We start from the raw sequence: 53,824 nt of genomic DNA, 5'->3' as shown, positions 1-53,824 counted from the left end.
GGGGATCGCGGGGGGCGGTGCCGGGTCGGTGACGTGCGTGGGGCTGATCTCGGTCGTCCGCGCCCGCTCTTTCGGTGGTGCGAGCGTTGGCTGCTCGCACCACCGATCGCGGTCACTTGCGCGGCGTTGCCTCCGCTCCGGGTGACGGCTGCACGCTGAAGCGCTGGCGCACGCGCATGTCGCTGCTGGAGGCGCCGACCTGCAGTTCGTAGTCGCCCGGGTCCACCACATAGGCCTTGCGCGCTTCGTCGTAGATGCGCAGGTCGGTCTGCGGTGAGATGGCGAAACTTACTTCGCGGGTTTCGCCTGGCTGCAGCGCGATACGCTGGAAGCCGCGCAGTTCCTTGGTCGCGCGGTCGCGCTTCGGCGACAGCGGGTGCAGGTACAGCTGCACCACTTCGTCGCCGGCGCGCTGGCCGGTGTTCTTCACCTTGAGCGTGGCGTGCAGGCTGCCGTCGGCCGCGAGCTTGCTGCGGTCCAGGCGCAGGTCGGAATAGGCGAACTGCGTGTACGACAGGCCGTGCCCGAACGGGTACAGCGCGGTGCCGGCGAAGTAGCGGTAGGTGCGGCCGCGCATGGCGTAGTCGTCGAACGCGGGCAGCTTCTCGCTTTCCTTGTAGAACGTCACCGGCAAGCGGCCGCCGGGGTTGGCGTCGCCGAACAGCACGTCGGCCACGGCGCTGCCGCCGCGCTGGCCGGGGTACCAGGCCAGCAGGATCGCCGGCACGTGCTGCTGCGCCCAGTCGATGGCCAGCGCCGAGCCGGTGGTCAGCACCGCCACCACCGGTTTGCCGGTGCCCTGCAGCGCTTCGAGCAGGTCGCGCTGCGGCTTGGGCAGGCGCAGGTCGGTGCGGTCGCCGCCGGCGAAGCCGGGATAGTTGACCTTCATCTCCTCGCCTTCCACGTCGCCGGTCAGGCCGCCGACAAATACCACCACGTCGGCGCGGCGTGCCGCGTCCAGCGCTTCGTCCAGCGGCGGCTTGGCGCCGGGCTGGCGCCAGGCCAGGCGGATGCCGGCATCGCGCTCGCCTTCGTAGTACTCCAGGCGCAGGTCGTAGCTGCGGCCGGCTTCCAGGCGCACGTCGACGCCGTCGGCGTGCAGGCGGTCGCTGGCGCTCCAGCGGTCGATCAGGCGCTTGCCGTCCAGGTACAGGCGCACGCCGTCGTCGGCCGCGGTTTCCAGGTGATAGGTGCCGGTGGCTGGCGGCACCAGCTTTCCGCTCCAGCGGATGCTGAAGTTGTCGGCCGGGATGGCCTGGTCCGGGCCGGCTTCGCCGCGCGCGAGCAGGTTGTCGGTGGGCGAGCCGCGGTCCCACTTGAAGCCGATCTGCGCATCGGTGCGCACCAGCGCCGGGGCACCGGATAGGTCGCGGTTGCGGAAGTATTCGCCGCGCAATCCGCGCTCGGGCGAATCGGCCGCTGGGCGCAGGTATTGCGGTTCGATCAGGGGCGTGGCGGCGGGATCGTCGCGGCCTTCGACCAGGTCGGCGCCGCGCGCGTAGAGCACTTCGGCATCAGGCGCTGCCTCGCGGATACCTTGCAGCACGGTGACCGGCGCGGCCGGCGTGCCGTAGTAGTTGCCGAGCAGCGCCATGGTGTCGTCGGCGGTGGGGCCGATCACGGCGATGCGCTTGATCTTCGCGCGCGACAACGGCAGCACGCCGTCGTTCTTCAGCAGCACCAGCGATTCGCGCGCCGTACGCCGCGCCAACGCGTCGTGTTCGGGCGACTGGTTGGCCGAGATGGGAATCTGCGCCCAGCGCAGTTTGTCCGGCGGGTCGAACATGCCCAGGCGCATGCGCGAATACATCAGCTTCTGCAGTGCCTTGTCGACCTCGGCTTCGCTGATCAGCCCCTTGCGCACGGCGGCCGGCAGCGTCGAGTACTCCTCGCCGCATTCCAACTCGGTGCCATTCTTCACCGCCAGCGCGGCGGCTTCCTCGCGGGTGGCGACGATCTTGTGGTTCTTCCAGATGTCCACGATCGCCCAGCAGTCGGACACCACGTAGCCGTCGAAGCCCCAGGTGTCGCGCAGCACGTCGCGCAGCAGGAACTTGCTGGCGCTGGCCGATTCGCCGAACACGCGGTTGTAGGCGCCCATCACCGCATCCACCTTCCCTTCCTTGACCAGCGCTTCGAACGCCGGCAGGTAGGTCTCGTAGAGATCGCGCTGCGACGGGTGCGCGTCGAAGTGGTGACGGTCGGCCTCCGGGCCGCTGTGCACGGCGAAGTGCTTGGCGGTGGCGTCGAGCTTGCGATAGGCCTCGCCCTGCGCGTTCTTCGGCACATCCGCGCCCTCGCCCTGCAAACCCTGCACGAAGGTCACGCCCATGCGCGCGGTGAGGAACGGATCCTCGCCGTAGGTCTCCTGGCCGCGGCCCCAGCGCGGGTCGCGGAAGATGTTGATGTTCGGCGACCAGAACGTGAGCCCCTGGTAGCGCGCGTGCTGATCGTGGCGCAGGGCCTCGTGGTGCTTGGCGCGCGCCTCGTCGCTGATCGCGGTGGAGACGTCGTGCATCAGCGGCACATCGAACGTGGCCGCCATGCCGATCGCCTGCGGGAACACCGTGGCGCCGCCGGCGCGGGCCACGCCGTGCAGCGCCTCGTTCCACCAGTCGTAGGCCGGCACGCCCAGGCGCGGGATCGCCGGCGCGGCGTTCTGCATCTGCGCGGCCTTTTCCTCCAGCGTCATCCGCGACACCAGGTCGGCGGCGCGCTGCTCGAAGCTGCGCTGGGTGTCCAGGTACGGCGGCGGCGCTTCGGCCGCGGATGCCGCGCACGGCGCGATGGCCAACAGCAACGCCAGCGTCGCGACGCGGCGGCCACGTCCTTGGTACGGCGCAGTCTCGGTATGCATTGCCTACTCCTTGCTGGATCGATCCGGTTCGCGGCGGGCGTACGGCCCGAGGGTGGTGCCGGTGAAACCGCCGGCCACGGCCGTGCTGAGCATCGCCGCATCGTCGTCGCGGCGCAGCCACTGCCAGTCCTGGCCATCGGCGGCGAAGGCGAAGGCATAGCGGCCGCCGTCGCCGGCGATCTTCAGGCGCAGCGCGCCCTTGGCATCGACCGTCCTGCGCGCGACGGTGGTGGTGCGCTTGCCGTCGCGCTTGTCGAGGAACACTTCGGCGCGCCCGCCACGGTGGCGCACGCCGAGCACGTACCAGGCATCGGCATTCTGGAACGCGGCCAGGCCGGCGACCAGGCCCGGCTGCGCCGGCACCTGCACGGCGGTGCTGGCGTCGAAGCGCGTGTGCTGCTGCCGGTAACCCAGGAACGCGGGATTGCCGCTGCCGTCCAGGCCTTGCGTATCGGGTTGCAGCGTCAGCCAGCCCGGGCGCGCGCGCAGGTCGAGCCATTCGCGCTTGGGCGTGCGCAACAGCAGCCAGCGGCGATCGCGCTGCGGTGCATCGAAGCCATCGCGCCAGGTGAAGTTGCCGGTCAGCGGTGCAGCGTCGGCATCGGCGCGCAGTCCGGCCGGGCCTGGCGCGACGTAGGGAATCGGCTGCCCGGCGGGCAGGATCGACGGCCAGCCGTCGTGCCAGGTCACCGGCAGCAGGAAGGTCTCGCGGCCGGTGTTGTAGCGCTCGCCCGCGTACGGGCGGCTGGCCAGGAACAGCGCCCACCACTTCCCGTCGGGGCCTTCGACCAGGTCGGCATGGCCGGCATTGGTGATCGGGTCGGCGCGTTCGGCGGGCAGGTCGCGCTGGGTCAGGATCGGATTGTGCGGCGCCGGCACGTACGGTCCCCATGGCGTGCGGCTGCGCAGCGCCACTTGCGAATGCTGCGGGCCGGTGCCGCCTTCGGCACAGGACAGCACGTACCAGCCGTCGCGCTTGTACAGGTGCGGGCCCTCGATCCAGATCGGCTTGCTGGCCAGGTCGGTGCCGCCGTTGACCAGCACCTTGCGCGGGCCGACCGGCTGCATCCGCGCCAGGTCGAAGCGCTGCATCCAGATCGCGCGGTGGCCTTCGTACAGCGGCGCGCCGTCGGGCGGGCCGTTGTTGAGCAGGTAGGCGGTGCCGTCGTCGTCGAAGAACAGCGACGGGTCGATGCCGTCGATGTCCGGCAGCCAGTGCAGCGGCGACCACGGCCCGGCCGGGTCGTCCGCCGTGGCGATGAAGTTGCCGCCGCTGTCCACCGCGGTGCCGACCACGTAGAAGCGGCCGTCATGGTGCGCGATGCTGGCGGCGAACATACCGCGCGACACGCGCAGCCCGTCGTAGTCCAGTTGCCCGGCGCGCTCGACCACGTTGCCGACCTGCCGCCAGTGCACCAGGTCGCGGCTCTCGAACACCGGGAGCGCCGGGAAATAGGCGAAGGTGGAATTGACCAGGTAGTAGCGGTCGCTGGCACGGACGACGCTGGGATCGGGATAGAAGCCGGCCAGCACCGGATTGCGGTAGTGGCCGGGCGGCAACGGCGTGGCGAACACCGCGTCGTCGCCGCGGTACTCGAACCAGTCGAATTCGGCGATGTCGGCGGCCCGCCCGCGCTGCGCCGATGCCGTCTGCATCGCCACGACACACAGCAGCGCCCCAACCAGTGCGCGTCCCCAGCGCATGCGCCTCACCAGTCCCACATCGCGCCGTCTTCCAGCCGCGCCACCGGCAGCTGCTTGGGCGCGTACGGATAACGTGCAGCCAGGGTTTCGTCGATGTCCACGCCATGCCCGGGCGTTTCGCCGCAATGCAGGCGGCCGGCGTGGAAGCTGTAGTCGTGCGGGAACACCGCGTTGGCCTCGTCGGAGTGGAACATGTATTCCTGGATGCCGAAGTTCGGCACCCAGGTGTCGAAGTGCAGCGCCGCGCCCATGCACACCGGCGACAGGTCGGTGGCGCCGTGGAAGCCGGTGCGCACCTGGTGCAGCGCGGCGAAGTCGGCCAGCCGGCGCACGTGGGTGATGCCGCCGGCGTGCACGATGGTGGTGCGGATGTAGTCGATCAGCTGCCGCTCGATCAGGTGCTTGCAGTCCCAGATCGAATTGAACACCTCGCCCACCGCCAGCGGCGTCACCGAATGCTGGCGGATGGTCTCGAACGCGCGCTGGTTTTCCGCGGGCGTAGCGTCTTCCAGCCAGAACAATCGGTACGGCTCCAGGTCGCGCGCCAGCCGCGCCGCCTCGATCGGGGTCAGGCGGTGGTGCGCGTCGTGCAGCAGTTCGATCTCGTCGCCATGGTCGGCGCGCAGCTGTTCGAACAGCTTCGGCACCACGCTGAGATAGCGCGGCGTGGACCACACGGTCTCGGTCGGCAGTTCGCTCTCGGCCGGTTCGTAGGGCTTGCCGCCGCTGGAGATGCCGTAGGTCTTCTTGATCCCGGGCACGCCGCATTGCGCGCGGATGGCGATGAAGCCGAGTTCGCGGAAACGGGCGACCTCCTCGCTGGTCTCGACGATGTCGCGGCCGTTGGCGTGGCCGTAGACCAGCGCACCTTCGCGCGAGCGCCCGCCCAGCAGCTGGTACAGCGGCATGCCGGCCATCTTGCCGAGGATGTCCCACAACGCCACGTCCACCGCGGCGATCGCGGTCATCGTCACCGGCCCGCGCCGCCAGTACGCGCCGCGGTAGAAGAACTGCCAGATGTCCTCGATGCGGCCGGCGTCGCGGCCGATCAGGTTCGGCACCACGTGATCCTGCAGGTAGGACGCCACCGCCAGTTCGCGGCCGTTGAGGGTGGCGTCGCCCAGGCCGTACACGCCGGAACGGGTGACGATCTTGAGGGTGACGAAATTGCGCCCCGGGCAGGTGACGATGACCCGCGCCTCGACGATCTCGCGATCGCGGGCCGAGCCTTGGGCGGAAGAAGCGCTATCGGAAGTCTGGGTCATCGCGGATCGCTCACGGGGAAGAAGCCGCGGCCGCATGGGCCGCGGACGGGAGGGAAAGCTCGAACGGACCGGCCGGCAGCCCGGCGCGATCGAACAGGGTGCACACCGGGCTGTCGGCCCAGCAGTAGCGCACGCGGGTAGCCGCGGTGCCGGCGGGCACAAGCAGGCGCACGCTGCGGCCGTGCAGTTCGGCCTGCGCATAGCGGCAGCTGCCGGATGCCGCGCCGCACAGTTCGAACCCGATCGGTGCGTCCGCGCTATAGGTCTGCAACGCGCCATCGACGTCATCGAAATCGACCACCAACGCCGCGCCATCGCGACGCAGCGCATGCGGCACCGGCCCGGACGGCGCCAACGCCTCGCCATAGACCACGTGCCGCGCCGCGCGCGCCAGGCGCCGGCCGAGCTCCTGTTTGTTGGCCGGATGGATGTCGTAGCGGTCGCCGATGTCGATCGCCACCGCCAGGCCGGCATGCGGATCGGCGGCGACGAAGCGCCGTTGCGCCTCACGCAGCTGCGCCCAGCCGCTGTCGCCCGGCTGGGTGGGCGGCGCGCCGTAATTGGCCAGCTGCACCACCAGCAGCGGCAATTGCGCGCCGAAGCGCTGCCGCCAATCGCGCTGCCAGGCGTCGAGCAATGCCGGATAGCCGGCCGCATCGCCGGTGTTGGATTCGCCCTGGTACCACAGCACGCCGCGCAGGCCGACCCGGCCCAGCGGCGCGATCATGCCGTTGTACAGCGTGGTCAGGCCCGCGGCCGAGGACCACGGCGCGCGCGGCGGCGTGCCCAGCTGCGGCGGCACGATGCGGTACTGCCATCCGGCCAGCGCCACCCGGCTGCCGTCGCCCAATTGCAGCTGCTGCGCCTGCGCGTCGCCGAGCAGGCCGCCGCGGCGGTAGCTGTTGTACACGTTGACCACCACGGTGTTCTTGCCCGCATGCAGCACACCGCGCGGCAAGCGGTAGCTGCGCGGCTGGTCGGCGCCGTAGCTGCTGCCCACCGCCTGGCCGTTGACCCAGGTCTGGTCGAGTTCGTCCACCGGCCCCAACGCCAGCGTCGCCTGCTGTTTCGCCTGCTCGGCGCTCAGCGTGACCGTGCTGCGGTACCAGACCATGCCGTTGAAATTGACCAGCTGCGGCACGCCCCAGTCGTCCCAGGCGCCCAGCGCCGCAGGCGCGTCGCGCCAGTCGCCGCCTGCATCGTCCGGCTGCCACGGCGCGCCGCTGCCGTGCGCGCGCCACCACGTTTCCCACAACGTGCCCCAGCGCGGCGCCGCCTGCTGCGGATCGATGGCGTAGCGCGCCAGCACATCCAGCGCCGGCGCGTTGCCGTCCACCTTGCGCAGGGCCGCATCCCCGATCCATGCCTGCATCTGCGAACCGCCCCAGGAGGCGTTGATCAGCCCCATCGGCACGTCCACGGTCTTGCGCAGTTCGCGGGCGAAGTAATAGCAGGCCGCGGAGAACGCGCCCACCGTCTCCGGCGTGGTCGGCTGCCACGCGGCCGCGCCGCCGAACTGCGCCTGCGGGGTCGGGCTGGACTGCGCCGGCACCTTGAACATGCGGATCGCCGGCTGCTGCGCATCGGCGATCTCGCTGCGCGTATCCAGCGTGCGCTGCACCGGCAGCTCCATGTTCGACTGGCCCGAGCACAGCCACACGTCGCCGAGGAGCACGTCGTCGGCGCGCTGCACGCGGCCGCGCGCGGTGCTGGCCTGCAAGACGTACGGCCCGCCGGCCGGCAACGGCGCCAGCTGCGCCTGCCAGCGGCCCTGGCGGTCGGCGCGCGCCTGCACGCGCTGCTGCGCCAGCTGCACGGTCACCGTCTCGCCGGCCGCGGCCTGCCCCCAGACGCGGATCGGCGCATCGCGCTGCAGCACCGCGTGGTCCTGGAACAGGGCATTCAACAGCGGCGCGTCGTCGGCATGCGCGAACGCGGGTACGCACAGCGCCGCCAGCAGCAGGCGGCGGGCGATGTGGACAGCGGAGCGGTGCGGCGTCATTTCGGATTTCCCGGTGCGTACGGAAACGACAGCGATTGGTAATACGCCAGCGGATGCGGCGGCGGCGCGATGCCTGGCGGCAACGCACGGCCCGACACCTGTTGCCAGTAGGCGATGCTGGCGTCGCGCCACCACTGCGCCTCGCGCTGCTGGATCGCCAGGAAATCGGCGACCTGGCGATAACGTTGCGCATCCACGTACGGCGCCAGCCCGGCCCAGGTCGCGCGCATCCGTGCCACCTCGGCCACGCCGTGGTCGTAGCGGCCGAGCAGCGCGTTCCACAGCGGCTGGCCCGAGGCCATGCGGTGGTCCCACGACACGTGGTGGAACCACAGCAGGTAGTCCTCCGGCACCGTGCGCACGTCGCCGAAGCGGCGTGCCAGCCGCGGCGCGTACTGCGCCACCGCGTTGCTGCCGGTCGCGCTGCGGTCGAAGCCGATGCCGTTGCGGTCGGCGCGGTGGTAGTACACCGGGTCCCAGTCCGGCCGCGCGCTGCCCGCGTCCCACGGCGCCGGGCCGTAGTGGTGGCCGCGGCCCATCAGGTGATGCAGGCCGAGCGGGGTCATGTAGTCGACCGCCGCCTGGTGCGAGGCCATCATCATGCCGACCACCGGCGCGACCAGCGCCGGATCGTTGCCGAAGGTCATCCGCACCCAGTCCTCGGCGATGGCCTGCGCATCGCCCTGCGGATCCCAGGCCAGCCGCCCGAACGCGTACCAGTTGGCCTGGTCGAAGATCGAGCCGCACCAGTTGCGGTCCGCGCCGATGTTGGCGACCCCGGCGATGCCGCTGAGCGCGTGCCCATCCACGACGCCCTCCACCACCCGCGCCACCGTCGCGCGCTTGCCGCGCCGCGTGTCGGACTGCAGGGTTTCCTGGTACAGCGTGCCCAGGTAGACCAGGTGCGTGGCGAAACCCAGGTACTCCTTGGTGATCTGGAACTCCAGCATCAGCGGCGTCTTCGGCATCGCCCCGAACAGCGGATGGAACGGCTCGCGCGGCTGGAAGTCGATGGCGCCGTTCTTGACCTGCACCACCACGTTGTCGCGGAATTTCCCGTCCAGCGGCACGAACTCGCTGTAGGCCTGTTTGGCGCGGTCGTCCGGCTGCTCGTGCGAATAGACGAATGCCCGCCACATCACCACCCCGCCGTGCGGCGCCAGCGCGTCGGCGAGCATGTTGGCGCCGTCGGCATGGCTGCGCCCGTAGTCCTGCGGTCCGGGCTGGCCTTCGGAATTGGCCTTGACCAGGAAGCCGCCGAAATCGGGAATGCGCGCGTAGATCTCGTCCGCCTTGGCCCGCCACCAGCGCTGCACCGCCGGATCCAGCGGATCGGCAGTGCGCAGTCCGCCGATCTCGATCGGCGCGCTGAAGCGCGCGCTCAGGTACACGCGGATGCCGTACGGGCGCAGCGCCGCGGCCAGCGCCGCGGTCTTGTCCAGGTACGCCGGGGTCAGGCTCACCGCCTTGGCATTGACGTTGTTCAGCACCGCGCCGTTGATGCCGATCGAGGCGTTGGCGCGCGCGTAGTCGGTGTAGCGCGGGTCCACGTAGCCGGGCAGTTTCTGCCAGTCCCAGAGCGAGGCGCCGGCGTAGCCGCGTTCGACCACCCCGTCCAGGTTGTCCCAGTGATCGAGCACGCGCAGCTTCACCCGTGGCGCATCGCGCAGCGCCAGCGGCGCCGGCGCCTGGCCGGTCTGCAGCAGGCGCAGGAAGCGGAACGCCGCATACAGCGCGCCGCGCTCGCCACCGCCGACGATCGCGGTGACCGGGCGCCCCTCGACCACCACGCTGCGGATCAGATAGCCCTCCTCGCCTAGGCCGCGCGTGTCCAGCCGCAGCCGCGCGACCGCCGGCGTGGCCGGGGTGCCGAGCACGATCGCGCCGGCGCGGTCCGCGCTGGCCGCCAGCTGCGGCTCGGCGCCGAGCAGGCCGCCCAGGCCGCGGCGCAGCTCGTCGCGCGCGGCCCGCTGCATCGGCGTGTCGGCATCCGCCACCAGCTGCGTGGCGGCCGCGCGCCACGGCGCGGCCTGCGCCTCGGCCAGCGGCTGGTAGCGCAACCATAGATCGTAGCCGTCCTCGGCCTGCGCCACAGCGATCGGCAATAAAAACGCCAGCCACAGGCAGGCACTGCGCAGCCAGCCGCCGCGCAACGGACGCCGACGCGGCAGCGCGCGCAGCCGCGCGTGGCCGCTCATGCGCGCCCCCGCCGGCACGGCGCCGGCGCACGCCTGCGGTCGCCGCCCACCCGGCTTCCCGGTACCATGCAGGCGTCACTCGTGTCGGGATCCACACCGTGTCGCGGCGCCGCCGCACACGCGGCTTGCGCAGCATGTCCCCGGTCGCGAGCCACGCCCGCAAGCCAACGAAGAGGCGCATCTTGGAGAAGGTCAGGAAATCGGTTCGCCGCAAGAGCCTCGCCGTGACCATCGACGAGGTGGCCGCACTGGCCAAGGTCTCGCCGATGACCGTGTCGCGGGTGATCAACGGCCAGGGCAACGTGCGCGACAGCACCCGCGAGCAGGTGATGCGCGCGGTCGACACGCTCGGCTACACGCCGAACCTGGCGGCCAGCGCGCTGGCCGCCGCGCAGAGCACGCGGGTCGCGCTGATCTACAGCAATCCCAGCGGCGCCTACCTCGGCGAGCTGCTGGTCGGGGTGCTGCGCGCGGCCTCGCGCACCTCGATCCAGGTGGTGATGGACTACTGGGACGACCTCGGCCCGGAAGCCGAACGCAAGGCTGCGCGCAAGCTGGCCAAGAGCGGTGTCGCCGGGGTGATCCTGCCGCCGCCGCTGTGCGAATCGGATGCGGCGATCCGCGAGCTGGTGCGCGCCAAGGTGCCGGTGGTGGCGATCGCCTCCGACCGCTTCAGCGACCAGGTCGCCTGCGTGCGCATCGACGAATTCAACGCCAGCAAGGACATCACCGCCTACCTGATCGCGCAGGGCCACACCCGCATCGGCTACATCGCCGGCCGCTCCAACCTGTCGGCCAGCGCGCGCCGCTTCGAAGGGTTCCAGGCGGCGCTGGCCGAAGCCGGGCTGCGCCTGGACCGGCACCTGCTGCAGCCGGGCGACTACACCTACCGCTCCGGCCTGGACGCCGCCGAGAAACTGCTGTCGCGCCGCCATCGGCCCAGCGCCATCATCGCCAGCAACGACGACATGGCCGCCGCGGCGATCTCGGTCGCGCACCGGCGCGGCCTGGACGTGCCGCGCGACCTGTCGGTGGTCGGCTTCGACGACACCTCCGCCGCGACCACCGTGTGGCCGGAACTGACCACCATCCGCCAGCCGATCGCGGCGATGGCCGATGCGGCGATCGACATCCTGTTGCGCAGCATCCGCAGCAAGGAACGCACGGCCCGGACGAAGATCGATCATGTGCTCGCTCATCAGCTGGTCAAGCGCGATTCGGTGGCCGCACCGGCCGCCGCGCGCACCGAACGGCGCTGACGCGGCGGCGGGCGGCAGGGTCCGCATCAGCGGATCAGGTACTGGTTGATCAGGTTCTCGTAGGCTTCCTGGCGGCCGCTGACCTGCTTGGGCGCGCCGGCCTTGGCCGCGTGCGCCGCCAGGTCCGCCAGCGTGCTGCTGCCGGCCGCGAACGCCGCGCCAGCGCCGCTGTCGAAGCTGCTGTAGCGCTCGGCGCGCCACTGCTCCAGCGGCGAGGCCGTCAGCAGCGCATGGGCCACTTCCAGCCCGCGCGCGAACGCGTCCATGCCGCCGATGTGCGCCAGGAACAGATCCTGCGGATCGGACGACTCGCGCCGCACCTTGGCGTCGAAGTTCAGCCCGCCCGGCGCCAGCCCGCCCTGCCGCAGCACCACCAGCATCGCGCCGACCGTGTCGTACAGGTCGGTCGGGAACTGGTCGGTGTCCCAGCCGTTCTGCGGGTCGCCGCGGTTGGCGTCGATGCTGCCCAGCAACCCGGCATCGCTGGCCACCTGCAGGTCGTGCTCGAAGCTGTGGCCCGACAGCGTGGCGTGGTTGGCCTCGATGTTGAGCTTGAAATCCTGGTCCAGGCCGTGCTGGCGCAGGAAGCCGATCACCGTGGCGCTGTCGAAGTCGTACTGGTGCTTCATCGGCTCCATCGGCTTGGGCTCGATCAGGAAATTGCCGGTGAAGCCGATGCTGCGGCCGTAGTCGCGGGCGATGGTCAGAAAGCGCGCCATGTTGTCCTGCTCGCGCTTCATCTGCGTGTTGTGCAGGCTGGCATAGCCTTCGCGGCCGCCCCAGAACACGTAGTTCTCCCCGCCCAGCTCGACCGTGGCCTCCAGCGCCGCCTTGACCTGCACCGCCGCGCGCGCGACCACGTCGAAGTCCGGGTTGGTCGAGGCGCCGTTCATGTAGCGCGGATGCGAGAACAGGTTGGCGGTGCCCCACAGCAGCTTGATGCCGGTGTCGGCCTGGCGCTGCTTGGCGATGCCGACCATGTGCTTGAGGTTCTTCTCGTACTGGCCGACCTCGTCCGCGTCCGGCGCCAGGTCGATATCGTGGAAGCAGTAGTACGGCACGCCGAGCTTGGTGAAGAACTCGAACGCCGCATCGGCCTTGGCCTCGGCGCGGCCCAGCGCGTCGCTGCCGGCGTCCCACGGATAGGCGCGCGTGCCCGGGCCGAACGGATCGGCGCCGTTGCCGCAGAAGCTGTGCCAGTACGCCACCGCGAAGCGCAGGTGCTCGGCCATGGTCTTGTCGCCGATGCGCTTGTTCGCGTCGTAGACCTTGAAGGCGAGCGGGTTGTCCGAGGCCTTGCCTTCGAACGGAATGCGGCCGATGCCCGGGAAGTATTCCTTGGCGCCGATGTAGACGGAGTTGCTCATGGGAAGTGGAATCCTGTCGAGTGGGAGGAACAAGCAGACGTGGGTTCGGCCGCGACGGCGGCGGCGGGCAACGGGATGGACCCGGGCGCGCATGGATGGAGCAGCGCCGGCCCGGACGTGCGCACGGCGCGATCGCCGTGGCCGGCCCATGCACCTGTCGCGCGGATGCTGCAGGCGCAGTCCCGGGCGGCATGCAGGCGCCGCATCCGGTTGCCTGCGCGCCTGGCGCGCCGCGCCATACGCGAGGTTATGGTAGCGCTACCAGAAACCGCGCTAAAAAAAGCTTCGCTGCGGAGGGAAGCCGACGGGGCCATCAGATGCGGTTCGCAAGCCGGGGGACAGGCGGACTTTACCCAGCCCATCGGCGAAACGCTTGCTGCGCTGCGCCATCCGCGCGCGCGGCGTGTGCGCCAGCACAGTGCGACACGCCGGCAGCAGTGTGCGCCGCGTCGCGATCGCGCGCGGGGAGCGCATCCGTCGCGCGCAACGCGCTTTCGGTCGCGCCGACTACAATGCGCGCCGATGACCCCTACGCCGCTGCCGCTGCCGCATCACCTCGCCGATCCCGCCCCGCGCGACCGGCGCACGCCCTCGGCGCTGGGCAAGCGCCTGTGCCGGCAGGTGGGCCAGGCGATCGCCGATTTCGGCATGATCGAAGCCGGCGACAAGGTGATGGTGTGCCTGTCCGGCGGCAAGGACAGCTACACCTTGCTGGACATCCTGCTGCAGTTGCAGCGCAAGGCGCCGGTGCCGTTCGAGCTGGTCGCGGTGAACCTGGACCAGAAGCAGCCCGGCTTCCCCGCCGAGGTGTTGCCCGACTACCTGCGTACGCTCGGCGTGGCCTGGCACGTGATCGAGCAGGACACCTACTCGGTGGTCAGCCGCGTGGTGCCCGAGGGCAAGACCCTGTGTTCGCTGTGCTCGCGGCTGCGCCGCGGCGCGCTGTACCGGTATGCCGCCGAAAACGGGATCAGCAAGATCGCGCTGGGCCACCACCGCGACGACCTCGTCGCCACCTTCTTCATGAACCTGTTCTTCCACGCCAGGCTCGCGGCGATGGCGCCGAAGCTGCGCAGCGACGACGGCCGCCACGTGGTGATCCGGCCGCTGGCCTATGTGCGCGAGGCCGACATCGCCGAGTACGCACAGGCGCGCGGCTTCCCGCTGATCCCATGCACGCTGTGCGGCAGCCAGGAGACCCTGCAGCGGCGCCAGGTCGGGCTGATGCTGCAGCAGTGGGACCGCGAGCATCCCGGCCGCGTCGAGCAGATCGCGCGCGCCATGGGCAACGTGCAGCCGTCGCAGCTGGCCGACCCGGCGCTGTTCGATTTCCGCACGCTCGGCGCTGCCGATGCCCCGCCAGCCATGGGCTGGCCGCTCGACGACGACGACGCATGAGCCCGCCGCCGGCGGTGCGCGCGCGCCGCTGAACCGCGCGTTGCGGTATCCGGGCGGGAGCGATGCGACAATGCCCGCCGCCCACCCTGCGCACGGCGCCGGGCCGTTCCGTTTCCTTCTGCTGGATGCTCGATGTTCTTTCGCAACCTGACCCTGTTCCGCTTCCCCACCACCCTCGACTTCTCCGAGATCGACAAGCTCCTGCCGGAGGTGCAGCTCAAGCCGGTCGGCCCGCTGGAAATGAGCTCGCGCGGCTTCATCTCCCCGTTCGGCCGCGACGAGCACGAAGTGCTGTCGCACCGCATCGCCGAGTTCCTGTGGCTGACCGTCGGCGGCGAGGACAAGATCCTGCCCGGCTCGGTGGTCAACGACCTGCTCGAGCGCAAGGTCGCCGAGATCGAGGAGAAGGAAGGCCGTCGGCCCGGCGGCAAGGCGCGCAAGCGGCTCAAGGACGACCTGATCCACGAACTGCTGCCGCGCGCCTTCGTCAAGTCCTCGCGCACCGACGCGATGCTCGACCTGCAGCACGGCTATGTCGCGGTGGACACCTCCAGCCGCAAGACCGGCGAGAACGTGATGTCCGAGATCCGCGGCGCGCTGGGCAGCTTCCCGGCGCTGCCGCTGAACGCGGAAGTGGCGCCGCGCTCGATCCTGACCGGCTGGATCGCCGGCGAGCCCCTGCCCGAAGGCCTGAGCCTGGGCGAGGAGTGCGAGATGAAGGATCCGATCGAAGGCGGCGCGGTGGTCAAGTGCCAGCACCAGGAACTGCGCTGCGACGAGATCGACAAGCACCTGGAAGCCGGCAAGCAGGTCACCAAGCTGGCGCTGATCCTGGACGACCACGTTTCCTTCGTGCTCGGCGACGACCTGGTGATCCGCAAACTGAAGTTCCTCGACGGCGCCCTCGACCAGCTGGAGAACGCCGACCAGGACGGCGTGCGCGCCGAACTGGACGCCCGCTTCGCGCTGATGAGCGCCGAGGTGCGGCGCCTGTTCCTGCTGCTGGAAGAGGCGCTGAAGCTGAGCAAGGCGGAGACCTGAGGCGAGGCCGGCAGCGCGCCGCTCGGCTTGCCGGTTCCGCTCGTCGCGACGGAAGTCGCTCCCACAAGGGTGGATCGCCAAGCCGGCCATCTGCACTGCAGGATGCGCTTCAGCCCCGACGGCCTAGGAAGTCGGCCGACTCCGCCACTCCGCTCGTCGCGGCTGAAGCCGCTCCTACACAAGCCGCGCGTCTGCCGGCTGGGTGCCCTGTAGGAGGGGCTTCAGCCCCGATCGGCAGCTCCCGAAGCCGGACAACTTCCCGGCGCCGCTCGTCGCGACTGAAGTCGCTCTCACAAGGGAGTCCCAGCATGCTGGCGGGGTGCACTGTGGAAGGGACTTCAGTCCCGACTGCAGCCGAAGCCGGACAACTTGCCGGCTTCGTTCGTCGCGGCTGAAACCGCTCCTACAGGGGCCGCGGCGTGCGCTGCTCGGCTCCACTGCCGAACGCTCCGGCGGCGACGGTGACGGAAATTCAGCTGAAGCATGCAGCGCGATCGGTGCACGCTGTCACCGTGCGCGCGCGCATGAGCGGTATGCTGTGCGCATGCCCGATTTCCTCCGTCGCCTGATCGCGCCGCCCGCAACGGCCGTCGAACGCGACCTCGTCCGCCTGCGGTTGGACGAGCGCGAGATCGAGGTGCTGCGCGTGCGCGACCCGCGTGCGCGGCGGATCAAGCTCAGCGTCGACGAACGCGGCGCGCGCCTGACCCTGCCGCTGCGCGCCAGCCTGGTGTCCGGCGAGCGCTTCCTGCTCGAACACCGGCACTGGCTCGGCGAGCAGCTGGCGCGCTATCAGGAAGACGACAACGAACCCGGCCTGCAGCGCGGCGTGCCCGGCTGGTTGCCGCTGCGCGGCGAACGCCTGCCGCTGCGCTGGAGCGAGGGCCGCTACGCGCGGCTGCAGGTCGATGCCGAGGGCGCACAGCTGCAGTTGCCGGCGCGCGCCGGCGATGCGGCGATCGCGCGCGCGCTGCGCGAGTTCTACGAAGCGCAGGCGCGCGCCGATGTCGGCCGCTGGTTGCCCAAGTACCTGCCCTCGCTGCCGCGCGCGCCGGCGCGGGTGCGGCTGAAGGTGATGTCCTCGCAATGGGGCTCGCTGGCGCCGGACGGCTCGATGGCGCTGGATCTGGCGCTGGTGCTGGGACAGCCCTCGGCGTTCGAGTACGTGCTGGTCCACGAGCTGTGCCACCTGATCCAGGCCAACCACTCGCCCGCGTTCTGGCGCGAAGTGGAAGCCCGGTTCCCGGCCTGGCGTGCCGAGCGCGATTATTTCCACGCGCATGGGCGGCGCCTGAAGGCGCAGTTGCGGCGGCTGTTGAGCTAGGGCGTCTCGCGCGCCGTCGTTGCGCGCGCACGAGGCAAGGAAACGCAGAAAAGCATGAGGCTGTTTCAGCCCGGACGCTGACCCAGCGCCTGGCAAGAGGACAGCCGCTCGCAGAAACGGTCTTACAGGTCGCGATGCACAACGAAATCGTCGCCGGACACCAGCGACTGCACCGGCACAGGGATCGCCCTCGCGTCGCCGACCACGCGGTTGGCCGCGGCGCAGTGAACCGGTGCGGCGCAGCACCGCCCTGCCGGCACAATGCGCCACGGCGGCGAGGCAGGCAGTCGCGACAGGCCGGGTGAATCCGGCGGCGTTCGGGAACGGATCGCTCGCCTCGAGGCGCGCAGCGCCGTGGCGATGGACAGATTCGGAGAAAACGGAAGGACGGCGGGTTTCGCCTCAGCGCTGCGGAAGAAGAACTCCATGCGCAGCGCCCGGCAGGCCCCCTCTCCCCGCCTACCTCACACCTGGCGCGACCTCCGGCACCAGCGAACGATACGGTCCGAGCGGCACTACGCCGGCATGTCAGGACGCCGGGATCGGGCCGCGTACACAAGACGTATCGCGTCTATGCCTGTTTTGTCGGCAGGCGTGGCGGGAACTTAAGCGAAATTTTTTCTACACACAAGCTTCACGAACACCGTGTAGGCGACGCATTCAGCCGCCAGCGGCCATCCCCGCGCGCTGGCCGTCCTGGGCGCTCCGGCAGCGCCGCGCGGGCGGAAAGCCCCCGCGCACGACGCCACCGCGCGACCACGCGGTGCCCGGCTAGGCGCCGACGGCCAGGTCGAGCTCGGCCGGTGCCGGAGCGGCCATGGCGGGCCGCTGTTGCGGCGCCTCGGCGCGCGCCTGCAGCCGGAACACCGCCACCGCCGCGGCCAGCGTGCCGGCCTGCTGTTCCAGCGCATGCGAGGCCGCGGTGGCCTGTTCCACCAGCGCCAGGTTCTGCTGCGTGGTGCTGTCCATCTGCGCCATCGCCTGGCCGACCTGTTCGATGCCCGCCGACTGCGCCTGCGAGGCCACCGCGATCCCGGCCACGACGTCGTTGACCTCGCCCACCGAGGCCAGCACCCGGCCCATGGTCTGGCCCGCGCCGTGGACCTGCGCCGACGCCACCGCGACCTGGGACAGGGAGGCCTCGATCAGCGTCTTGATCTCCTTCGCCGCGCCGGCCGAACGCTGCGCCAGCGCGCGCACCTCGCTGGCGACGACGGCGAAGCCGCGGCCCTGCTCGCCGGCGCGCGCCGCCTCCACCGCCGCGTTCAAGGCCAGGATGTTGGTCTGGAACGCGATGCTGTCGATCACCGCGATGATCTCGCCGATCTTGCGCGACGAGCCCTGCACGCCCTGCATCGCCGCCACCGCTTCGTCGATCGCCGCGCCGCCCTGGCGCGCGACCGACGCCGCGGCGGTCGCCAGCTGGTTGGCCTGGTCGGCGTGCGCGGCGTTCTGTTTGACCGTCTCGGTCAGTTGCGCCGCCGATGCCGCGGTGCGCTCCAACGCGCCGGCCTGCTCGGCGCTGCGGCGCGACAGGTCCTGGTGTCCGCCGGCGATGGCGCCGGCCTCGCTGTCGATCGCCGCCGCCGCCTGCTGGATGCCGGCCACGATTCCCGCCAGCTGGTCGGCGGTGGCGTTGGCGTCGTCGCGCATGCGCGCGAACACGCCATGGAATTCGCCGTGCATGCGCACGCCCAGGTCGCCGCAGGCGATGGCGCGCAGCAGCGTCGACAGCGCGTCGAGGTTGCCGTCCACGGTGGCCATCAACTGGTTCAGGCTTTCCAGCATGGTGCGGAAATCGTGCTGGTGGCGGCCGACGTCGCCGCGCGCGCTGAAATCGCCGGCCGCCGCGGCCGCCGCCAGGTGCCAGATGTCGCGGTTGAGCGCGCCGAGGTTGGCCTTGATCGCGTCCATGGTGTCGGAGATCGCCGCCTGCTCGCCGGGCAGGCGCGGCATGTCCTCGCTGAGGTCGCCGATGGCGTAGCGCTGCATCAACGCAACGGTGGACTGCACCGTGCCCACGTGCAGATCGACCAGCGCATTGGCGTCGTGCAGCAGTTGCCCGTATTCGCCGGGGAACCCCGCCGCGTCGCTGCGGTGCGCGACCGCGCCGGCGGCGTGGCGCTGCGCCATCTGCCGTTGCTCGGCGAGCACCGCGCGCAGCTGCGCCTGCATGGTCTGCATGCTGCGCAGCAGCTCGGCGGCCTCGTCGTTGCCGTGCACCGGCAGCGGTGCGTCGAGACGGCCGGCGGCGATCGCCGCGGCGATCCGCGTCCCTTCGCGCAGCGGCCGTACCAGGCTCTGGGTGATGCACCAGCCCAGCCAGGTGGCCACCGCCAGCAGCAGGCCGCCGCCGATCAGCAGCATCCAGCGCGCGCGGGCCATCGTCGCCACCGCATCGACATAGGCCTGGTCGCTGAGCGTGCGCAGGTGCGCGGCATTGCGCTGGATCGCCTGCTGCCAGTTCGCCAGCAGCGGCTGCAGCGTGTACAGGTTCAGGGTCTGCGCGTCCAGGTTCTGGTTGTCGGCGGCCAGCGCCAGCACCTGGGTCTGGAACGGCTGCACCTGGACATAGGCCTGGTCGATCGCGGCGCGGCGCTGCGCGCCGGTACGGTCGGCCGGATCCAGGCGCATCGCGAACAGCTTGCGGCGCACCTGCGCGTAATCGCGCGCGGCCTGGCCGATCGCGCGCACGATCTCCCGCTTCTCGTCGGGGTTGGTCAGGATCACATCGTTGAGCAGGCCGATTTCCAGCCGCGCCTGGGCGGTGACCATCGCATCGGACAGGCGGATCTTCTCCATCTTGTCCAGGCTGATGTCGTCGAGTTGGTGGCGCGCCATGGCCATCGAGGCCAGGCTGGCGACGATCAGCGCGCCGCAGAGCAGCAGCAAGGCCGCGAAGGCGAAGGTCAGTCGGGGACCGACTGGATAACGACGGAGGAGACGGATCATCGGGGCGGGGAGAGGTTCGGGCGCAATTGCCCACGCGTACCCTGGCCACCAAGCTTTACCGAAACGCGACCGGCCTACGACAACATGGCGAACTGTGACGCCGGGTGGATCGCAACCGCGGCGTGCCGCGCGTCCCAGCGTCTATCGGCGGCAATGCCGGAAACTTGAGCAGGCGCACGCGACCTCCGCGCACGCGTCGGCGTCCACAGGCGTGTGCTGGACATGCGACGGCATCGGTTCGGGCCAGCGGCGCAGCGTCCCGCTGCGGCTGTCGCACGATGCGGTGGTGGCAGGGCGGCGTAACGGCGCCGGCCAGCGGTTCAGAAGAAGTCGCGCAACAGCGCCGCCACCGCGGCCGGCTGCTCCATGTGCAGATGGTGGGTGCCCGGCAGCAGGTGCACGCGGCCATGGCGAAGCAGCGCCGCGCGCTCGCTGCGCAGCGGCTCGGGGAAATACGGCTGCGCCGGGTCGGCGTAGATCACCCGTGCCGGGCAGTCGATGCCGGCCAGCAGCGCCTGCACCTGCGCCTCGCTCAGCCGCACCGCGGTGGGCAGGGTCAGGCGCCGGTCGCTGCGCCACACGTAGCCGCCCTCCACCGCCTCGACCCCGCGCTCGACCAGCAGCCGCGCCGCCGGCTCGCTGAGCTGGTTGGCCTGCATCCGCGCGCGTACCGGTGCGGCCAGGTCGGGGAACACGCGCAGCGGCGCGCTGTTGGCGCGGCGGGTCGCGGCGACGCTGTCGCGCAGCCGCTCCAGCGTGCCCTCCACGGTCTCGGCCAGGCCGCCGAGCATCTCGATCGCGACCAATTTCTCGACCCGCTGCGGCGCTGCCGCGGCCAGGGTGCTGGCGATCGCCGCGCCCATCGAATGCCCGATCACCGCGAAGCGCTCCCAGCCCAGCGCGTCGGCCGCGTCCAGCAGTGGATGCAGCGCGCTGGTCAGCAGGTAGTCGGCGCCGGCCGGCAGGGCGTCGCTGTGGCCGTGGCCGGGCAGGTCCAGCATCACCAGGTCCAGCTGCGGCAGCTGCGCGCTCAGCGGCACGAAGCTGGCGGCGTTGTCCAGCCAGCCGTGCAGCGCCAGCACCTTGGGTCCGTGCGGATCGCCGCTGCGCAGCCCGGCCAGCGTGCCCACCCGCGACGGGCAGGCGAACGTGCGCAGCGTCATGCGGCGCGGGCAGCCAGCTGCGCCAGCGCGCGCGCGTGCGCCGGGGCGTCGTTGAGGCAGGGGATGTAGCGCACCTGCATGCCGCGCGCGGCGCAGGTCTCGACAAAGCCCATCGCCACTTCCTCCAGCGTTTCCAGGCAGTCGGTGGCGAAGCCCGGGCAGATCACGTCGACCCGCTTGGTCCCCTGCTCGGCCAGCTGCCACAGGCTCGGCTCCGCATACGGCTGCAGCCAGCGCTCGGCGCCGAAGCGCGACTGGTAGCCGAGCTGCCACTCGCCGGCGCCCAGGCCCAGCGCCGCGGCGATCGCCTGCGCGCTGGCCTCGCAACGCTGCGGATACGGGTCGCCGTTGTTGGCCACGCGCTGCGGCAGGCCATGGAAGGAGAAGAACAGTGTCTCGCCGCGGCCGTGCTGCGCCCAGTGCGCGCGCACGCTGTCGGCCACCGCCTCGACCCAGGCCGGGTCGGTCGGATAGTCCTCGATCAGGGTCACCGGCAGCTGCGGATTGCGCGCCTGCCAGGCCTGCACCACGTCCTCGATCGAGGCGGTGGTGGTGGTCGAATACTGCGGATACAACGGCAGCACCACGATCCGGCGCACGCCGCCGTCGCGCAGCGCGTCCAGTGCCGGCGCCAGCGCCGGGGTGCCGTAGCGCATCGCCCAGGCCACGCGGTGCCCGGGCAGTTCGCGCTGCATGCCCTCGGTCAGGCGCCGGGTGTACACCGCCAGCGGCGAGCCTTCCGGCAGCCACACCAGCGCGTATTTCTCCGCCGAACGCGGCGAGCGCCGCGGCAGGATCACCCAGTTCAGCAGCGGCCACCAGAACAGCCTGGGGATGGCCACAACGCGTTTGTCGCCGAGGAACTCGGCCAGGTAACGGGCGACCGCAGGCGCGGTCGGCGCCTCGGGCGTGCCTAGATTCACCACCAGCACGGCGGTCTCGGGTGCGTCGCTCATGCATACATTGTGGCAGAGCCGCCTGCCGTGCGTGTCGCGATCGTGTCTATCGCAACGATCGACACGCCCGCGTATTGCGGTGGCACTCATTGCCGATTCATTGCGCTGTGACTAAGTTCAAGGACTTGCAGTATCTTGCTGCGGACCTATTTCGGAAGCCCGCCATGCCCCGCCTGCCGCGCCTCGCCCTGTTGTTGAGTACCACGCTGTTCGTCGGCCACGCCGTGGCCGGCCCGGAAGAAGACGAGCGCGCCCGCAACGCGCTGCGCGTGCTGACCGACATCCAGGAGATCCCGGAGCAATCCATCCCCGACAAGCTGCTCGACGAGGGCCGCGCGATCGTGGTGATCCCGGACACGCTCAAGGCCGGCCTGGTCATCGGCGGCCGCCGCGGCCACGGCCTGATGTCGGTCAAGCGTCCCGACGGCACCTGGTCCAACCCGGTGTTCGTCAAGCTCACCGGCGGCAGCATCGGCTTCCAGGTCGGCGTGCAGTCCTCCGACGTGGTGCTGGTGTTCCGCAACGACCGCAGCCTGGACAACATCGTCAACGGCAAGTTCACCCTCGGCGCCGATGCCGGCGTCGCCGCCGGCCCGGTCGGGCGCAACGCCTCCGCCGCCACCGACGGCCAGCTCAAGGCCGAGATCTGGTCGTGGTCGCGCGCGCGCGGCCTGTTCGCCGGCGTGGCGCTGGACGGCGCGGCGCTGCAGATCGACGATGCCGCCGACCTCAACGTGTACGGCAGCAACACCACCCCGCGCATGATCTTCGAAGGCCGCACCACCGGCCTGCCGTCCAACGACGTGGTCGCCTTCCGCGACAAGCTCGAGGAAGCCACCTACGCCGCGCGGCAGAACCGCGGCACCGACAGCGCCGGGCGCGCCGCCATGGGCCCGCCGCCGCCGCGGCCGCAGCCTTCGGCACAGGCCGCACCGCCGCCGGTGGCCGAACCCGCCGCCGCCGACGGCGCCAGCACCGCGCCGCTGCAGGCGCCACCGCAGACGCCGCCGCAGCAGGGCTTCCAGCCGGTGTCCGAAGGCGAGATCCGCACCGAGTCGCTGGACGGCAACCGCTAGAATCCGCGGCACGGCGTGCCGCACTGAACGCACCGCGGCGCGGTGCGTTATCCTCCTTATTCCTTACGACTTCTCTGCGAGCGGATCATGGGCGGTTTTAGCATCTGGCACTGGCTTGTCGTGCTGGTGATCGTGCTGCTGGTGTTCGGCACCAAGCGGCTGACCAGCGGCGCCAAGGATCTGGGCAGTGCGGTCAAGGAATTCAAGAAAGGCATGCGCGACGAGGACAAGCCCGCCGGCCAGCTCGGCGACGAGTCGCGCAGCAGCGAGCAGTCCCGCGAGACCCAGGCCGAGCGCGACCGCGACGCGCGCTGAATAGGACGCTGTCGGCGTGTTCGATATCGGATTCAGCGAACTGCTGCTGATCGCAGTGGTGGCGCTGGTGGTGCTCGGCCCGGAACGCCTGCCCAAGGCAGCGCGCTTCGCCGGCCTGTGGGTGCGCCGCGCGCGCGCGCAGTGGGACTCGGTGAAGCAGGAACTGGAGCGCGAACTGGAAGCCGAGGAACTCAAGCGCAGCCTGCAGGACGTGCAGGCCTCGCTGCGCCAGGCCGAATCGCAGTTGCGCGACAGCGGCCAGCAGCTGCAGCGCGAGACCGACGCGCTGCGTCGCGAGATCGACCCGACCGGGCCGGAACCGCTGGCCGAGGGCGCGCCTGCGGCCATCGCACCGCAGCAGCCGACGCCAGCGCCGGAACCACTGCCGCCGTCCGGCGCTCCCGCCGCCGACCACGCGGTGCCGGCCACCACGCCAGCCGCGCCGACCGCGCATGCGCACGCACCAGGCGACGCGCCGGCGCCCGCCGCGCACGACCCTGCCCCCACACCGCCGGCGCCTGGCGCCGCACCGCCCAACGGCGACCCTGAGGCGCCGCGATGAATCCGGAAGCCGAAAGCAGCCTGATCGAGCATCTGGTCGAATTGCGCGCGCGCCTGGTGCGCGCGCTGATCGGCCTGGGCGTGGTGGTGCTGGCGCTGCTGCCCTTCTCCAAGCCGATCTACACCTGGCTGGCCGCGCCGATGCTGGCGCAGCTGCCGATCGGGCAGAGCGTGATCGCCACCCACCCGGCCGGCGCGGTGTTCGCCCCGCTCAAGCTGACCTTCTTCGTGGGCGTGTTCATCGCCGTGCCGTGGCTGCTGTACCAGGCCTGGGCGTTCGTCGCCCCGGGCCTGTACCAGCGCGAGAAGCGCCTGGCATTGCCGCTGCTGGCCTCGGCCGTGCTGCTGTTCTACGTGGGCTGCGCCTTCGCCTATTTCCTGGTGCTGCCGGCGGTGTTCCACTTCCTGACCACGTTCAAGCCGGACATCATCCAGCTCACCCCGGACGCCGGCGCCTACCTGGATTTCGTGCTGGCGATCTTCTTCGCCTTCGGCGCCAGCTTCGAGCTGCCGGTGGCGCTGGTGATCCTGGCCCTGCTCGGCTGGGTCACCCCGCAGCAGCTGCGCGAAGGCCGCGGCTACGCGGTGGTCGGCATCTTCGTGCTGGCCGCGGTGCTGACCCCGCCGGACGTGGTCTCGCAGCTGATGCTGGCGATCCCGATGTGCCTGCTGTACGAGATCGGCATCATTGCGGCTAGTGCGGTGACCAAGAAGCCGGGATTGGAGATTCGGGATTAGGGATTCGCAAAGGCTGGCGCGGCGGCGCTGTGCGGGAACGATTCTGGCCTTGGCGCCGCCAAAGCGTTGGGGCTGAAGCCCCTCCTACAGATGCGACGACCTGGCAAGGCTAGAGCTCTGCAAAAGCGACGACCGGGAAACCGTCAGCTCCCGCTTTTACGAATCCCCAATCCCGAATCCCAAATCCCGGCCCTTAAGCCGCAAACACATTCGAAGGCGGCGGCGGCACCGCCGGCGCGGCGTCGCCGCTGTGCACGAACATCTGCTTCCAGGCCGCGTAGACCGCGCCGGCCAGCGCCGGCATCGCCAGCGCCATCAGCAGCAACTGCGCGACCAGGGCGGCGATGGTCGGCCCGGCCAGCGCCTGCACCAGCAGGATCACCAGCACCAGGGCGAAATACAGCGCGAACATCGCGATGAAGGCGAGGACGAAGAACACCAGCATCGCCGGCAGGTTGTGCAGGCAGGCGCGCAGGCTGTTGCGCATCGCCGCCAGGCCGCCGCGGCCGTCGAACATCACCTGCGGGGCGAGCACGAACAGGGTCAGCGTCACCGCCACGAAGCCGACGAACACCATCAGCAGCCACAGCAGGATGCGCATCGCCGGCAGCGTGGCCACCAGTTGCTCGACCTGCGCCGGATCCGGCTGGGCGCTGGACTGGCCGAGTTCGTTGAGCTGGTTCATCACCGTGCCCAGCTGCTCCCAGCCGCTCTGGCCGACCACCACCAGGGCCAGCGCACCCAGCGCCAGGCCGACCAGCACCTGCGGCAGCAGCGCCACCAGCAGGCGCGGCGCACGGCCGTCGTGCAGGCCCTGCAGCAGATGCGCCGGCTGCGCGACACGGCCCTGGTCCACTTCGCGCACCGCCCACACCAGCCCGCCGAACAGCAGCGGTCCGGCCAGGCCCAGCAGCAGTTGCGCCAGCATGCCCAGGGTCGGATTCAGCGCGCCCATCAGCAGCGCCAACAGCGCCGCCAGGCCCCAGATCACGCCCAGCAGCCCCAGCGCCAGCGGCGCCCGGCGCAGCAGCGCAATTCCGCTCAACAGCCATTCCGCGCCGGCCGAGGCCGGCAGCTTGCGAATCTCGATCATTGCCAATCCGAAGTGGGGGACGCCGTACAGCGCGGCGCCTGTACAGATTATCGCGGTTTTGCCTGGCCGCCGGCGGTTTGCTGGCCGCGCGCGTGCTGAACGAAGCGCCGCAGCAGCTTGCGCGCCAGCGGCGCGGCGCTGACCTCGCGGGCGATGGTACGGGCGCAGCGGCCGGCGCTGCGTAGACACTCGGCGCGGGCGTGCACGTAGCCGCGCATGTGGTGGGTGGCGAATTCCGGGTGGAACTGCACGCCCCAGGCCGCCTCGCCCCAGCGGAAGGCATGGCACTGGTCCTGCGCCGAGCGCGCCAGCACGGTGGCGCCGGCCGGCGCGCGCAGCACCGTCTGCAGGTGCGTGGCGTGCGCCGGGAAGCGTTCGGGCAGGCCGGCGAACAGCGGATCGTCGAACGCCGGCGGATGCAGGTCGATGTGCACGGTGCCCGATTCGCGCCCGGCCGGGTTGTAGGCCACCTCCCCACCCAGCGCGTGCGCCAGCAGCTGGTGGCCGTAGCAGATGCCCAGCAGCGGCGTGCCGGCGTGGGCGGCCTCGCGCAGCCAGTCGGCCGAGCGCTCGCTCCAGTCGGCGCGGTCGGTGACGAAGGCGGCCGAGCCGGTGACGATGATGCCGGCGAAGCCCGTGCGCGCGGGCAATGCGGCGCCGCCGGCGACATTGGCGACCACCGTGTCGCGCTCGGCCAACCCGGCGGCGACGCGGATCCAGTGCGGGAAGCGCCCATAGCGCCGCATCGTCGCCACCGGCTCGCCGGTTTCGAGGATCAGGAAGGGCGCTGCAGGCATTCGGGCGAGTCCAACGGCATCGCCTGATTCTAGACGCCAGCGCAGCGCTTTTTCCAAGTGACGTCGTTGCCGGCGGCATAGCGAGATAACCAGGGCTCATGAGGCCAGCACGCTCGGCGGCGGCCGCATGCAGAGGCTCGGCTTCGACAGCGCCTTGGCCGCGAGCCGATCAGAGCACCGATAGCGGGTGCGCCACCGACAGGCGCAGGTCGATGTCCAGCAGGCGGCCGTCCGCGGCATACAGCAGCAGGTGTTCGGCTTGCTCGCGCGCGCCCAGCGGCAGACCCGCCGGCGTCTCCAATGTGGCGATGCAAGCGGCATCGGAGAAACGGATGACGAAGTAGCGGCTGCACGCGTGCAGATGCACGCCGACCAGCATGCCCTGCTCGAGCGCGACGAAGTGCTCGCCCTGGAGCGCCTCGGCCTGCACCTGCGGCAGCACGCAGGCACGCTGCCGCGCGCCGTCGCGGTAGACGAAGGCGACCTCGCCGTCCTCGCGCACCTCCAGCTGCGGCTGCTGCATCGCGCCGCAGCGATGCGGCAGCACCGGCAAGCCGTCCAGCAGCGCGATTTCGTCGCGGCCGCGCAAACGCCTGTGCGGCAAGGAATACGTCCAGTCCTGCAACGTGTTGCCGGTGCGCACCAGGAACACTTCGCAGTCGGCGAAGAAACCGGCGGCGGCGACCGGACCGGGCAGGTCGCCCACGTGCCACAGAACCTCGCCCAGGCCCTTGCCGACGTCGATCACCAGGATGCGGTCGTTCACCACCACGGTCCAACCGGTCCCGTTGAGCGTGGGGGCGGAGAACTGCAAGGCCATCGCGCCGAGTTCGACGCTGCTGCGGGTCGCCAGGTCCAGGCGCGCGATTCGCGCCACATGCTCGCGCGGCGCCACCGCCAGGGCCACCTGCCCGCTCGCCGCGAGCACCAAGCGGTATGCCGGCGCCGCGTAGCGCTGGGTCACCCGGCCACGCGCATCGAGCACGGCGGCACCGGCCTCGCCCAGGGCCACCAGGTAGTGACGGTCGGGCAGCACCGCCGCGTCGTGGATCCGGTGCGCGCCGGCGGCGGGTAACGGCAAGTCCAGGGCCTCGTCCAGCAGCCAGAACGGCGACGGTCTGCCGGCCTGTGCAACGCGCCACGGCGGCATGTCGCTCTTGAGGCAGGCGTCGGCGGCGAGCTGCATCAGCCGATCCAGGTCGCTGCGCCCCATGCCGTTGCGGCCTGCGCTGCAATCGGCGGCGACGGCCGGCAGCACGCAGGCGGCGAGGCGGCGCAGCGCGATCCCGTTGCCCTTGATCGCCAGCAAGGCCTCCGCCAATGCGGCCCGCGGGTAAGGGTCGGTGCCTGGATCGGCCAGCGCCTCGATCCTGGCCGCGTACTGCTGCAGCGAGTCCGGCAGCAGGCTGGCGCGCTGCACCAGCGCGCGCACCGACAGGGCAGCGCCCGCCTGTTCGGCCGCCAGCAGCCATTGCAGCGCAACCTCGCGCGCCTCGCGCAGCGGCCAGACCACCTCGACCGCTTGCAGCCAGTGGCCGCCTTCGACCAGGGCGTGGCCCCATTCCAGCCGCAGCTGCCCTGCCAGCGCCGGATGGGCGCCTTGCAGATGCTGTACCGCGTCGGCGAAGGCGCCGTCGCGCCGCGCCACCTGGATCGCGCGGCGCTGGTCGCCGGCCAGCATCAGCAGGCGGATGATCAGCGCCGGCGGCATGTCCCAGCCCAGCGCCAGCTCGGCGGCCTGCGCATGGCGCCCGTGCTGGACCAGATAGTCCAACGCCTCCTGCCGCGCATTGAGCAGCTCGGCCAGCACGAACACGGCCTCGTCGATCCTGCCCTTGTGGTCCAGTGCGGCGAACGCCTCGCGGTACATGCGCCGCAGGTGCTCGGTCAGGTCGTCGCCCAGGCCGAGATTGGCGCTCTGCCCGATGCGGCCGGACAGCTGCAGGCTGTCGCGCCGGCCCGGGGCGCCGAACGCCTGGCCCAGGGATTGCCCGGCCCCGTCCAGCGGCAGGGCATTGCGCAGCGCCTCGTCCAGGTCGCCCTGCTCGAACATCGCCATCATGCGGCGGAGATAGGCGCCGTGCCGATAGCCGATCAGCTTGCCAAGGCGGCTGATCGCAGCCAGCCGCGCGAGTGCGTCGCGCCAGGCGCTGGGGCGCCCGCCGGACTGGCGCGCGGCCACGCTGCCGTGGGGTGCGGCAGCCGCGGTCTGCCGCGACAGCATTTGCGACAACAGGGCAAGGACGGCACCCAGCACGCCTTCGCGTACCGCGGCCATGCCTCCCCGCGGAGAGCCTGACGGACGTGCGCCGGCCATGGCCTGCAGGAACGCTTCGCTTTCGGCACTGCGTGGCGGGATGGCCTCGCCGAGCGCACCGCGCACGTCCTTGCCTTGCAGCTGCGCCACGTCCAGCGCCGGCGGCGGGACGCGGCAGTCGTAGGTGTCGTGCAGCGGGTAGTCGTCCAGCGCGATCGCTTCGGACAGGTCCAGCAGCGTGCCTTGATCGAAACGCAGCCCCACCACCGCGGCACCGGCGACCAGGCCGAGATCGATGGCCGGAAGCGCGGCCAGCTCCGCCGCCGTCAACGGCGCGGAGTACAGCGCGCCGTGCAACCGGCGCAACGGCACCGCGCCCACGCTTTCGCAATACAGCGGTTGGACGCGGGCGAAGCACAGCGCGTCGCCGGCGTCGAATCGATAGGCCCGGCAGCCGGGGTGCCAGGCGGCCAGCATCCGCGCCAGCCGCAGCGGCGCAGGCAGGATGCCGGCAGGCCACCACAAGCCGTCGAGCTCCTGCAGACCGCGCCACAGCGGATCGCGCACGGTGCCGACCGCGTTCGCCGCATTCACCGCTTCATCCATCGAGATCGCCTCCGCGCTGCCCGTGCGCACGCATCAGCACCCGGCGGCCGCCATCGCCCAGGACCAGCAGCTGCCCTGCCAGGTCAACCAACGCCACCGCGTCGCCATCGAAGGAAACCGACGCGGCGCTGATGTCGCTGGATGCCTGATACAGGATCTCCTGGCCATGCTCGCCGATGGCGACCAGCGTGCGGCGATCCGGGCGCAGCATCAACAGCTGGCTGCGCTCGGCGCTGTTTGGGTCCGGCACCAGGCCCAGCAGCTTCCAGGCCGGCGGCGGACGCAGTTCCAGTTCGGAATAGCCGTCTTGCGGCCCGCCCTGGTACAGGCGGTAGACGCGTCCGCCATCGCGCTGGTCGCTGCGATATTCCAGACAGATGGCGCCCTGCCACTGCCCATCTCGCATCAGCCCGCGGAACACCAGCTGGCTCGGCCGCGATGGCGCGGTCAGCTGGGTCAGCAGTTCGGTGTTGCCCTCGCGGTGCAGGTAGCTGATCCGCAGATGGCCGGACGCGTAGCGTGCATACACCAGCCGCTGCGCGTCGATCTGCTGCATCGCCAGCACATCGTCGTCCACCTTGGCGTGGGCAGGAGCATCGCGCCCGGGCCTGGTGCTGGCGTTGGTCCACGACAGCAGGTGTCCGGCGCCATCCAGGGCGACCACGCGCTGCGTCTGCGCTTTTTGCGCGCCGCCCTTGAGCCAGGCGCAGCGCAGCCAGCGCGCGGTGCCCGGCACCGTGTCGAAGGCGTCGGCCGGCGGCCGCGTGACCACGCTGAAGCCCGGCATCTTCCAGAAATACAGGCCTCTGCCCTGAGTCGCCACGATGCCGGCGAAATCCTTGTGCACGATGACCCCGCCGATCAGATCGGCGTCGGAGGTCCATGCGCTGTAGCGCGGCGCGGCCTTCTTGTGGCGGCCCTCGCGCGGGATCTTCAGCATCACCGCCTGGTGCTCGCCCGCCAGCGGCAGCGCCACATAGCGGCCATCGACGCTGAACAGCGGCGGCTGGCGCAGCGACAACCTGCCCTTCAGCGTGTCGCTGGGGGCCGCCACCGGTTGCGTCGGCGGGGCGCTGAAATCCCCGCGCAGCAGGTGCGCGGCGCAGGGCGAACGCGGGATGCCGAGCACCAGTTCGCGACGCGCGTGACCGGTCCTGACCGCCACGTGCAACTGGCCATCGAAGTCCTGGCGGATCTTCACGCTGTGGTCGCCGATGGCGGCGGCCTCGTCGTTGCCGGTCATCCACCAGCACTCGCTGGCCGCCTGGCCGCTGCGGGCGAGGTGCGCGCGCCAGGCGCTGCGTTCGGAGTCCGTCGCCAACTGGTGGGTGCGGGCCTGCAGCAGTCCGCGCAAGGCGTCCGCCGTGCCCGCGTCGTGCATCTCGCCCGGCCGCTGCAGCACGCCCCAGGCGAAGCGTGCGCGTGCCGCCTGCGCGCGGCGCGCCAGCAGGATCCACATCGCCACGTGCAGCAGGCGCGGCGCGCCGCGCTGTGTGGGGCCGGCGTCGAACAGCGCGACGACCAGCGCGTCGGTCTGGCGCTGGATCAGCTTCGGCGCCAGGAACAGGTGCTCGTGATGCGCGGCGCGGCGCAGGAATTCGTCCGGCAGCAGGTCGGCCACGGCCCACTCGCTCAACAGCAGGCGTTCGTAGGGTCCGCGCCGGCGCAGATCCTCGATGCCGTCCGGATCGGCGATGCCGTGCTGCACGCGCGCGGCGCCGCGGCCGAGCAACGGCTCCAGCCGCACCAGCCAGTCGCCGAGCATCGCGGCGATGTCAGGCTCGAACCATGCCAACCAAGCGTGCCATGGCTGCAGCGCCGGCGGCAGCGTCGGCGCCGCAGTCATGCCGCCCAGCGCCGGCGGATCTGCTCCGCCAGCGTCGCGCCGAGCGGCAGCAGGCGGTTCAGCGGAACCAGCGCCGCCGGCGCGCGCAGCATCAGCCACGGCGGATCGGGATGGCGGCGCGCAACGGCCTGCGCCAGCAGGTCCAGCGCGATGCCCGGACGCTGCGCGGTCGGCAACCACAGCGCCGGCGCTTCCGGGCGCGGCGCGATGTACAGCACGCCGTCGAGCCAGGGCAGCGCCGACGCCGGCCCGGTCAGGACCAGCAGCCCGTCGCTGGCCGTCGCCATCAGCGCATCTGCCGTCTCGCTGCGCGTGGCGCGCTCCAGCAAGCGCCGCGCGAGCTGGCCGATGCCCACGACGCCCTGCGGCGGCGGCGGCGCAGGATCGTCGTGCCACGACCACGTCATGCGGCGGCGCCGATCCGCTCGATCAGGCGCGCGCGCTCGGCGGCGAGCGCCTGCGGCAGGGACGCATCGGTGAAATTGGCGTCGATCTCGCGCAACACCGCTTCGGCGGCGGTGCGCGCGGCGGCGTCCTCGGGATCGGCATCGGCCAGGCAGCCCTGGGCCGCCTCGAGCAGCCGCGCCACGCGCGACATCGGCTGCAATGCCGCATGTTCCACCGCCGCACGCAGCGTCGGATTGGTAGCCAGCGCCAAGGTATCGCGCAGCGCATCCTGCGCAGCGGCCTGCGCCTCGCGCGTCGGCATCACATAGAACAGCGGCCACAGGTCGGCCTCGGTGGCGACGTTGCGCCCGGCCAGCACGGTCGCCGCCGCCACCAGGCGCTGCGTCTTGACGATGCGGCGATCGGACAGCGTCAGCCCTGCTTCGCGCAACTTTCGGACCGCCTGCGCCAAGGCGCCGCGCGCGTCGTCCATCTGCACCTGCCGCACCTGCCTGGCGAGCATGTCCAGGTCGGCCAGGTCGGCCGCATGCACGACTTCGGCGCGCTCGGCCTGCCAGCCGCCGGCCAGCAAGGCTTCCAACTGGTGGTCCGGGACCGCATCGACGAACAGATGCAGCAGGAACCGGTCGGCGAAGGCGGCCAGCGACTCGTCCTCGGGCAGCGCATTGGCCGCACCCACGCAGATGCGCAGCGGGCAGGCCACGTCGGTATGGCCGCGCCGGAACCGACGTTCGTTCAACACGCCGAGCAAGGTGTTGAGGATGGCGGTCGAGCCGAGGAACACCTCGTCGAGGAAAGCGACTTCCGCCTCCGGCAGCATGCCGGCCACGTCGGTTTCGACCAGGCCCTCGCGCAGCTTGCGCAGGTCCACCGGACCGAACAGCTCGGACGGCTCGGTGAAACGGCCCAGCAGATATTCGAAATAGCGCCCGCCCAGAGCGGCGGCGACGCGCCTGACCACGGCGCTCTTGGCGGTACCGGGCGGACCGACGATCAGCAGGTGTTCTTCGGCGATCGCCGCCAGCACCATCAATTCGGCGAGCTGGTCGCGCCCCACCAGGCCAACAGTGGCGGAATGGACGGCCTCGCGGACGCGCGCAGCGGCGGATTCGATGGAGAGGGGCATGCAGGCTATCGATGATGCGCGCCATGCGCGGGAAAGCCGTCAAGGCGCGTGGAAAAGGAGGGTCCGACGCACTTTAGATCAATTCGAATGCAGCGGAAACCGCGCCGGGCGCGGGCCTGCCGACACAACGCGGTCGAGGCGCGAACCGATCGGCTGGCGCAGCGCTGCGGGACGACGCTGGGTCGTGCATCTGCTGCCGACAGGTTGCCGTGTTCGCCGATGCCGGCCTCCGCGCGCGCGTCACCGCACGCACACTGCGTTCACTCGCGCGGCGGCAGCACCGACAGCACTTCCTCGATGGTGGTCAGGCCGGCGGCGACTTTTTCCAGGCCGGCACGACGCAGGCTGCGCACGCCCTCGGCCTGCGCGGCGCGGCTGAAGCCGGCCAGGTCCATGTCGGCGCGGATCAGCGCACGCAGGCGCGGCGTCACCGGCAGCAGTTCGTACAGGCCGACCCGGCCCAGGTAGCCGGTGCGGCGGCATTCCAGGCAGCCGACCGGGGCGTGGACCTGCAGCTCTTCCGGCAGCGCTTCGCCCGGCTCGCGCAGCGCGTCCCATTCGATCTCGCTGAGCGTGTGCGGGCGCTTGCAGTGGCTGCACAGCGTGCGCACCAGGCGCTGCGCCAGCACGCCGTTGAGGGTGGAAGCGACCAGGTAATGCGGCACGCCCAGGTCGAGCAGGCGGGTGATCGCCGAGGGCGCGTCGTTGGTATGCAGGGTGGACAGCACCAGGTGTCCGGTCAGCGAGGCCTGCACCGCCATCTGCGCGGTTTCCAGGTCGCGGATCTCGCCGATCATGATGATGTCCGGGTCCTGCCGCAGCAGGGTGCGCACGCCGCTGGCGAAGTCCAGGTCGATGTTGGTCTGCACCTGCATCTGGTTGAACTCCGGCGCGATCATCTCGATCGGGTCCTCGACGCTGCACACGTTCACGTCCGGCGTGGCCAGGCGCTTGAGCGTGGAGTACAGCGTGGTGGTCTTGCCCGAGCCGGTCGGGCCGGTGACCAGCACGATGCCGTGCGGGCGTTCGACCAGCGCCGCCCAGCCGGCCGCTTCCTGCGCGCTGAAGCCGAGCTGGTCCACGCTCTTGAACGCCGCGTCCGGGTCGAAGATGCGCATCACGCACTTCTCGCCGAACGCGGTGGGCATGGTCGACAGGCGCATCTCGGTCTCGCGCCCGCCCGGCGAGCGGGTCTTGATGCGCCCGTCCTGCGGGCGCCGGCGCTCGGCCAGGTCCATGCGTCCGAGCACCTTGATCCGGCTGACGATGGCGGTCATCACCGCCGGCGGCACTTCCAGCACCTTGTGCAGCACGCCGTCGATGCGGAAGCGCATGCGCCCGGCCTCGCGCCGCGGCTCCAGGTGGATGTCGCTGGCGCGCTGCTCGTAGGCGTACTGCAGCAGCCAGTCGACGATGTGCACGATGTGGTGGTCGTCGGCGTTGACGTCGCCGCCGCGGCCCAGTTCCACCAGCTGCTCGAAGCTGGGCAGGCCGCTGCTCTGCTCGTTGCGCCCGTCCTTGGCGCCGCGCACCGAGCGGGTCACGCCGAAGAATTCCATCGTGTAGCGGTGCAGGTCCAGCGGGTTGACCACCGCGATCTCGATCCGGCGCCGCGCCAGGTGCTGCACGTCGCCCAGCCAGTCCAGCGCCAGCGGCTCGCTGGTCGCCACCAGCAGGCGCTCGGCGTCCAGCGCCAGCGGCAGGATGCGGTGGCGGCGCGCGTAGGCGTGCGAGACCACGGCGGTGACCGCGGCCACGTCGACCCGGGTCGGGTCGATGCGCAGATAGCGCAGGCCGCAGCGCTGCGCCAGCCATTCGGTCAGCCGTTCCAGGCCCAGCTCGCTGCCCGGCGGACGGGTGGCGGCCAGTTTCAGGTTGGACAGCAGCACCAGCGGGTGCACGTCGCTGACGGTGCGCGCGGACTGCACCGAGAACTGCATGCGGCCGCGCTCGGCCGGCGCGACCAGGCCGTCGGCGAGCAGCGCGGCGGCCACGCGTTCGAAATTCAGGCGCCCGGACGGCAGCGACACGGTGGCGGGTACAGGCACGGCGGGCGGCTGCGCGGCAGGTCGCGAATCCATGGTCAGGTCCGGTGCGCGGAAGTCCCCGCAAGTCGGTCGCTATACTAGCGCACCCCCTTTGCCGGCCTTTGCTGCATGCCCGTCTCCCGGTCCGTTCCGATCACGTTCCAGGGTCTGATCCAGACCCTCAACCAGTTCTGGGCGCAGCACGGCTGCGTGCTGATCCAACCGCTGGACCTGGAAGTGGGCGCCGGCACCTTCCACCCGGCCACGTTCCTGCGCGCGCTCGGGCCGGAGCCGTGGAACGCGGCCTACGTGCAGCCGTGCCGCCGTCCCACCGACGGCCGCTACGGCGAGAACCCGAACCGCCTGCAGCGCTACTACCAGTACCAGGTGGCGATGAAGCCGAACCCGGACAACATCCAGCAGCTGTACCTGGATTCGCTGCAGGCGCTGGGCATCGACCCGCTGGTGCACGACCTGCGCTTCGTCGAGGACAACTGGGAATCGCCGACGCTCGGCGCCTGGGGCCTGGGCTGGGAGGTGTGGCTCAACGGCATGGAGGTCACCCAGTTCACCTACTTCCAGCAGGCCGGCGGGCTGGAGTGCAAGCCGGTGCTGGGCGAGATCACCTACGGCCTGGAACGGCTGTGCATGTACCTGCAGAACTGCGACAACGTCTACGACCTGGTGTGGACCTACGGCCCGGACGGCGCGCCGGTGACCTACGGCGACGTCTACCACCAGAACGAGGTGGAGCAGAGCGCGTACAACTTCGAGCATGCCGACGTGGCCGAGCTGTTCCACCGCTTCGACGCCTGCGAGCGCGAGGCGCAGCGCCTGGTCGAGCTCGGCCTGCCGCTGCCGGCCTACGAGCAGGTGACCAAGGCCAGCCACGCCTTCAACCTGCTCGATGCGCGCCGCGCGATCTCGGTGACCGAACGCCAGCGCTACATCCTGCGCGTGCGCGCGCTGGCGCAGGCGGTGGCCAAGGCCTACCACGCGCAACGCGAGAAGCTGGGCTTCCCCGGCGTGAAGCGCTGAGGCTGCGGCCGATGCGGCCAAACAGCGAACTGTTCCTGGTTCTGGGGTTGCTGTGGTCGGCGCCGCTGGCGTTCGGCTATTTCTGCGCCTGGTGGGCGCAGCAGCGCGGCCGCAGCGCGGTGGGCTGGTTCCTGTTCGGATTCCTTCTGCTGCCGGTGGCCGGGCTATGGCTGCTGGCGATCAATGGCGACGACCGCGATGGCCGCGGCAAGTCGAAAGACAAATCGATTGGGCGCGGCGACCTGCTGGCGACCCGTAAGGACGTGATATGAGCATGCATCCCCTGCTGATCGAACTGGGTACCGAGGAACTGCCGGTCAAGGCGCTGCCGGGCCTGGCGCAGGCCCTGTTCGACGGCGTGATCGCCGGGCTGGAGAAGCGCGGCATCGCGGTCGAACGCGGCGACGCCAAGCCGCTGTCCACCCCGCGGCGGCTGGCGGTGCTGCTGCCGGGCGTGGCCGCCGAACAGCCGGAGCAGCGCTCGGAAGTGCTCGGCCCCTATCTCAACATCGCCCTGGACGCCGCCGGCCAGCCGACCAAAGCGCTGGCCGGCTTCGCCGCCAAGGCCGGCATCGACTGGACCGCGCTGGAGCGCACCAGCGACGCCAAGGGCGAGCGCTTCGTGCACCGTGCGGTGACCCCGGGCGCGCAGACCGCCGCGCTGCTGCCGGAGATCCTGCGCGAGGCGATCGCGGCGATGCCGATCCCCAAGCCGATGCGCTGGGGCGACCACGACTACGGCTTCGCGCGGCCGGTGCACTGGCTGGTGCTGCTGTTCGGCAACGACGTGGTGCCGGTGCAGTTGTTCGGCGTGCAGGCCGACCGGGTCAGCCGCGGCCACCGCTTCCTGCACGACGCGCCGGTCACGCTGGCCCAGCCGGGCGACTACGTGGCCGCGCTGGAAGCGGCGCAGGTGCTGGTGGACCCGGATGCGCGCCGCGCGCGCATCGTCGCCGAGGTCGAGCAGGCCGCGCGCCAGGCCGGCGGCAGCGCGCGCATTTCCGACGACAACCTGGAGCAGGTGGTGAACCTGGTCGAATGGCCGTCGGCGGTGCTGTGCCATTTCGAACCGGCATTCCTGGCGGTACCGCAGGAAGCGCTGATCGAGACGATGGAGAGCAACCAGAAGTTCTTCCCGGTGCTCGACGCCGGCGGCAAGCTGACCGAACACTTCATCGGCATCGCCAACATCGTCTCGCGCGACGTGGCCGAAGTAGCCAAGGGCTACGAGCGGGTGATCCGGCCGCGCTTCGCCGACGCCAAGTTCTTCTTCGACGAGGACCTCAAGCAGGGTCTCGAGGCGATGGGCGCGGGCCTGGCCAGCGTGACCTACCAGGCCAAGCTCGGCAGCATCGCCGACAAGGTGCAGCGCGTGGCCGCGCTGGCCGGAGTAATCGCGCCGCTGGTCGGCGTGGATCCGGCGCAGGCGCGCCGCGCCGCCGAGTTGAGCAAGAACGACCTGCAGTCGCGCATGGTCAACGAATTCCCCGAACTGCAGGGCATCGCCGGGCGCCACTATGCCAAGGCCGCCGGCGAGCCGGGCGAGATCGCGTTGGCGATCGACGAGGCCTACCAGCCGCGCTTCGCCGGCGACGACATCGCGCTGTCGCCGCTGGGCAAGGTGCTGGCGATCGCCGAGCGCCTGGACACCCTGGCCGGCGGCTTCGCCGCGGGGTTGAAGCCGACCGGCAACAAGGATCCGTTCGCGCTGCGGCGCAATGCGCTGGGGTTGGCGCGGACGGTGATCGAGAGTGGGTTTGATGTGAGTCTGCGCGATCTGCTCGCTAGCGCGACGCTGCAGACGCTTTTGGCGGTCGCTGCGCACGGCACGAAGAAGGACGCCGCCGCCAGTCAGCCAAGCGCAATTCCCGTCAGTGGCGATGGCACGCAGGGAAACAGCTTCGTCGCCGGCTTCCTGAAGGAGCATTTCAGCCAGCAGGGTCAGACGGTGACCTTCCTGGAGGCTGCTCCGACCGTAGCGGAACTGTTCGACTTCATCCTCGACCGCCTGCGTGGCTACTACGCCGACAAGGGCGTGCCGGCGACGCATTTCAACGCGGTGGTGGCCTTGTTCTCGGGCGGGGTTGAAGGAAGCGCAGCTCCTGTAGGAGCGGCTTCAGCCGCGACCGCCACGCACGGATCGCTCTACGACTTCGACCGCCGCATCGACGCGATCGGCATCTTCGCCACGCTGCCGGAGGCCGAGGCGCTGGCCGCGGCCAACAAGCGCATCCGCAACATCCTGCGCAAGGCCGAGGGCGCGATTCCCGCGCAGATCGACCCGACCCTGCTGCGCGAGCCGGCCGAAAGCGCGCTGGCCGAGGCGGTGGAAGCGGCGATCGTGGAAACCGACGGCGCCCTGCGCCAGCACGACTACGTCACCGTGCTGAATTTCCTGGCGCGGCTGCGGCCGCAGGTGGACGCATTCTTCGACGGGGTGATGGTCAACGTCGACGACCCGGCGATCCGGGGCAACCGCCTGGCGCTGCTCAAGCGCCTGGGCGACCGCCTCGGCAGCGTCGCCGCGATCGAGCACCTGTCGTCGTAAGCAGGGCCGCGGACTGCTGCAGGTAGGGGCTGCGAAAGCAGCCTCTTCTTTTTTTGTGGGAGCGGCTTCAGCCGCGACGCGCGAAGCTGGCAGCGCCACAACCAAGTGAAACCGCGTCGGGACTGAAGTCCCTACCCCAGTGCACCCGGCAGGCTCCGTCCGAGCGCCTGCCGATCGACGCTGCTTGAGAGAGCCGCAGCTCTGGCGACACCGCTTCTTGTGGGAGCGACTTCAGTCGCGACGCGCGAAGCTGCCATTCCGCAATGCTGAGAAAAAAGCGTCGGGGCTGAAGCCCCTCCTACAGTGCACTCGGCCAGCCATGTACGAGCACCGCGTCGAGCCCCTCTCCCCTCGGGAGAGGGGTTGGGGTGAGGGTACGGCGCGAAAGCGACTCGCGGAGTTGGATGCACCAGGCTGCGCCCGTACCCTCATCCGCCCCTTCGGGGCACCTTCTCCCGAGGGGAGAAGGGAAATCACTTCACGCAGGCCTGCCACGCACAGTGCTGCGCACAACCGCCGTTACGAATCCCCACTCCCGAATCCCGAATCCCGGCTTTCAATCGAACAACGCCTGGATCGCCGCCAGCCCGGCATTGGCGCGCTCCTTCTTGCGCTCGGCGTCGGCCACCGGATCGGCGCCGTCGCGCTGCATCTCCTCGGCCGGAATCTCGTCGAAGAAGCGGCTGGGCTTGAGCCGGATGTGTTCGCCGAACTTGCGGGTCAGCTTGCTGTAGCTCATCCACAGCTGCTCCTTGGCGCGGGTGATGCCCACGTACAGCAGGCGCCGCTCTTCCTGCAGGTTGCCCTCCTCCAGGCTGACCTCGTGCGGCAGCACGCCGTCCTCGCAGCCGACGATGAACACGTAGCGGAACTCCAGGCCCTTGGACGCGTGCATCGTCATCATCCGCACCTGGTTGCCGCCGTCGTCCTTGTCGTTGCGCGACAGCAGCGCCAGCTGCGCGGCCAGGTCGCCGACGGTGGCCCCACGCGGGCCGCCCTCGAACCACTTGGCGAGTTCTTCCAGGTTGCTGCGGCGGCGCTGGAACGTGGTTTCGTCCTTGCACTGGCTGCGCAGTTCGCGGATCAGTCCCGACTGCTCGGCGAGCTGGCGCACCACGTCGGCCGAGGACAGGGTCAGCGAGGCGGTGCGCAACTCGTGCAGGACGTCGACGAAATCGCTCAGGCCGTTGGCCGCGCGCGGCGGCAACTGCTGCAGCGCGCCCATCGACTCGGCCGCGCGCGACATCGGCAGGTTCTTCGCCGATGCCAGTTCGGCCAGCTTGGCCAGCGAGGTCGCACCGACCTCGCGCTTGGGCGCCTGCACCGCGCGCAGGAACGCGGCATCGTCGTCGGGATTGACCAGCAGCCGCAGCCACGACAGCACGTCCTTCACTTCCTGCCGCTCCAGGAACGCCGTGCCGCCGGTGATGTGGTACGGCACGCCGGCGATCTGCAAGGCCTTTTCCAGCGGCCGCGACTGGAAGTTGCCGCGGAACAGGATGCAGAAATCGCTCCACGGCACCTGCTTGGCGGTGCCCAGGTAGGCGATCTCGGCGGCGACCTTCTCCGCCTCGTGCTCGCTGTCGCGGCATTCCCATACGCGGATGCGCTCGCCGTCGGCCTGGTCGCTCCACAGGGTCTTCAGGTGCTCGTGCGGGTTGTGCGCGATCAGCGCATTGGCCGCGCGCAGCACGCGGTTGGAGCAGCGGTAGTTCTGCTCCAGCTTGACGATCTGCAGCGCCGGATAGTCGCGCCCCATCTGCATCAGGTTTTCCGGATTGGCGCCGCGCCAGGCGTAGATGCTCTGGTCGTCGTCGCCCACGCAGGTGAAATTGCCGCGCGGGCCGGCCAGCATCTTCAGCAGCCGGTATTGCGCGTCGTTGGTGTCCTGGCTCTCGTCCACCAGCAGGTAGCCGATGCGCTCGCGCCAGGCCATGACGATGTCCTCGTTCTCCTCCAGCACCTGCACCGGCAGGCGGATCAGGTCGTCGAAGTCCACCGCATTGAACGTGCTCAGCCGTGCCTGGTAGCGCTCGTACAGGCTGGCCGCTTCCTGCTCGCGGTTGCTGCGCGCCGCGGCCATCGCCTGCTCCGGCGACAGCCCGGCGTTCTTGGCGCGCGAGATCAGGTTCTTGGCGTCGTCGATCGCATCGGGCTTGGCGCCGTGCATCAGGTCCTTGATCTGCGCGGCGGCATCGTCGGCGTCGAAGATCGAGAAGCCGCGCTTCAGACCCACCGCGGCGTGCTCGATCTGCAGGAACTTCAGCCCCAGCGCGTGGAAGGTGCAGATGGTCAGGCCGTCGGCGGCATCGCCGCGGATGCGCTTGGCCACACGCTCGCGCATTTCCTTGGCCGACTTGTTGGTGAAGGTGATCGCAGCGATGCGCTTGGCCGGGTAGCGGCCGGTGGCGATCAGATGCGCGATCTTTTCCACGATCACGCGGGTCTTGCCGCTGCCGGCGCCGGCCAGCACCAGCAACGGGCCTTCGCAATGCAGCACCGCGGCGCGTTGGGGGGGATTGAGACCGTGCATGAAGACTTCCCTGGGCCGCGCATTGTAGCGGGCGCCGGCCGGCGGCGAGGACCGCGCCGCTGCGCGGGCGCTGAACGGGTTTTCCCGGGCGCATCCGGCCTGCGACGGAGTTGTCCGCCGCGCTAGAATCGGGCCATGGCGAAACTGTACTTCTACTATTCGGCGATGAACGCCGGCAAGACCACGACGCTGCTGCAGTCGGCGCACAACTATCGCGAGCGCGGCATGCGCACTGCGATCCTGACCCCGCGCCTGGACCACCGCGACGGCAGCGGCGTGGTCGCCTCGCGCATCGGCCTGCGCGCAGACGGCAGCACCTTCGTGCCGGACACCGACCTGCTGGCGCTGCTGCAGGACGACATCGCCCGCGACGGCGCGCTGCATTGCTTGCTGGTGGACGAGGCGCAGTTCCTCAGCCGCGCGCAGGTCTGGCAGCTCAGCGAGGTGGTCGACCGGCTGCGCATCCCGGTGCTGTGCTACGGCCTGCGCACCGATTTCCGCGGCGAGCTGTTCGAGGGCAGCCAGTACCTGCTGGCCTGGGCCGACGAGCTGCAGGAGATCAAGACCATCTGCCACACCGGCAGCAAGGCGACAATGACCGTGCGCGTGGACGCCGACGGCCACGCCGTGCAGGACGGCCCGCAGGTGGAGATCGGCGGCAACGAACGCTACGTGTCGGTGAGCCGCGCCGAGTTCAAGAAGATCATGCGCGGCGAGGGCCGTATCGATCCGTTGCAGATCGCGTTGCAACGGTAGTCCATCCGCCGCGCCGGGCTGACGGCTGCGGCGCCAGACGAAAGACCGTGTAAGCCAGACTGTGTAAGCCGAAGGCGACGCCGCGTTTGGCGGTTCAGCCGCATGCGCAGGCGGACGCCGCGCAAGCGCTCTGCACTGCCTTGGTGCGTCCATCCGCCGCCCCTGTTCGGCTGCAGTCGGCGCGACACCCACCATGAACGTCGGTTGAAAACTGCGCCACGGCCCTCGGCCGCATAGGCCATCAGTCTATGGATCGCGGCTGCAACGCCCATTTAGAATCGTCGGCGATCGCACTCACGGGAAGAGTTCTATGCATCGGTTCAAGGGATATGCCGTCGCCGGCTGCACCGCGCTGGCCATTGCGGTTGCGCTGGCGCTGTCCGGCCCGGCTGGCGCCGCCGACAACGCGCGTACGTTCGACGACATTCCGGCGCAGGTGATGACCGACGGCTTCCTCGAGGCGCACCTGGACCTGTTCTATCGCCGCGCCGGTATCCGCGCCGACAAGAAGGGCGAGTTCGCCGAGGCCAGGAAGAACTACCAGCTCGCCGCGCGCTATGCCGACAAGCCGTCGCAGGCGCGCCTGGGCGAGATGTACTGGGAAGGCCAGGGCGGCGCGCAAGATCGCGCAATGGGCTTCCTGTGGATGGCGCTGGCCTCCGAGCGCGGCTACGACGCCTTCACCACGCGCAAGATGGAGTACTGGAACCAGCTGACGCCCGAAGAGCGGCAGCGCGCGATCAAGCAGGACAAGAAGATGCTGGCCACGTATGGCGACACGGTCGCCAAGCCGCGCCAGGAAGCGGTGCTGCGCCGCGAAGCCGGGCGCAGTACCGGCAGCATGCTCGGCCACTCCGGTGCCTCCGGCCTGCAGATCAACGGTCCGCGCGGCGGCAGCATCGATCCGGAAGTGTTCTACGCCAAGGAATTCTGGGAACCGGCGGCGTACTGGAAGCTGCAGGACCGGGTCTGGGACGGCCGCACGCCGGGCCGCGTGGATATCGGCGATGTCGAGGACATCACCCAGGAAACCGCGCCGAAACCGCAGGAACCGGCCAAGCCTTGAGTCTGTGGCAACCGCGCGAAGCCGGACACGTCGCGCGTCGGGACTGAAGTCCCTCCCACAGTGCACCCGGCTGCTCTCCGCAAGCCACTGTAGGAGCGGCTTCAGCCGCGACGAACAAGGTCAGGTACTGCAAGCAGTCAGGCGCTGCCGCGCATAACGCGGCAGCGCTCGGCCGCACTCAATACAGCTTGCGCTCGGCCGCCGGCGGCGGGGTCCACTGGTATAGCCAGGTCTCGGTCAGCGGCTTGTCGCCGGCGCGCAGGAACAGGCGGATGTCGATCTGCTGCGTGCCCTCGTCCGGCGGCACCACGTCGAACATCGCGCGGTAGCCGGAGAGTTCGTGCAGCGGCCGCGCCGAGACGATCTCGGTGCTGCCGCGGCTCAGCTGCAGCACCGCCTCGACCTTGGCGTCCTTGTCCTTGCCGAGCCTGGCCAGCTCGCCGCCGACGAAGTCCACCGCGAAGCGCCAGGAGAAATGGCTGCGCTTCTGCCCGACCACGCCGCCCAGACCGGTGCGCGTGGCCACGCACTGCGCCAGCGGCGAGGACGCCGGCGGCTGCGCGCCCCAGTACAGCCGGTAGCCGAACAGCAGTTCCTGCCCGGGCTGCGGCTTGTCCTGCGGATTCCAGAACGCGACGATGTTGTCGAAGGTCTCGTCGACGGTGGGAATCTCCACCAGCTGCACCGAACCCTTGCCCCAGCCCTGCTTCGGTTCCACCCACAGGCACGGGCGCTTCTCGTAGTACACGCCGTCGTCGTGGTAGTGGTCGAAGTTGCGGTCGCGCTGCAGCAGGCCGAAGCCGCGCGGGTTCTCGTCGACGAACATGTTGAAGCGCAGCTGCGGCGGATTGCACAGCGGCCGCCAGATCCATTCGCCGCCGCCGGTCCACATCGCCAGGCCGTCGGTGTCGTGGATCTCCGGGCGCCAGTCCCAGTCCATGCGGCGATCGTTCTCGCCGACCTGGTACATGCTGGTGCACGGCCCCAGGCCCAGCCGCTCGATGGTCTTGCGCGGATACAGCGCGCTGTCGATGTCCATCAGCAGCACGTCGCCGTTGGTGATCGCGAAGCGGTAGGCGCCGGCCACGCTCGGCGAATCCAGCAGCGCGTACACCACCACCGTGTCCGAACCGGCCTTGGGCTGCTCCAGCCAGTAGGCGATGAAGTCCGGGAATTCCTCCGGCCCGCCGGTGCCGGTATCGATCGCCAGGCCGCGCGCGGACTGGCCGTACTGGCCTTCCTTGCCCACCGCGCGGAAATAGCTGGCGCCGAGGAACGCGGCGAAGTCGCGATCGGTGTCCTGCTTGGTGTTGAGGCGGAAGCCGGCAAAGCCCAGGTCCTTGGGCAGATGCTGGCCCTTCAACCCGCTGCTGCCGTAGTCGAACGCGGCGCCGTCGTAGGCCAGTTCCTGCGCCTGCCCGTCGACCAGGTCGAACATGTGCACCGGCGACTTGAAGTACAGGCCCAGGTGGAAGAACTTGGCCTGGAATTTCGAAGCGTTGTCCACCGCCCACAACGCGTGGTCCTGGCGGTAGCGGATCGACTGGTACTGGTCCCAGTTCAGCGATTCCAGCGGTCCCGGCAGCACCCGCTTGTGGCTCTGGTAGGGCGCCTGGGCCATGGCCCGGGCATGGCCCTTGAGCCAGGCGTAATCGAAGGGCTGCGGCTTGCCCAGCCGGCGCAGGCCGACCGCGGGGGCGGCCTGGCCGAGCATCGGCATTGCGGGCAAGCCCATGGCGGCGAAGGCGGCGGCGGCGTTCTTGAGGAAATCGCGTCGTTGCATGGGCCGGATCGAAGCGGAAAGGGCCTCCATCATAGACAAGCGGCGTTAAACGCGAGAGCTAAGGCGGCGTGTCATCGGTTCCCGGGTAGGGCGCGCTGGGTCTGTCGGGCCGCCAGCGGGTGCCGCATGGCGCAGCGCCTGACGGGCGGTCAGGTCAAGCCGCGCGGCGCCGACTGGCGGCCTGGCTCCAACCCGCGGGGCCGCGTTTGTGCGCTTTCGGCGCTAGGTCATCGCCCGGGCGGAACGCCGCCACGCCGTCTCGCCCTTGCTTGCCTCCACGCACAAGAGCGGCGCGATCTACCTGGGGATTGAGGAGGCGCCCTAGGGCGTCGGGCACGCCCCCTTCAACGCCAGCGCTGCGGCGTGCCGGCACAGGAAACTGCGCTGCTGCGCCGGGTCGTCGCCGCCGGCGTAGTCCAGCAACGTCCATTGCTCCTCGGCCTGCATGTTCTGGCCCGGGGCCAGGGTCCGGTACGGCGCGTGCACTTCCATTTCCAGCAAGCCGCCGCCCGGATCGGAAGCCGACGCATCCAGGTAGAACTCGACCTGGCCCTGCTCGGGATGGATGCGCGCAAGCGGCTGGTGGGCGAAGCGGATCACCCAGGCCTGATCGCCGGAGAAGGCGGCGATCCAGCCGGCCGACGGCTGCAGCAGCAGCTTGCCGCGCTGTCCGGCGCTGCCCGGCGGCGCAGCCGCCAGGGTCATCAGGCCATCCTGCACCACGTACTGCGGCGGCGCGTAGCCGGCGCCGTCGCTGGGCTGCACGCGGATATCGGCAGCGGCCGCGACCGGCACCAGCACCCGCGTGGCCGCGCTCACCCGGGTGTTGAACCACAGGTCCCAGGCCACCGCGGTCGTGCGCACGTTCTGCGCCTGCACCTGCAGCAGCACGCTGTCGGCGCGCCGCGGCGACAGCGCGAAGGTCTTGCGCAGCCGCACGCCGCTGACCGGGCTGTCCACGCCGCGCAGCTGCAAGCGCTGCGGCGCGCGCGCGACGACGGTGGTGGTGGCGAAGCTCAGGTACGGGTCCGGCGGCCAGTTCGCATGCGCCGCGCGCCGCGCCGGATTGGCGTCCTGGTGCTGCCACCACGCGCTCTGCGGCCCGACCCAGACGTCGTGGCCGAAATAGGGGATATCGTTGGCCGCCGCGCTGACCGTCGGCAGCGGCTGGCGCTGCACCGCGTCGCCGACCTTGATCAGGTTGGGCCCGCCGCTGCGCTGGAAGCCCAGCACGCGCCCGCCCAGGATCGGCGTGACCGTGAGCCGGACCACGCCGTTGTCCATGATCCACGGTGCCGTCGCATCGGTGCCAGGCGCGGTCGCCGGGGCCGCGGCGGCGAGCAACGGCCAGGCACCGAGAAGCGCGAGCAGCGCCTCGCGCGGGCGCCACCGTCCATTCTGCATATCGGTGCGCATGGCGAACCTGTGATCGAGGAAGGAAGCCCGATTGTGGCGACTCTGCGGCCGCGGCGACAGCCGATCGGTTGCGCCTGCGCGCCGCGGCTGTTGCCGCTCGGCGCAATCCGGCGGACGCGGCTGTCGCAGGAGGGCGCACGGCTTCGGCCACGGGCCGATTCGAACACCTGCACCTGTGGCACCAGCGAAGGCGACGGTCGTGGCGATTTCGGTCGCGGCTGGCGAAGTCCTCGAGCGGACGCCACAGCTCCGCCGCTTCTTCGACGACGCGGCGGCGGAGGAACCGCAGGGGTCACCGGCACAGCCGTATCAAGCCGGGTGCCATGCGCCCGCGCGGCAAGTGAGAAACTCTCTGCCGCGCTCGGCGCGTCAGGCGACGGGCTGCGGCGCGCGCTCACGCCGCGTGCCGCTCAGAGCGCCGGATGACGCCGCGGCAGATGCGGCGTCACCGTTTGCTGCAGCCGCCGCACCAGCACCGGATCCATGAACGCATAGTCGTCGGGAATGTCCAGGCAGACGATGCGCTTGCCGCTCAGGTGCCGCTGGAACCCGGCCGACAGCTTGCTGCGGTGGCGCCGTTCCATCACGAAGATCAGGTCGGCCCAGGCCAGCAGCTCCGGCGTCACCGCGGTCTCGGCATCGGCATTGATCCCGGCCGATGCGGTCTCGATGCCGGGCCAGTCGGCGAACAGCTGCTCGGCGGTCGGGCTGCGCAGCCGGTTGCGGGCGCACAGGAACAGGACATGGCGGACGGGCACGGCGCGGCGGGTCGAAGGGCGGTGGCCCATGGTAGCGGCGATCGCCGGCCGTTCGGGACGGCGATGCCGGGCTGACGTCGGCTTGGGGCCGGCACTGTGCCGGGAGCGGCCGGCGTCGCGGCGCCGCCGCGACCGGACTCAGCGCGCGGCGGTCAACGCCGCCGGCGCGGCGCACGCCGCACGCAGCCCCTCCACATCGTGCACCAGCGTGCCGCCCTGCGGCTGCGCCTGCGCCAGTTCGCGCTGCAGCGCCTGCAGTTCGCCACGCCCGTCGCCCGCACCGCCGCGGCGTTGGCAATGCAGCTCGGCGGCATAGGCGCGGGCGCGCCAGCGCAGCTTGCGGCTTTCGATGCCGTCTCCACCCTGCCGCGCCTGCGCCTCCAGTTCGTGCAGCGCCTGCGCGTCGCGGCCGAGCCGGCCCAGGTTGCGCGCCCAGGCCACGCGCACCGCACGCGTGCGCGGATGGGTCGGACCGTAGCCGCTCTCGGTACGGCGCAGCGCCTGCGCCAGCAGCGCATCGGCCTGCCGCGGTTCGCCCAGCGCGGCGCGCGCCTCGGCGATCAACCGCTCGCTGTCGCCGACCGCCGGGTTGTTCTGGCCGAGTTGCGAGATCCAGCGCGCGCGCGCTTCGTACAGCGGCGCCAGTGCGTCGCGGTAGCGGCCCGCGGCCGACAGCGCCAGGCCCTGGTTGAGCAGCATGTACGGCAGCAGCGCCTGGCTGTCGGGCGCGCGCATGATCGCGACCGAGCGCGCCATGTCGGCGATCGCCAGCGCGTGCTGGCCGCGCTCCAGTTCCAGCATCGCCAGCGAACTCCAGCTCATGCCGGTGTCGCGGTGCGTCGGTCCCAAGCGCTCCACGGTCAGCGCATGCGCGGCGCGCAGTTCACGCTCGGCGATGTCCAGACGGCCCTGGTCGATCATCACCGCCGCCCGCAAGCGCCGCAGCCCGAGGCTGACCGGATGGCGATCGCCGTTCAAGCTGCGCGACAGCGCCAGCGCCGCGCTCACCGCCTGCTCGGCCTGGTCGACATCGCCGCGATCGCGGTAGGCCACGCCCAGGCTGCGCAGCAGGTTGACGCTGAGCGGATGCCGCGGGCCGGCCTGGCGGTCGAGCAAGGCCAGCGCCTGCAGGTAGCCGGCGATCGCCGCGTCGGTGTGGCCGATGTCGCTGTCCATCGAGGCGACGTCGGTCATGCTCTCGACGATGCCGGCCGGGTCCTTGAGCACGTCGCGGTGCAGCGCCAGCGCGCGCTCGAACCAGGCCCGCGCCGATGCGCGTTCGCCGAGCACGCGCCGGCAGCGCCCCAGTTGCGAGAAGAAGCCGGCGGCCTGCAGCGGCAGCTGCGCCTGCGCTTCCTGCGCCTGCGCCGCCAGCGGCTGCAGCATCGCCACGCACTCCTGCGAACGGCTCAGCAGGCGCAGCGCGCGCCCATGCTGCGCCGCCGCTTCCAGGCGCAGCGCCAGCGGCACGTCGTCCTGCGTGGCCAGCAGCGCGCGCTGCCGTTCCAGCAGCAGCAGGGCTTCGCGATAGTCGCCCAGGCCGATGCGCAGGCGCGCGATCACCCCCTGCAGTTCCGCACGCGCCAGCGGCTGCCGCAGCAGTTCGCGTTCGCCGCGCTGTTCGCCGCTGGCAAGCAGCCCGCGCAGGTCGAAGCCGTCGCCGCGCTGCGCATTGCCGGCGCGATCGAACAGGCCGATCACGAAGTCCTGCATCGCTTGCGCGCGCACGGTTTCGCGATGCGCCTCGCGCACCTGCCACAGCGCCACGCCCGCGGCGCCCAGCAGCGCGGCGGCGGTCAGGCTGCCGAGTACCACGCTCCAACGGTGCCGCTGCAGGTATTTCTGCAGGCGGTAGGCCACGCCCTGCGGGCGCGCCTGCACCGTCCGTCCCTGCAGATGGCGGCGAAGATCCTGGGCCAACGCCTCGGCCGAGGAATAGCGCTGCGGCAGCGGCTTCTGCAGCGCCTTGAGCAGAATGTTGTCCAGATCGCCGCTCAGCCGCCGCGCCAGGCGCCGCGCCTCGGCCGGATCGCGCTGTCCCTGCTGCGCCGCGCGCACCACCGCCGCCGACGGTCGCGGCGCCTCCACCGCCAGGATCGCGCGCTCCCATTCGGCATCGCTGCTGCGGCGCAGGTGATAGGGCTTCTGGTCGGTGAGCAGTTCGTACAGCACCACGCCCAGCGAATACACATCGGTCAGCGTGGTGATCGGTTCGCCGCGCACCTGCTCCGGCGCGGCGTAGTGCAGGGTGAACGCGCGCGCCTCGGTGCGCGGATGCGCGTCGGCCGCAGGGTCGGCCTCGGTGTCGAGCAGCTTGGCGATGCCGAAGTCGAGCAGCCGCACGTCGCCTGCGGCGTTGACCAGGATATTGGACGGCTTCAGGTCGCGATGCACGATCAGGTTGGCGTGCGCATGGCTGACCACCTCGCACACCTGCAGGAACAGCCGCAGCCGCGCGCTCACCGGCAGGTGCAGGCGCTGGCAATAGTCGGTGAGCGGCTCGCCTTCGACATAGGCCAGCGCCAGGTACGGGCGTCCGTCGCTGGCGATGCCGGCGTCGAGCAAGCGCGCCAGGTGCGGATGCTCCAGCCGCGCCAGGATCTCGCGTTCGCGGGTGAAGCGCTGGCGCAGCGCGGCGTCGGCATAGCCGGGACGCAGCAGCTTCAGCGCGACCTGGCGCTGGTACAGCCCGTCGGCGCGCTGCGCCAGCCAGACCTGGCCCATGCCGCCTTCGCCGAGCAGCCGTTCCAGCGCATACGGCCCGATCCGGCTGCCGGCGCACAGGCACTCCATGGCGCTGGCCAGCAGCGGCTCGCTGAGCAGGTCCGAGCCGGCCGCGTCCAGCGCCAGCATGCGCACCAGTTCATCGGCGCTGGCCGGATCCTGCGCGTGCAGCTGCGCCAGACGCGCCGCGCGCGCCTCCGGGGTCAGCTCCAGCAGTTCGTCGAGCAACGGCGACAGGCGTTGCCACTGCAGCGCGTCCATGCGGTGCTCCGGTCGGTCCTAGTGATCCTGCATCGCCGCCAGCAGGAAGATGCGCGCCTTCTGCCAGTCGCGGCGGATGCTGCGTTCGGAGCGCTGCATCAGCTCGGCGATCTCCTGTTCGGACAGGCCGGCGAAATAGCGCAGCTCCACCACCTTGGCCAGGCGCTCGTCGATCGCCTGCAGCCGGTCCAGCGCCACGTCCAGCGCCAGCAGATCCTCGTCCAGGCGCACCCCGCCGCTGTCCTCGGGAATCTCGGCGACGCGTTTGAGATCGCCGCCGCGCTTGCGGGTCAGGCGGTTGCGCGCGTAATCCACCACCACGCTGCGCATCGCCGAGGCGGCGTAGGCGAAGAAGTGCGCGCGGCCGTCGAAACGGGCCATGCCGTGCGCGCCGAGCAGCTTCAGGTAGGACTCGTGGACCAGCGAGGTCGCGTCCAGGGTCTGCGCCTGCTGCCCGGCCAGCTGGCGCCGGGCCATGCTGTGCAGTTCCTGGTAGAGCGTGCTGAGCACGCGGTCCAGCGCCTCGCGGTCGCCGCCGCGCGCGGCGTCCAGCCACACGGTGATCTCGGGTGCAGTCTCTACCACGGCGGTCTCTCCTCCGGCCGGGAGTCGCGCGGACTATAGCGCGCGCCGGCGGCCAGCGGCGGCCGCCCGTCAGCGCTGGCAGCTCCCGCACCAGACGCTGGCGCGCTGGCCGATGCTGGCGTGGCGCAGCGGCCGCCCGCAGCGCTTGCAGGCCTCGCCCTCGCGGCCGTAGACCGCCAGTTCCTGCTCGAAATAGCCGGGCGCGCCGTCCGGGCTGATGAAGTCGCGCAAGGTGGTGCCGCCGCGGGCGATGGCGTAGCCGAGGATCGCCTTGGCCGCCTCGGCCAGGCGCGCATAGCGTGCCCGCGAGACCTCCCCGGCCTCGCGCAGCGGACTGATTCCTGCCTGGAACAGGCTTTCGGCGGCATAGATGTTCCCGACTCCGACCACGATGCGTTGGTCCATCAAGAACGTCTTTACCGGCGCACTGCGGCCACGGCTGCGCCGGAACAGGTAATCCCCGTCGAATTCGACCGACAGCGGCTCCGGCCCCAGCTCCTCGAGCAATGGGTGAGTCTGGCCCGGCGCCTGCCACAGCAGGCAACCGAACCGGCGCGGATCGTTGAAGCGCAGCACGCGCCCGTCTTCCAGGCTGATGTCGACATGGTCGTGCGCCCGCGGCGGCGTGTCCCCCGGCAGCACGCGCAGGCTGCCGGACATGCCCAGGTGCAGCAGCGCGCTGCCGGCGGCGGTATCCAGCAGCAGATACTTCGCGCGGCGGCGGATGCCGTCGATGCGCTGCCCCGGCAGCAGCTGCGCCACCTCCGGCGGGATCGGCCAACGCAGGTCCGGCCGGCGCAGGATCACGCCATGGATGCGCCGCCCCAGCAGATGCGGCTCCAGGCCGCGCCGGGTGGTTTCTACTTCGGGGAGTTCGGGCATGGGGGATTGGTTCGGTGGTGTTCGATTGACAAGCTTAGCCGCCGGAAATCTGCCGCTGTCGTCAAAACGCAGCGCGCCCTCGTAGATCGGATGTGGGCAATAACGGCCCCGCTTGGTCGGTATTGGTTTTGCGGTTCTTACTGCGGCGGCGCCGCCAGCTCCCTGGCACTAAGATAACCATCGCCATTGCTGTCCTGCTTGCGAAAGCGGGCCGTCAAGGTCGCCTGGTGCTGAGCGCGACTGATCGGCTTGCCGCGGCCGCCGGGGAGTTCGGCGGGGCTGAGCACGCCGTCGTGGTCGAGGTCGCGGGCGTCGAAGGCGTAGCTCATCCAGGCCAGGTATTCGTCCAGGCTGACGCGGCCGTCGCCGTCGCGGTCCATACGCTGCAGGTAGCTTCCGGTGGTATCGACCACCTGCGCGCTGGCGGCGCCGACGGCGCCGCCAAGCACGGCCAATGCCACGAGCGCTGCCATGAACGACGAACGCCGCACGAGGCGGCGTTCGCGAAACGGCTGCGGGACACCGCGCCTCATGCCAACGCGTAGCCCTTCAACCGCGCCGCATACGCCTGCAACGCGGCGATGCCGCTGGCCTCGGCGTCGTGGCACCAGGCCTGCAGTTGCTTCAGGCGTTCGCTGGCGTCGTGGCTGCGCGCTTCCAGCAGGGCGGCCAGGCGTGCGCGGTGCTCGACCAGGGTGCGCATGCGCGGGCGCTGCGCGACCCAGTGCTGCAGCTGTTCGCGCGCGTCCGGCTTGAGCCAGCGGCCGTCGTCGACCAAACCCTTGCGCAGGCGCCGCGGCAGCAGTTGGCGCAGCTTGGCGCCGGCCTGCGCGGCCTCTTCCTTCAGCGCCGGGGTGAAGACGTTGCGCTGGTAGTCGGTCATCGCCTGGAAACGGTGCGAAAGCAGCGCGCGCAGGGTGTCGGCATCGGGCACGGCGATGTTCGGGCGCACGTCCAGGGTCGGCGCCACGCGCAGGATCTTGGCCAGGCGCAATGCGGCCAGCGCGCGGATCGCGACCCAGCCGATGTCCAGTTCCCAGCGCCGCATCGAGAAGCGCGCCGAACTCGGGAACGCGTGGTGGTTGTTGTGCAGTTCTTCGCCGCCGATCCACAGCGCCCACGGGGTCAGGTTGGTCGAGGTGTCGGCCGATTCGAAGTTGCGGTAGCCCCACCAGTGGCCGAGGCCGTTGACCACGCCGGCCGCCCAGAACGGGATCCAGGCCATCTGCAACGCCCACAGGGCGATGCCGGGCAGGCCGAACAGCAGGAAGTTGAAGGCGAACAGGGCGATGGGCCCCCAGTTCGCGTGCGCGGTGTACAGGCGGCGCTCGATCCAGTCGTCCGGGGCGCCCTTGCCGTACTGCTCGATGTCGCCGCGCATGGCGCGCGCTTCGCGGTACAGCTCCACGCCGCGCCAGAACACGCGGCCGATGCCCTTGGTCTGCGGGCTGTGCGGATCCTCGTCGGTTTCCACCTTGGCGTGGTGCTTGCGATGGATCGCCACCCACTCCTTGGTGATCATCGAGGTGGTGAACCAGGTCCAGAAGCGGAAGAAGTGCGACAGCAGCGGATGGAAATCGACGCCGCGGTGCGCCTGGCTGCGGTGCAGGTACAGGGTCACCGCGAAGATGGTCAGCTGGGTGAACACCAGCAGCACCGCCAGCATGCCCCACCAGCCGACGTCGAGCAGGCCGGTGCTGAGGAAATCGAGGATCGCGTCGGACATTGCCAGAACTCCAGGCCGGTGAAGGCGTGCGCCAGGTTGGTATAGGAGACATGATGGGGCCAGTGGCGGCAAACTTCACCCATCGCCTGCGTACGGTATTCAGCCGCTGCGCGCTCTTGATCACAGAACGGTTTCACTTCCATGTCCGCCCCCCTCCCCGATGCAACTCCCATGCCGGCCGCCGCGCCGCTGATCGAACTGGACCGCGCCAGCGTGGTGCGCGGCCAGGTGCGCGTGCTGCACGAGCTGAGCCTGCGCATCGAGCTCGGCCAGCACACCGCGCTGCTCGGCCCGAACGGCTGCGGCAAGTCCTCGTTCATCAAGCTGATCACGCGCGAGCTGTATCCGCTGGCGCGCGCCGGCGAAGCCGCGCCGGTACGGGTGCTGGGACAGAGCCGCTGGCAGGTGGACCGGCTGCGCAGCCAGCTGGGCATCGTCACCGGCGACCTCAGCGTCAATCTCGCCGACATGCCCGGGCTGGACGTGGAGAGCGCAGTGCTGTCGGGCTTCTTCGCCAGCTACGTGGTGCCGCCGCATCGCGAAGTGACCCAGACCATGCGCGATCGCGCGCGCGAGGCGCTGCAGCTGGCGCATGCGTTGCCGCTGCTGCAGCGGCCGTATGCGGAACTGTCGGCCGGCGAGACCCGGCGCGTGCTGATCGCGCGGGCGCTGGTCAACCGGCCGCAGGCGCTGCTGCTGGACGAACCCAGCACCGGGCTGGACCTGATCGCGCGCCAGCACCTGCTGGCGACGATGCGCGACCTCGCCCGCCAGGGCATCACCCTGGTGCTGGTGACCCACCACATCGAGGAGATCGTGCCGGAGATCGAGCGGGTGATCCTGCTGCGCGGCGGCCATGTGTATGCCGACGGCACGCGCGAGGAACTGTTGGCCGATGCGCCGTTGTCGGCGGTGTTCGGCGGCGCGGTGCGGGTGCGCCGCGATGGCGCGACCTATAGCGCGAGCGTGGCCGAGGTGGAGTAGGCGACGGTGCGGGCTTCTGGTCTACGCACTGCCGTCGACGCTGGTCTTTCATGACCAGCGATGTGAGCGCTGGATATGCCGCCGCGACATCGGCGCCGATGCGTCCACTCGACAGCCGTGCCGATGACTTCGTTCGTCGCGACTGAAGTCGCTCCTACGGTGGCGCTATGGCGTTATGGCGTTGCTGCATCGGCTAACGCACGGGCATGCTGAAGCAGCGGGTCTGTTTGTCTGCGCATCCGGTCGTATCGCGGACAACACCTGTGGGAGCGACTTCAGTCGCGACGGGCGGTACCGACACGCCATCGCAACTGAAGCCCTTCCTCCCCGCCACGTCTGCTCCTTCCACTTCGCCAAGCGTGGAACCCCGCGCTGAAAACACGCTAGCCGCCACGCCCATCGGCAGGCGGCGGCGGCGCCTGGTGCAG

Annotated in this window: 41 protein-coding genes (1 of these 41 only partly in view); 14 read left to right on the top strand and 27 right to left on the bottom strand. The window is 70.6% G+C overall.

Annotated elements, in window-relative coordinates; genetic code table 11:
• Positions 1 to 112 precede the first annotated feature (112 nt).
• From JR064_RS14855 to JR064_RS14835, 5 genes are read right to left on the bottom strand one after another with little or no spacing between them, the layout of a single operon-like run.
• The gene (locus JR064_RS14855) at positions 113 to 2,857 is read right to left on the bottom strand and encodes a glycoside hydrolase family 3 protein (RefSeq protein ID WP_241093080.1); all 2,745 of its coding nucleotides are present in this window, start codon (positions 2,855 to 2,857) and stop codon (positions 113 to 115) included.
• Positions 2,858 to 2,860: 3 nt separating this feature from the next.
• On the bottom strand, positions 2,861 to 4,513 hold the full coding sequence (locus JR064_RS14850) for a glycoside hydrolase family 43 protein (RefSeq protein ID WP_206230230.1): 1,653 nt from the start codon (positions 4,511 to 4,513) through the stop codon (positions 2,861 to 2,863).
• Positions 4,514 to 4,566: 53 nt separating this feature from the next.
• Positions 4,567 to 5,826, bottom strand: a complete 1,260-nt coding sequence (gene manD / locus JR064_RS14845; RefSeq protein WP_206230224.1) for a D-mannonate dehydratase ManD — start codon at positions 5,824 to 5,826, stop codon at positions 4,567 to 4,569.
• A gap of 10 nt (positions 5,827 to 5,836) precedes the next feature.
• The gene (locus JR064_RS14840) at positions 5,837 to 7,828 is read right to left on the bottom strand and encodes a sialate O-acetylesterase (RefSeq protein WP_206230223.1); all 1,992 of its coding nucleotides are present in this window, start codon (positions 7,826 to 7,828) and stop codon (positions 5,837 to 5,839) included.
• Positions 7,825 to 9,999, bottom strand: coding sequence for an alpha-glucuronidase family glycosyl hydrolase (locus JR064_RS14835; protein ID WP_425510302.1), 2,175 nt, complete (start codon positions 9,997 to 9,999; stop codon positions 7,825 to 7,827). Before JR064_RS14835 ends, JR064_RS14840 begins: the two co-directional genes overlap by 4 nt.
• A gap of 161 nt (positions 10,000 to 10,160) precedes the next feature.
• Here JR064_RS14835 and JR064_RS14830 point away from each other — a divergent pair, with 161 nt between their 5' ends.
• Positions 10,161 to 11,285: a LacI family DNA-binding transcriptional regulator gene (locus tag JR064_RS14830; RefSeq protein ID WP_225210038.1), complete on the top strand. Its 1,125-nt coding sequence runs from the start codon at positions 10,161 to 10,163 to the stop codon at positions 11,283 to 11,285.
• A 26-nt stretch (positions 11,286 to 11,311) separates the two neighbouring features.
• Here JR064_RS14830 and xylA read toward each other — a convergent pair whose 3' ends face one another.
• Positions 11,312 to 12,652 carry a xylose isomerase gene (gene xylA / locus JR064_RS14825; RefSeq protein ID WP_206230222.1) on the bottom strand — a complete coding sequence of 447 codons (1,341 nt, stop codon included), beginning with the start codon at positions 12,650 to 12,652 and terminating at the stop codon, positions 11,312 to 11,314.
• A gap of 522 nt (positions 12,653 to 13,174) precedes the next feature.
• Here xylA and ttcA point away from each other — a divergent pair.
• The 3 genes from ttcA to JR064_RS14810 all read left to right on the top strand — a co-directional run bounded on the left by ttcA (position 13,175) and on the right by JR064_RS14810 (position 16,415).
• The gene (ttcA, locus tag JR064_RS14820) at positions 13,175 to 14,050 is read left to right on the top strand and encodes a tRNA 2-thiocytidine(32) synthetase TtcA (RefSeq protein ID WP_179570175.1); all 876 of its coding nucleotides are present in this window, start codon (positions 13,175 to 13,177) and stop codon (positions 14,048 to 14,050) included.
• 132 nt (positions 14,051 to 14,182) lie between these two features.
• A complete protein-coding gene (locus JR064_RS14815) occupies positions 14,183 to 15,091 on the top strand; it encodes a recombination-associated protein RdgC (RefSeq protein ID WP_179570177.1) in 909 nt (302 codons plus the stop codon).
• A gap of 544 nt (positions 15,092 to 15,635) precedes the next feature.
• A complete protein-coding gene (locus JR064_RS14810) occupies positions 15,636 to 16,415 on the top strand; it encodes a YgjP family zinc-dependent metalloprotease (RefSeq protein WP_179570179.1) in 780 nt (259 codons plus the stop codon).
• A 122-nt stretch (positions 16,416 to 16,537) separates the two neighbouring features.
• Here JR064_RS14810 and JR064_RS14805 read toward each other — a convergent pair whose 3' ends face one another.
• From JR064_RS14805 to hemH, 4 genes are all read right to left on the bottom strand, one after another.
• On the bottom strand, positions 16,538 to 16,843 hold the full coding sequence (locus JR064_RS14805) for a hypothetical protein (RefSeq protein ID WP_206230232.1): 306 nt from the start codon (positions 16,841 to 16,843) through the stop codon (positions 16,538 to 16,540).
• 343 nt (positions 16,844 to 17,186) lie between these two features.
• Positions 17,187 to 19,367 carry a methyl-accepting chemotaxis protein gene (locus tag JR064_RS14800; protein WP_206230221.1) on the bottom strand — a complete coding sequence of 727 codons (2,181 nt, stop codon included), beginning with the start codon at positions 19,365 to 19,367 and terminating at the stop codon, positions 17,187 to 17,189.
• A 320-nt stretch (positions 19,368 to 19,687) separates the two neighbouring features.
• A complete protein-coding gene (locus tag JR064_RS14795; protein ID WP_206230220.1) occupies positions 19,688 to 20,530 on the bottom strand; it encodes an alpha/beta fold hydrolase in 843 nt (280 codons plus the stop codon).
• Positions 20,527 to 21,486, bottom strand: a complete 960-nt coding sequence (gene hemH / locus JR064_RS14790; RefSeq protein ID WP_191826718.1) for a ferrochelatase — start codon at positions 21,484 to 21,486, stop codon at positions 20,527 to 20,529. Before hemH ends, JR064_RS14795 begins: the two co-directional genes overlap by 4 nt.
• Before the next feature lie 164 nt (positions 21,487 to 21,650).
• Here hemH and JR064_RS14785 point away from each other — a divergent pair, with 164 nt between their 5' ends.
• From JR064_RS14785 to tatC, 4 genes are all read left to right on the top strand, one after another.
• Positions 21,651 to 22,562: a lipid-binding SYLF domain-containing protein gene (locus JR064_RS14785; RefSeq protein ID WP_191826717.1), complete on the top strand. Its 912-nt coding sequence runs from the start codon at positions 21,651 to 21,653 to the stop codon at positions 22,560 to 22,562.
• A gap of 87 nt (positions 22,563 to 22,649) precedes the next feature.
• Entirely contained in the window at positions 22,650 to 22,877 is a 228-nt protein-coding gene (gene tatA / locus JR064_RS14780) for a Sec-independent protein translocase subunit TatA (RefSeq protein WP_179570189.1), read from the top strand.
• 16 nt (positions 22,878 to 22,893) lie between these two features.
• Positions 22,894 to 23,439: a Sec-independent protein translocase protein TatB gene (tatB, locus tag JR064_RS14775; protein WP_206230219.1), complete on the top strand. Its 546-nt coding sequence runs from the start codon at positions 22,894 to 22,896 to the stop codon at positions 23,437 to 23,439.
• Complete coding sequence (gene tatC / locus JR064_RS14770; protein WP_191826715.1) at positions 23,436 to 24,176, top strand: twin-arginine translocase subunit TatC; 741 nt, start codon at positions 23,436 to 23,438, stop codon at positions 24,174 to 24,176. The genes tatB and tatC overlap by 4 nt, the downstream gene beginning before the upstream one ends.
• A gap of 193 nt (positions 24,177 to 24,369) precedes the next feature.
• Here tatC and JR064_RS14765 read toward each other — a convergent pair whose 3' ends face one another.
• From JR064_RS14765 to JR064_RS14735, 7 genes are all read right to left on the bottom strand, one after another.
• On the bottom strand, positions 24,370 to 25,269 hold the full coding sequence (locus JR064_RS14765) for a BPSS1780 family membrane protein (RefSeq protein WP_179570193.1): 900 nt from the start codon (positions 25,267 to 25,269) through the stop codon (positions 24,370 to 24,372).
• Between the two features lie 47 nt (positions 25,270 to 25,316).
• Entirely contained in the window at positions 25,317 to 26,066 is a 750-nt protein-coding gene (locus JR064_RS14760; RefSeq protein WP_206230218.1) for a glutamine amidotransferase, read from the bottom strand.
• Positions 26,067 to 26,235: 169 nt separating this feature from the next.
• Entirely contained in the window at positions 26,236 to 28,917 is a 2,682-nt protein-coding gene (locus JR064_RS14755; RefSeq protein WP_338123899.1) for a bpX6 domain-containing protein, read from the bottom strand.
• Between the two features lie 4 nt (positions 28,918 to 28,921).
• Positions 28,922 to 30,775 (bottom strand): hypothetical protein, encoded by a 1,854-nt coding sequence (locus JR064_RS14750; RefSeq protein ID WP_206230216.1) that lies wholly within the window; start codon positions 30,773 to 30,775, stop codon positions 28,922 to 28,924.
• The gene (locus JR064_RS14745; protein WP_206230215.1) at positions 30,772 to 31,182 is read right to left on the bottom strand and encodes a bpX5 domain-containing protein; all 411 of its coding nucleotides are present in this window, start codon (positions 31,180 to 31,182) and stop codon (positions 30,772 to 30,774) included. Before JR064_RS14745 ends, JR064_RS14750 begins: the two co-directional genes overlap by 4 nt.
• Positions 31,179 to 32,309 (bottom strand): AAA family ATPase, encoded by a 1,131-nt coding sequence (locus tag JR064_RS14740; protein WP_206230214.1) that lies wholly within the window; start codon positions 32,307 to 32,309, stop codon positions 31,179 to 31,181. The genes JR064_RS14745 and JR064_RS14740 overlap by 4 nt, the downstream gene beginning before the upstream one ends.
• A 260-nt stretch (positions 32,310 to 32,569) precedes the next feature.
• A complete protein-coding gene (locus JR064_RS14735; protein WP_206230213.1) occupies positions 32,570 to 34,390 on the bottom strand; it encodes a GspE/PulE family protein in 1,821 nt (606 codons plus the stop codon).
• Positions 34,391 to 34,465: 75 nt separating this feature from the next.
• On the opposite strand from JR064_RS14735, the gene glyQ reads away from it, so the two are divergent.
• The 3 genes from glyQ to glyS are packed head-to-tail and all read left to right on the top strand — an operon-like array spanning position 34,466 to position 37,922.
• Positions 34,466 to 35,374 carry a glycine--tRNA ligase subunit alpha gene (gene glyQ / locus JR064_RS14730; protein ID WP_003469925.1) on the top strand — a complete coding sequence of 303 codons (909 nt, stop codon included), beginning with the start codon at positions 34,466 to 34,468 and terminating at the stop codon, positions 35,372 to 35,374.
• 11 nt (positions 35,375 to 35,385) lie between these two features.
• On the top strand, positions 35,386 to 35,646 hold the full coding sequence (locus JR064_RS14725) for a hypothetical protein (RefSeq protein ID WP_191826711.1): 261 nt from the start codon (positions 35,386 to 35,388) through the stop codon (positions 35,644 to 35,646).
• Positions 35,643 to 37,922, top strand: a complete 2,280-nt coding sequence (gene glyS / locus JR064_RS14720; protein WP_206230212.1) for a glycine--tRNA ligase subunit beta — start codon at positions 35,643 to 35,645, stop codon at positions 37,920 to 37,922. Before JR064_RS14725 ends, glyS begins: the two co-directional genes overlap by 4 nt.
• Positions 37,923 to 38,478: 556 nt before the next feature.
• Here glyS and rep read toward each other — a convergent pair.
• A complete protein-coding gene (gene rep, locus JR064_RS14715; protein ID WP_179570198.1) occupies positions 38,479 to 40,455 on the bottom strand; it encodes a DNA helicase Rep in 1,977 nt (658 codons plus the stop codon).
• Between the two features lie 135 nt (positions 40,456 to 40,590).
• Between rep and JR064_RS14710 the strand changes: the two genes are divergently transcribed.
• The gene (locus JR064_RS14710; RefSeq protein ID WP_206230211.1) at positions 40,591 to 41,211 is read left to right on the top strand and encodes a thymidine kinase; all 621 of its coding nucleotides are present in this window, start codon (positions 40,591 to 40,593) and stop codon (positions 41,209 to 41,211) included.
• 310 nt (positions 41,212 to 41,521) lie between these two features.
• The gene (locus tag JR064_RS14705) at positions 41,522 to 42,277 is read left to right on the top strand and encodes a sel1 repeat family protein (protein WP_206230210.1); all 756 of its coding nucleotides are present in this window, start codon (positions 41,522 to 41,524) and stop codon (positions 42,275 to 42,277) included.
• Between the two features lie 178 nt (positions 42,278 to 42,455).
• Here the strand turns inward: JR064_RS14705 and JR064_RS14700 are convergent, their stop codons facing one another.
• From JR064_RS14700 to JR064_RS14665, 8 genes are all read right to left on the bottom strand, one after another.
• Positions 42,456 to 44,060 (bottom strand): OpgD/OpgG family glucan biosynthesis protein, encoded by a 1,605-nt coding sequence (locus JR064_RS14700; protein WP_206230209.1) that lies wholly within the window; start codon positions 44,058 to 44,060, stop codon positions 42,456 to 42,458.
• A 321-nt stretch (positions 44,061 to 44,381) separates the two neighbouring features.
• Positions 44,382 to 45,344 carry a DUF4380 domain-containing protein gene (locus tag JR064_RS14695; protein ID WP_206230228.1) on the bottom strand — a complete coding sequence of 321 codons (963 nt, stop codon included), beginning with the start codon at positions 45,342 to 45,344 and terminating at the stop codon, positions 44,382 to 44,384.
• A gap of 542 nt (positions 45,345 to 45,886) precedes the next feature.
• Positions 45,887 to 46,234 (bottom strand): low molecular weight protein tyrosine phosphatase family protein, encoded by a 348-nt coding sequence (locus JR064_RS14690; RefSeq protein WP_338123898.1) that lies wholly within the window; start codon positions 46,232 to 46,234, stop codon positions 45,887 to 45,889.
• Between the two features lie 138 nt (positions 46,235 to 46,372).
• On the bottom strand, positions 46,373 to 49,219 hold the full coding sequence (locus JR064_RS14685; protein ID WP_206230208.1) for a serine/threonine-protein kinase: 2,847 nt from the start codon (positions 49,217 to 49,219) through the stop codon (positions 46,373 to 46,375).
• 18 nt (positions 49,220 to 49,237) lie between these two features.
• The gene (locus tag JR064_RS14680) at positions 49,238 to 49,804 is read right to left on the bottom strand and encodes an ECF-type sigma factor (RefSeq protein ID WP_179570204.1); all 567 of its coding nucleotides are present in this window, start codon (positions 49,802 to 49,804) and stop codon (positions 49,238 to 49,240) included.
• Between the two features lie 69 nt (positions 49,805 to 49,873).
• Complete coding sequence (gene mutM / locus JR064_RS14675) at positions 49,874 to 50,686, bottom strand: bifunctional DNA-formamidopyrimidine glycosylase/DNA-(apurinic or apyrimidinic site) lyase (protein ID WP_206230207.1); 813 nt, start codon at positions 50,684 to 50,686, stop codon at positions 49,874 to 49,876.
• 137 nt (positions 50,687 to 50,823) lie between these two features.
• A complete protein-coding gene (locus tag JR064_RS14670; RefSeq protein ID WP_206230227.1) occupies positions 50,824 to 51,159 on the bottom strand; it encodes an EF-hand domain-containing protein in 336 nt (111 codons plus the stop codon).
• A 56-nt stretch (positions 51,160 to 51,215) separates the two neighbouring features.
• A complete protein-coding gene (locus JR064_RS14665; protein WP_206230206.1) occupies positions 51,216 to 52,412 on the bottom strand; it encodes a DesA family fatty acid desaturase in 1,197 nt (398 codons plus the stop codon).
• Positions 52,413 to 52,553: 141 nt separating this feature from the next.
• On the opposite strand from JR064_RS14665, the gene JR064_RS14660 reads away from it, so the two are divergent.
• Positions 52,554 to 53,396 (top strand): ABC transporter ATP-binding protein, encoded by an 843-nt coding sequence (locus JR064_RS14660; RefSeq protein WP_206230205.1) that lies wholly within the window; start codon positions 52,554 to 52,556, stop codon positions 53,394 to 53,396.
• Between the two features lie 383 nt (positions 53,397 to 53,779).
• On the opposite strand, the gene JR064_RS14655 is transcribed toward JR064_RS14660, so the two are convergent.
• Positions 53,780 to 53,824, bottom strand: partial view of an MFS transporter gene (locus JR064_RS14655; protein ID WP_206230204.1) — the 3' portion only. It continues 1,590 nt past the right edge of the window; 45 of the gene's 1,635 nt are visible here — the last part of the coding sequence; its start codon lies off the right edge, out of view — the gene reads right to left on this strand; it ends in the stop codon at positions 53,780 to 53,782.

This window comes from Xanthomonas bonasiae (genome assembly GCF_017163705.1).
In the GTDB taxonomy this organism is placed as follows: Bacteria; Pseudomonadota; Gammaproteobacteria; order Xanthomonadales; family Xanthomonadaceae; genus Xanthomonas_A; species Xanthomonas_A bonasiae.
The sequence above is the reverse complement of the archived record's forward strand: the minus strand, read 5'-3'. Positions and strand labels throughout refer to the sequence as shown.

Coding starts and splice junctions, on each gene's coding strand:
- manD (WP_206230224.1), bottom strand. CDS start 5,826: ATGACCCAGACTTCCGATAGCGCTTCTTCCGCCCAAGGCTCGGCCCGC.
- JR064_RS14740 (WP_206230214.1), bottom strand. CDS start 32,309: ATGCCCCTCTCCATCGAATCCGCCGCTGCGCGCGTCCGCGAGGCCGTC.
- JR064_RS14800 (WP_206230221.1), bottom strand. CDS start 19,367: ATGATCCGTCTCCTCCGTCGTTATCCAGTCGGTCCCCGACTGACCTTC.
- ttcA (WP_179570175.1), top strand. CDS start 13,175: ATGACCCCTACGCCGCTGCCGCTGCCGCATCACCTCGCCGATCCCGCC.
- JR064_RS14695 (WP_206230228.1), bottom strand. CDS start 45,344: ATGGACAACGGCGTGGTCCGGCTCACGGTCACGCCGATCCTGGGCGGG.
- JR064_RS14660 (WP_206230205.1), top strand. CDS start 52,554: ATGTCCGCCCCCCTCCCCGATGCAACTCCCATGCCGGCCGCCGCGCCG.
- JR064_RS14685 (WP_206230208.1), bottom strand. CDS start 49,219: ATGGACGCGCTGCAGTGGCAACGCCTGTCGCCGTTGCTCGACGAACTG.
- JR064_RS14840 (WP_206230223.1), bottom strand. CDS start 7,828: ATGACGCCGCACCGCTCCGCTGTCCACATCGCCCGCCGCCTGCTGCTG.
- tatC (WP_191826715.1), top strand. CDS start 23,436: ATGAATCCGGAAGCCGAAAGCAGCCTGATCGAGCATCTGGTCGAATTG.
- JR064_RS14665 (WP_206230206.1), bottom strand. CDS start 52,412: ATGTCCGACGCGATCCTCGATTTCCTCAGCACCGGCCTGCTCGACGTC.
- JR064_RS14805 (WP_206230232.1), bottom strand. CDS start 16,843: ATGGAGTTCTTCTTCCGCAGCGCTGAGGCGAAACCCGCCGTCCTTCCG.
- JR064_RS14735 (WP_206230213.1), bottom strand. CDS start 34,390: ATGGATTCGCGACCTGCCGCGCAGCCGCCCGCCGTGCCTGTACCCGCC.
- xylA (WP_206230222.1), bottom strand. CDS start 12,652: ATGAGCAACTCCGTCTACATCGGCGCCAAGGAATACTTCCCGGGCATC.
- JR064_RS14700 (WP_206230209.1), bottom strand. CDS start 44,060: ATGCAACGACGCGATTTCCTCAAGAACGCCGCCGCCGCCTTCGCCGCC.
- JR064_RS14810 (WP_179570179.1), top strand. CDS start 15,636: ATGCCCGATTTCCTCCGTCGCCTGATCGCGCCGCCCGCAACGGCCGTC.
- glyQ (WP_003469925.1), top strand. CDS start 34,466: ATGCCCGTCTCCCGGTCCGTTCCGATCACGTTCCAGGGTCTGATCCAG.
- hemH (WP_191826718.1), bottom strand. CDS start 21,486: ATGAGCGACGCACCCGAGACCGCCGTGCTGGTGGTGAATCTAGGCACG.
- JR064_RS14670 (WP_206230227.1), bottom strand. CDS start 51,159: ATGGCAGCGCTCGTGGCATTGGCCGTGCTTGGCGGCGCCGTCGGCGCC.
- JR064_RS14750 (WP_206230216.1), bottom strand. CDS start 30,775: ATGACTGCGGCGCCGACGCTGCCGCCGGCGCTGCAGCCATGGCACGCT.
- glyS (WP_206230212.1), top strand. CDS start 35,643: ATGAGCATGCATCCCCTGCTGATCGAACTGGGTACCGAGGAACTGCCG.
- JR064_RS14795 (WP_206230220.1), bottom strand. CDS start 20,530: ATGACGCTGCGCACGTTCGCCTGCCCGTCGCGGGTGGGCACGCTGGCC.
- JR064_RS14705 (WP_206230210.1), top strand. CDS start 41,522: ATGCATCGGTTCAAGGGATATGCCGTCGCCGGCTGCACCGCGCTGGCC.
- rep (WP_179570198.1), bottom strand. CDS start 40,455: ATGCACGGTCTCAATCCCCCCCAACGCGCCGCGGTGCTGCATTGCGAA.
- JR064_RS14785 (WP_191826717.1), top strand. CDS start 21,651: ATGCCCCGCCTGCCGCGCCTCGCCCTGTTGTTGAGTACCACGCTGTTC.
- JR064_RS14725 (WP_191826711.1), top strand. CDS start 35,386: ATGCGGCCAAACAGCGAACTGTTCCTGGTTCTGGGGTTGCTGTGGTCG.
- JR064_RS14760 (WP_206230218.1), bottom strand. CDS start 26,066: ATGCCTGCAGCGCCCTTCCTGATCCTCGAAACCGGCGAGCCGGTGGCG.
- tatA (WP_179570189.1), top strand. CDS start 22,650: ATGGGCGGTTTTAGCATCTGGCACTGGCTTGTCGTGCTGGTGATCGTG.
- JR064_RS14850 (WP_206230230.1), bottom strand. CDS start 4,513: ATGCAGACGGCATCGGCGCAGCGCGGGCGGGCCGCCGACATCGCCGAA.
- JR064_RS14745 (WP_206230215.1), bottom strand. CDS start 31,182: ATGACGTGGTCGTGGCACGACGATCCTGCGCCGCCGCCGCCGCAGGGC.
- JR064_RS14815 (WP_179570177.1), top strand. CDS start 14,183: ATGTTCTTTCGCAACCTGACCCTGTTCCGCTTCCCCACCACCCTCGAC.
- JR064_RS14765 (WP_179570193.1), bottom strand. CDS start 25,269: ATGATCGAGATTCGCAAGCTGCCGGCCTCGGCCGGCGCGGAATGGCTG.
- mutM (WP_206230207.1), bottom strand. CDS start 50,686: ATGCCCGAACTCCCCGAAGTAGAAACCACCCGGCGCGGCCTGGAGCCG.
- JR064_RS14855 (WP_241093080.1), bottom strand. CDS start 2,857: ATGCATACCGAGACTGCGCCGTACCAAGGACGTGGCCGCCGCGTCGCG.
- JR064_RS14830 (WP_225210038.1), top strand. CDS start 10,161: ATGTCCCCGGTCGCGAGCCACGCCCGCAAGCCAACGAAGAGGCGCATC.
- JR064_RS14710 (WP_206230211.1), top strand. CDS start 40,591: ATGGCGAAACTGTACTTCTACTATTCGGCGATGAACGCCGGCAAGACC.